The sequence below is a fragment of the Hymenobacter sp. HSC-4F20 genome, assembly GCF_019599275.1.
In the GTDB taxonomy this organism is placed as follows: Bacteria; Bacteroidota; Bacteroidia; order Cytophagales; family Hymenobacteraceae; genus Hymenobacter.
Genome location: NZ_JAHZTD010000001.1, coordinates 1486711 through 1544381, shown reverse-complemented (window position 1 = coordinate 1544381; position 57671 = coordinate 1486711). Strand labels below are relative to the sequence as shown.

The following is a 57671-nucleotide window of genomic DNA, read 5'->3' as shown; positions in this document are numbered from 1 at the left end:
GAATAGATTATACTTGTCCAGTTTTGGCTGAGCCTCCTGAATTGTCGTTTCCAGTACTTCTACTTTTTCTGCACTGGCAGTTAGCAGGAGTTGTTTTTGCTCTACCTGGAGCTGTAGTTGCTCTTTCTCCTCTTCTGCTGCCACCAGCGCCAGCAAGGCTTGCTTATAGTTGCCTGGCAGTGCTGTTTGCGCCTGTACCTGCTGGCGGCACTGGCGGTACACCTCGAAAACGTCGCGGTTGCTACGTACTACGAAGTATTCCAAGCAGGAGACAGTTAACTCAAATACCTCCTCTGTTGTACCGCCAATTCCTCGTTCAACAAGTTGGTGGAACGACTGATAATCAACTCCTTCTATGAAATTCTTGCGTAGTGCTCTAACTGCACTACTCTTTGCTGTGTAGCCGATACGCCACACATGGTCCAGGTTTACCACGAATTGTTCGCCTGTTTGCTCAGCCTGGAAAACGCTGGCGAAGTAGTTCTTTATTTTGCTGCTCTCAGCAGTGGTGCCATTCGCTAAGGTTAGCGTGGTTTCTGTTGTTAGGTTACTCATATTCGTACTCGTTGTCTGCGTTCACGTTCGTATTAGAGCGCAGAAGGGGTTATTTTGCTGCTCGTGGTTTGAGCATTCTATCCAAACTTGCCTTCAGATAGAGGTACTTATTTTTAAGCTGGAAGAATCTGGGCTGGTTTATTTCCATAAACCGCTGATAAGAGTAAGTACTGATTTCGTAATGTTCTACGATTTCGTCTTTGCTCATTACCCGATGACCGTTTATGTATGTCTCGATTTCCAGTTTGTCATCTGGTTTGTTCTCTGGTGTTTGTCTTACCATATCATTTGTTTTTACTATCTGTATTAAATAGTGCTGCCTGGAAAAAAAGCAGGAGTTGCCTGCTCGATTTCAAAAATATTTTCAATGGCCCCAGGCCGGACTACTTGGTTTAGCTGGCGGACAGTCATGTTCGCTGCTGACCAAAAATACGGTCGCAAAACCTGCTGGATAAGTTAATTTTAGCTTTCCTAGAAAATAGTTTGCGTGTATATCTCGCGCCTGATTATTTATCGTGGAGTAGTAATGTTCGTCGGAATAGTAACTCCGAGAAAAAGAAAAAGCCCGCCTGGAGAGGCGGGCCTTACCTGATTTACACGGCTAAGCTAAAATAACACAAGAGGTAACACAAGAACGAGGAGTAACCTGACCAAAAATACGGTCGCCACTACATACAGCGAAAATGAAAATCGGGGCGAGCCCGAAAATAACTTGAATAATGTACCTGCATGAGTTGCGTACCCAGCGTCGGTTCCAGGGTTGAAGAGGAGGGTAGGAGCCTAACCAGCTCCAAGATTTTCAAACCAAAAAAGACGAAACCCTTTTCGGTTTTCTGAGAGTTTTCTATTCTTCTCTTTTCGAGGCGTTGTAACTATCTGATTGTTAGTAGATAATGTGGTGTAAAAGTGATAAAAGTACAGTGGTAGTATGATAAAAGTACAGTCGGACAGTGATAAGAGTACAGTGAGCTATGATAACAGTACAGTCCAGCAGTGATAAAAGTACAGTCACTGTGATAAGAGTACAGTAAAACATGATAAAATAAAACACAATTATCATAGTTTACGTAAAAGCTTTATCTTTACATCGTACTTGTCCGACATGCGCTTATGAAAGCTGAACTAACACCTGGCAACCCAATTCTTTTCCAGCACAACCACTTAGTCCGCACCAACATGCGAATGGGGGAGTTGGAGGCCAGAATCTTCTTTCTGGCGCTGCGTTGCGTACATCAGTCTCAGGAGGAATTGCCAGCTATTAAGATTAAGCTGACGGACATCGTACCATCGTGGGGTGCCAAGAGCTACGACCTCATCAGGGCAGCTCTGCGGGCACTCTACGATAAAGACTTGCTGTTGCGCAGGGTCGATACAAAAGGCAAGCAAGCAGAGTACAGGACGCGCCTAATAACGTCGATGGGAATTGATGAGGGCACGGGCTACGTGACCGGCACGTTCGCACCAGAAATTAAACCCTACCTACTCCAGCTTACCAAAAAAGCAGGTGGTACGGGGCAGTTCACGAGTGCGGAAACGATGAAGGTTCTGGGCCTGAATAACCATCACGCGCAACGTTTGTACTGGCTAATCAAAAGCTGGGAATCGGAGGGGGAGAAGCAATACAGCCTAGACGAGCTGCAAGCCTACCTCTTTGAAGGTGATAGCCCGTACCCCAAATGGGCGGATTTCAACCGGTTTGTGTTAAAGAATGTGGAAGCTGGCTTTAAAAAGATAGGCTACAATGTTGTAATGACACCTCGCAAGACTGGCAAGAAGGTCACAGCGGTGCATTTTAGCATCCCTGAAGCCTCGAAGAATGTAGAGGTGGCTCCTGTGGTTCGACCGACTGCTGAGTCGCGTAGTGAGGCTGTATTGGCACTAACGGACAACTTCTCGAAGCTCTGGCAGGTGCTAGAAACTAAGTGGGGTCTAGCGAAGTGGCAAGTGTCGATTATGCGCGAAATCGTAGGCGATAATGACATCAAGTACGACAAAGTTCGCGCAGTCTTGAGCATGGTGAATGGAGACAAAACAAAGGCTACGGGGCCAATTGCGGCCTATGTGTGGACATGTCTGAAGAAAGAATTTCCCAGCATTGCTACCTTGCACCAATCCCGATACCCAGCCAAATCAGAAGACAATGGAGCCAACTAAACCAATCACAAGAGAGGAATTTGCCTCGCTGTTGGAGCGGTTAAAGTCTGAGCGGCCTAACGACACTGTTTATATCTACAGCGATGTGGCTAAGAACCAGTTTGCGCTTCTAAACGCGGACAAGGAAGCCGTAGTGCTGTTGGATTACGATACGGCTGTTTTCTACACCTTGGCCTACCAAGTGGAGATTGTAAGCCTAGAAGACACGGCTTACACATTCATACTCAGCCTCGCGGCGCTGGATGATACGAGCGGTATCGCAGAGGCTACATTCGCTATGGATATGATGAAGCTAATCGTAGTTGGGCCGGGACCTAAGCATAAGAAGGGTAAAGGCAAGAAGAAATAACGCATGTCAGATACAGAGGAAGTTGATATAATAATGCTTTTAGCGGAAGTCACGAAAGCTACACGTAAACTGGTAGAGCTAAGGGAACTGGGGGTGAAACACCTAATACTGGGTACCGTGACTAAGCAGCTTGTGTATGTAACAGAGCAAGGGATTACCAATACTGAAGTCTCTTCGGAAGTTGTAGCCTACTTACTAAGTGTGGGCTATGAGTGGGGTGATTGGCCCAAATTGGAGACTCTTATAAAGATACTGAAGGCTTACAAAGAACCACAAACCCCGGCTTCTCCCTGAAGTCAGGGTTTTTTCATGCTCGGCAATGAATGTTGAAAACTTCGGGGGGCATGTTGATTGCTTCGGTTCTGGGCCTAGGTAACTTGGTACTTCACTCCAACACCATACTATGGCACGATTTATTAAGCTCCCTAGCGGAAATCTACTTAACCTGTCACAAATCGCGCAGGTTGCTACAAGTGATGCACCCAAGGAGGGTTTCGGCTACACTACAGAGTTCCCCCAGTGGCAGCTCTTATATGGAGATGATACGGTGGCTATTCTCACTATAACTCTACTGGATGGCTCAAGGATTAACGTTTCTTTTGTGACCATAGAGGAGCGTGATAGCAGCTTTCGGGAACTAGATAACATGTTGAGGGTGGCTTGGAAGTTGTGTTCCCAAGCTTAGCCCTAAACGTCGGTAAAATCGAAGTGCTTCACTTTAGCTGGCAAAAGGGGGAGTGGGTGAGCTACGAATTGGTAGCAAGTATCAAAGTAGAGGGGGCTGCACCATACGAGATAGGTGTTACCAACGACATGATGGAGCAAGCAAAAGCACTGGCTTCACGTTTCGAAGTTAATATCCCGGAGAAACCAAAAACGGGAGCTGAACTTGCTAGGGAATTGAGAGCGAATAGAAACAAGGCTAATCCAGAAGATTATATAACCAAATAGCCTAAAGGGGCCAATGCCCATTGTTAACCCTGGCTTCTCAACAGAGGTCAGGGTGTCTTTATTAAGGGCTATGGCTATTTACTACTCAAGCTTCTGTTTCAACTTCTTGGTATTAGAGAAATCAAGTGCAGGTAAGTCCTTCATGAGGAAATGTTCCCGCAACTGGGCCATAACCAATGGCCTGTCATGTTGAATGAAATCTTCGATAGCAGCCTGTATACTCCAAATACTCCTGCTGTTCCTGATTGTCCTATTCTTCAATGCCCTGTCGGTAAGCTCATACACCTTGTTTTTTCGAAATACTGGGTCTTGATACATCTTCTGCAAATCCAGGCTTACACTCTCAAAGACAGCTTCCGCAGGGACAAACTGAAACTTAGGGTTACTCGGATTAACCTCATTTAATGCCTGAATAGCATTCTCTAATCCGTCTCCTGTGAGCATATTTTCAAAAAAATTGTAGAAGCCTTCCTCTATTTCTCCCATACCTACCTTGGATAAAGGGCCAATAATGCCGCAGAACGGGGCCTCCACTATTGGTGAAATCTCCGTGAACATGTAGCCGCCATAGCAACTAGCTAACGATACCACAAGGTTATTTCTGGTGGCAATGTTGATATTTCGTAAATATCCTGCTAGCTCTTCCCAGCTCATGGTTTCACCAGATGCAAGCTCTAAGCCAGTCCGTGACCCATGAACTTCAAAATGGAGATAGGGAAGTTGGGCTTTTTGCTCAACGTAGTCTTCGACTCGCTTAAGGAACCGGACCAAGTTTCTCTTGCGGTTAACCGGCTCCAAGGCGCTAGTAAGGATATTAGACTGGTCGGTTTTGCGCTTAATTAGGTCATTGAAAAGAATGGTGCCTGTTTGCTTCTCATGTTTGGGAAGCGATTCTACTACCCAAATCTTGTTGTAGTGAAATGCGCTGTTTCGAATAAAAGCCATAGTTAAGTTGATACTCAGGCTAAAGCCTGAGGAGGTGGTGGATAATCAGCCTGAACGTCACCGTTAACCTTGCCTAAGATGCCATAGTAGTAGATATAGAAACCATGTGCGGTAATTGATAAATGTGTACCCCAAACCTCTACAATACCCGCTGCTGCTAGCAACGGAACAGAGGTTTCGTCCCGGTAGTACTGACCGTTGAAAGGCTGCTCGTATGCAGCCATCTTATGGAGAAAATGTACACTGAATACATTCAGCATTTCTACGCACATACATAGGCTAATCATGTCATCTAACCCATACTTGCCGTTGACATAAGCGGCAAAAAGGTTAGCGAATATTCTAGACTTCTCTACATGGATAAACTTGTCATTAAACACCATAATTTGCTCCATAACCTGCTCCCGATAAGCTATGTCATACTTAAACTTCTCTCGGAATTCATATAGCTTATCCTCTGAAATTTCGCTGCTATGAAATTCCTTTAGAAAGGTTAAAATCTTCTTGGCAAAGAATATCTCTTTGACCTTTAAGCCGCTTCTGACTACGCCCACCACACTCTTTACGATGGGAATTTCCTTCAACACAACATCGGTTACAAAGCTATCTAGGGTGATTTCTGCGTAGTCCAACCCTGTATCAAAGTTAACAGTCACAAGCGACTGTTGAACTGCTTGTGATGTATCCAGATGCTCTGTGTAGGACTCTTCTACATTACTGCTCATTGCGATTTAGAATAAAGGAAGCCCCTAACTGATTGTACGGCTAGGGGCTTATATGTATTAGATAACCATGCTACTAATTTTCCTGGTTCTTACGAGGGCGTCCTGGGCGCTTGGCCCCTTCAGCTCTAGGAGCGCGAACCTTCTTTTCCGGACGGTACCCAGGTTCCAACATCGCGTTCAGCTCGTCCAGGGCCTGGGTTACTTTCTCTACATGTTTACGAATCTGGGTCAGGACTGCATCGTTGGTCTCAGCATTTTGGAGAATCTGCTGAAGCTTGTTTAGGTCGGGAGTTGCCATTGTTGTTGTAGGTTTTGATGTTGACAAGGCTACAAAGTAAATAATAGCCTAGTGCTTCTAGCTGGGTAAGAGGAGGAGCAATCTATCTTTACGGCCATTCTTCCATTTTATCAGGCTATATGCTTAAACGAGTACTTTCGATTACAAGTCTGCTGTTCGCTCTGACAACATGCTATTCTTACGCTCAGCAGACCCTTACACTAGACAACCTGATTGCAATGCAGCAGGGTGGTCCTGGCGCAATCAACCGAACATTGTTGCCTCGTGGCTGGGTGTTTAAAGGTCATGATGATGACCAGGGAACTTCATGTGAATTTCCTGGTATAACCTGGGTGTACGCACCGTCAAGCCTAAGCGAAAGGGCAGTGGCTTTTCTCTCCCTAATGAAGGATGAGGATTGTCTGTATGCTGTCGGCTATCAAACTGGAAGGTTGGAAACGTACGAGGCAATTATGGCGACAATAACCCGATACGGGATGACGCAGATAAAGTCAGATGTTGAAACTTCTGAGGATGGTGAGTCAAATGTTGTTGAATACTACGCAGGTAAAAATTACCAGGTTAGAGTCTCAATTGGTTCCGGACAAAATGACTCGGGAGACTTAAAAAATTCATACGTCTTTACCGTATTCCGAAAATCAGAATAATCAAGTACGCGCATATATTTGACTCTTTACAGCATTACTCTTTTCAATGACAAAACATCTATTCCGCATCACAACCCCATTACTGGTTTTCGGACTCGCATCTTGCTCGGGAGGCGGCAATTCAAGTTGCTGGCAGATAGGTACTGCTAACGCCGAAGGTCCAATTATATGCCCTTGTGACTTTTCTTCACGGGAAGCGTTCGATAAGCAGCTTGACGAATATAAGTCAGTTGGCATGGCTGAGCCGGTCTATTTCGCGGCTGATAAGGACCCGTGCAAGAATCATCTGAATTTGGACGGGGCTGCTTCCAGGAAGCCGCCTGTGCTTATGGAGGACGTCCATATTGCAGAAGAGGAGATTACTCTTCCGGACGAGCAACCACGTTCATCGGGCGCTGCCAGCGTAGCAGAATCAACTCCATCCGATGTGGTACAGGATGACGAAAGTGATACGATTGCTACAAACAAGGCTGAACATCCTGAGTATGCCGATACCGACGTACAGAAGACATACGGCGGCAAAGTGGGTAAACTCTCGGCGGTGTATAAACTCACCTTTGGTAGCAACCGAGCTATTACCGGCTCATACTACTATCCGAATCGTCCTAGCGTATCGTACAAGCTCCAGGGTCAGGTGAACGACGATGGTTCCATAGAACTTCGAGAATATACCAAGGGCAACTTATCCGCTGCCTGTACCTTGGATAAAGCAGATGGGTCTGCTTGCTTCGAGGGCACCATGCAAAATACGAATGGCCGCACTTTTCCTATGAGTATTTGCGAATAGCTTTTTTACAATTGTATAACCAAGCCCCGGTTTCTACATGAATTCGGGGTTTTTTGTGTTGTAGCTACCCATAAATTCAATGATTTTCAATAGTATATATAGTATTGATTATCAATTTATTATGAATTTGTCGAACAATAAGGTATCAACACCGGGTGGTTACCCTGAACATGACTATACTTAGTATAGGACATGGATAGTAGAGAGAATATAGTATTAACTAAGAATTGAGAATCGTTGAACAGTGACAAGCCCGAACGGCGAAATGTCGGACCTGAGTTGAAAAGCTATTCTGAGAGGCAATACTCAGCGTTGGATAAGCAGTAAACGAATATTCAAATCTCTATTTCGGCTCTGGTATTCCGTTCTGATAGGTGCATAGGAGCAGTGTCTGACAGCATGTAGAAACCTCTACTATTATTCGACAAAACGAGGCTTTCTCTAATCCTCTATTATTGTTCGACAAATGGGTGCCGTCTAAGCCTCTATTATTGTTCGACAAACGGAAGTTTCTGCGCTTAATCCAGCGAAAACGTAGATAATTTACTTACGCTGTAGCTATAGGTGAGGGTATTTTTGGTCTAGGCACTATTTACGAGTGCAAGCCCGACCAGCAGGCTCTAAACGCTGGTCGGGGTAGAGGGAGTTTGGTTCATGGCTCCCTCTACGTCTCAACCCGATACGCATGTGACCACTTGGCGTGAGACCCAGGTAACACCTAACCGAAGTACGACATGAACCACAGTGTACCAAAACACCATCGGCAAGAAATCTCTCCAGACAGAGATTCTACCCCAACCATTAGCAACAGCCCTGGACTCGCTCCAGCTAAAAGGCGTTAAACGAGCAACCGCGATACAGATTTGCAGCCGCATCCTGGCCTTGCAACATCGCCACAAGCTGACCTGCGAAGATTACATACAGATAGCCTCAACCTACCTGGAGAAGATAGACCCACAATACGGTCGGGTTCTAAAAGTTCTCACAGCCGAAAACATTACCCAGATTTACCAGAACGAAAACGGTACGACCTACAGCACAGCCAAGCACCAGGCTAAAGCCTATAGAGTAAACCCCGAGCTTATTAGCAGCGACATTCAAGAGGTCGAATACGAAACCAAACGGTTCAAAACACGGAACCTCAATGCTCGGGAAGAAGCCTGGATACTACAAGACTTACAAAGCCTTAGAATTGACGCTCAGAAGGCCCAGGACGAGCTTCAAGACTACCTGGAGTACCTAGACCTCAGAGAATGGGAAGTAACTCAGCGAAGCTACGAATACCAGCAAAATCAGCAGCTCACTACCGTCAGGTTTGGTACTCACGCGACGGAATACAAATACAAAGCTCAGTACCTCTTGGATATTTTTCTTAAGCAACCAGAACAAGAGGGAAAGAAGCTGTATCGCCAAGGAGAACATTACTGCATCGATACCCAGCAGGCGTTCAAACGGCGGAAGGTGGAAAGTGTTCGGAAACGCTACGGCCAAGCACTACTTAGCTTGCAAAAACAGCTATTCTACGCTACCCGCTCCATTACCAATAGCCGGGTACATCATACCCTGACGGAAACGCCGACTTTCCTGCTGGAGTTTATCACCGTTAACGGTGAAATCCTGGAAGAACTAGACGTATGCAACTCCCAACTGGCCTGCCTAGCACATGTGATGCTTCATGGTGACGTCCTGGGAAACGCCGGTATCGAATTTCCTCACTTGGACTTAACGGGGCAATCCAGAGCATTTGTGGAAGCCTGTCAGGCTGGCAGTATCTATCAGAACTTTGCAAACCATGTTCAGGCTTCACGCTCGGTGGCGAAAACGGAGTTATTCCGGGTGTGTTTCGGCGGTCTGCAAATTAACCTTCCTGCCTGGAAAACGCTGGTTACACACTACGCCCCGGTGGCCGCATGGCTCCAGGCGGTAAAGAAATCGGTAATGACGACAGGGGAGAAGTTCAACTTGGCGCAGTACCTCCAGCGAGTAGAAGCCTGGATAATGATGGAGAACATCTATCCGGCGTTGAAATCGGCGGGGCTAGTAGCACTTTCGAAACATGATAGCTTTCTAGTGCCGAAGTTGGAATTTGATGCAGCTAAAGCAATCTTGGAGACCGAATTTGAACGTTTGGGTTACTTGGCGATGGTGAAAAACAAGGTAACTCCGGCTGTCGCTACTCCTTTTGAAGTAACCCCGATGATAGAGTTCATATCACCAGCAGAAACTAGGGTCAAGTCAGCTACAGAATTTCTGGAGAAAATGAAGTCTAGTACTACGAAAGAGGATGAAGATTTCTTTGCAATGTTGGATTCCTTGGCCGTATCTAACCCTGTGATAGAGGATGCCCTGTGGTGACATCACGTAATATATTTTCATTTGGCTGAACATTTTAATTGTTAAACGCGTGCTCTCGAAATTTAAAGACAATATTCCGCTAATAACGATATTATTAGTGCTCACATGCTTGATTAGATTAATAATATTCTATGGTGTATTTGGAGTAGATATTTCTACTTATATTGAATTGACTGAAATATTATCTCTATTGTCTGATTATCTTATTTCGTTTTTTGGGTTTACTGCTATTTATATCTGTATAGTGCTAGTATCTGATTCAATATTGGATTCGGCTTTGTTGTCTGGAGAGCAAATAGATTTTATCGGTAGACTTTTTATATACCCTAAAGGTACAAGTGGGTATAGGCAGAATCAGATAGCATTTTCGGCGCTGTTTTTAGGAATATTACTCACCATTTTATTCTTAAGTATGGAAACTAATATTGTTATTATAATATTCGTATTATTTGCAGTTGTGTTAATGTTTTGCTTAGTGATAGGAGCTAGGCAAATATTTAAATGGCAGCGTAAAATTGGGTTTGATAATGAATCATTGTTATATAACAAGAAATTAAAGACTGCAATAAATATAATCGCGGGGGTGTTTTCGTTTTTGCTGCTCAACTCTGCAATTGCTTTGTGTCAAGGTGTTGACTTGAAGGAGATGTCGACAAATAAAAATGTTGTAATAGAATACGAACAAAAATTTATTAAATCTACTTTAGATTATATCTATATAGGTCGTACGAAAAATTATACGTTTTTTTATAACAGAAAGACGGGTGTTGCTCATGTGTATCCTAATTCTGAAATTAAGCGGATTTATATGATTAATAGTGTTATTAAGTATAAGGACGCTGTAACTCTAGCAGAGCAGGTCAGAAATTGGTGGTATAATCGTGATTTATCTAGTTTGTACTAGTGCGTTTATATAACACATCTAACGAATCAATTAATTATGACTTTCATAAGGTCGGAACTTTATTTCTATCATTAAGCAGAGTATTTATTAACAGACCTATTTAATGTGTATGAGTAACGTAATTAAACGTCCTGGAGGCAGACCATCCAAGTTGACAGCCGATTTCATCCAAGCAGCCCGCACGGTTCTTTTCAGCGACAAGACTACTATTATATTCACCGATGCCGAGCTGCTGGACGCCGTAAATGAGCTGCTGGAACCTCAGGCGAAGATTACAAATAGAACATTCATAGAGTGGAAAAATAAGGCGACTGACGGAGAGTTTGACGCAATTGATACTCAGGGCCAAGAGTTTCTTCACCTTTATAAAAAGGCACTGCGGGAACAGAAGCAAGCTCTCATGGTAGCCTTCAGCACCGACCAGCAATGGCAGCGGTGGGCCTGGATACTAGAGCGCAAGTTCAGCGAATGGAATCTGAAGCACATTAGTCAGGTGGACCATACGACGAAAGGGGAGAGCCTGAATAAGCTCTCAGACGCTGACTTAGATGCACAGATTCAGAAGCTGCTAGGCAACAAATAACTGTGTGAATTATGAAATAATAGTTGAGTACGAGTGATAAGGAGCGATTACTAGCATTACTACAGGAGAGAAATACGAGATGGAGTTATCTGGCTAGACCTGAGCAACTGGCTCCCCCTGGAGACTGGTTTATCTGGTTAATTCTAGCAGGTAGGGGATGGGGTAAGACGAGGACTGCGGCGGAATGGATAGCTCAGGAAGCCCGTAACACGCCCAAAGGAAGGTTTGCCCTGGTAGCCGCTACGTTTGCGGATGCTAAGCTTACCATGTTGGAAGGAGAGTCAGGGTTACTCAGCATCCTCCGAGACGACGAGCTACGTGGCGGCTCTCAAGACACAGGTTACAATAGAAGCACAGGTGAGCTATTCCTGGCGAATGGTGCTCAGTTTAACGTCTACACGGCTGAGAAACCCAGGGGCCTGCGGGGGCCGCAGCATCATGCGGCCTGGTGTGATGAATTAGCTGCTTGGTCGGACGCTCACATTGGAGATGTTGATACCAAAGACCAGACCCAGGGACAGGGTACTACTTGGAGTAACCTCTTGTTTGGATTACGACTAGGACCGAATCCTAAGATTGTAATTGCCACGACGCCGAAACCGGTCAAGTTACTTTTCGACCTGGTCAAGCAAGCGCAGACGAGAGGCAATGTTCACATCACCAGGGGTAAGACGTCGGACAACCTCAAGAATCTCTCCCAGACCTTCAAAGCAAACGTCATTGCCAGCTACGAAGGCACTACGACTGGTAAGCAGGAGTTGGATGGTGAGCTGTTGGAAGATGTAAAAGGTGCTCTCTGGTCCAGAGCATTACTGAATCTCGCCGCTGTCGAAGTAACTGATGTTCCGGAGAGTCTTAAGCGGATTGTCGTCGCATTAGACCCTGCGGTTACCACGAATCAGGATAGTGACGAAACCGGAATCATTGTAGCTGCCTTGGGGCTGGATGGGTTACTCTACGTCCTGGAAGACCACTCAGGCAAGTACACGCCTAGCCAATGGGCTACGGTTGCTAACGACCTCTACGAGGAGTGGCAAGCGGATGCTGTCGTAGCGGAAGTAAACCAAGGTGGGGACATGGTTGAGAACACCATCCGGCAGGTAAACCCCAATATTAACTACAGGGGAGTAAGAGCTACGAGGGGGAAAGTTCTACGAGCTGAGCCAGTGGTAGCCCTATACGAGCAGCGTAAAGTTCGACATGTCTATCAATCGCTTCAGGAACTGGAGAATCAGATGTGCTCCTGGTCTGCTGCCACGGGCCAAAAATCGCCGGATAGGGTGGATGCCCTGGTATGGGCTGTCACCGAGTTAACCCAGAACGTCGAGAAACGCAAGGCTCAATTTTACGCGAATGATTAGAGCCACAGCTATAACTATTTATAGGTAACAAGTAACAGTTAATGCATCCATTCTTGCAGGCTCTAACAGGCCAGAATATTAAAGCCACAGTTTACGACGCCAAGTTTCTACAGCAGCAATCGACGCTTCAAGAAACCAAAGCTATTGTAGGTACCGACTATTTGGGACGTACCAACCCTATTGGCATCTTAGGCAACACTCCTATTCAATGGGCAGCAAATCAGGGCAACAATTACACCCGTGATGGTTATTCCACCCACGGCGTAGCTTACAGTATCATCAATTACATTCTCTCGACTTCAAAGCAGATTCCTTGGGCTGTTTGGAAGCTCGATGCCCAGGGTAACAAAAAGAAAGTCCTGGAGAACCACCAGCTCACAAACCTTCTCTGGCGTCCCAATCCTAAGCAGACAATAGGGGAGCTGGTAGAAATGCTGGAATTGTATCTCCTGACCACTGGTAATGCTTACTTGTGGGCTAACCGGGTATCAGGTGGTCGAATAGGGGAGCTGTGGGTACTACCAAGCAACCAAGTCGAAATCATAGGCGGCGGCTGGATGCAGGAAGTTCAGGGTTATCGGATGCTGCGCGAAGATGGGCAGTACGACAGCTACGAAGCACAAGATGTACTGCACCTGAAGTACGCTAACCCCGAAGATTCACGGTATGGCCTCTCTCCAATTGCAGCAGGTTACAAATTGATTACAGCCGCTGATAGTGGTTTGGATTTGCGTGTGAAGCACTATCAAAATGGTGGACCTCAGTCCCTCATTTATCATGATGACAAAAATACGGACCCGCTAGATGCTACAGCTTCTTCAGCTTTATCTCGGAAAATAGCTTCCTTCTTTACTTCTAGGAAAGCGCCTACAGTAGCTTATGTGGGAGCCAAGGTAGGTCAACTACAACTAGGTCTGTCCCCGGTCGATTTGAAGGTTCTGGAGGCTGCGGATACGGACAAAAACGGAATTGCCGACCTCTACCGCTTCCCGGCTCACCTGCTAAATGGAGCTAATGGGAGTACGTTCAACAACGTCGGAGAAGCTAGTAAGAGCCTCTATACGAAGTGCGTCATCCCCTTGAAGCGACAAATCCAGGAGGGATTAAACCGCTTCCTAGTAGGTGCCTACGACGACAAGGTGTATATCGACATTGACACCAGCGGTATAACAGAACTTCAGGAAGACAAGAAGGCAGTGGCTGAGTGGTTGGCGCTATGTCCCTGGATAAAATTGAAGGACAAGCAGGCCATCATGGGAGTTGAGGTAGACGAGGATTTGGATTACTACATGTTCCCAGCCAATGCTCGGAGACATGACCAGCCTGTGGTTCCAGCTCAGATGGTAGTCCCAGCGACATAAGCAATGCGGTATGAACGCTTATCACCAATTCCGGTAAGGAATTTCAGATAAGTGAATCGGAACACCTGGAAGTAAAGTTTGGCAAGCTCCCTTAGCTAGGTGAGAACTAGGGCCTGGGCTGACTATAACCTCCTCTACTTTGACAAATGGCTCATCCCCTTCTTCATCTAGAAAGGGCAATTCTAAGAAAGGTATTATTGTGCTTCGTCCAGCTCTGAACATCAACTTCTCTCCATGCAGTGCTCTGTCTCTATTGAAATGATAGCTTGAGCCCATACGTGTTAAATCTGAGATAATTCCAGGGTTGATTGAATTGTCTTTGTAATGTTTTATTAATCGCCATTCTTGTTCTTCTTCAAACTTTGGGTGCTTGAATATAGGAGCAAATCTGTGGATGTCATTCTCAAGATATTTTAGTTTGTGAAATATAGCAGAACCGGCTGCTTCCTCTATGATAAGTTGGCATTCATCCGGGGTTAACTTTATTATATGATTTCGTAAAATATCTATTTGTTGTTCTTTGTTATAAATAACTTTTTCAAGTGACAAGCCTCTTCTTGCTATGAATTTAGCTAATTGAATTTTCTCAAAAGAAAAGGAATATCCTCCGTTAGGACAATATCCTCGCCATTGGCTCAACAAATCCTTTTGCTCTGTAAGTGAAAAGGTAAATACAGGGGTAATAAGGTTGAATGTATTTTGTGAGAATCCTTTCCAATAATCTCCAAAGTAACCAGCGAGAATCTCATTGGCCAGGTGGAAGATGTAGTCATGCTCTGCTGAATCATTTTGAAAGTGGATATTACTCATTCGAATATTTCCCTGGCCTACCATGCCTAAGAAACCTGTAGCATCAGTATAGTGATACAGGCTAGGGACAGTGTCTAGGGGAGAGGATGCTTCATCGGTATTGTAGGCCATGATGTGTATCAGTTGAAAAAATTATTGATTTTGGCTAAAGTAATTTGTTTGCATAAATATTGCAATAGTTCGCAATAATAATTTTCGCTGGTTTACCCAGAGTGAGTATTTACAAGTAGGCGCTGCAATTATAGTCTAGGCAGTGCTGAGTTACCCGAAATAATTCGTGCTGCAATCTGCTGCTGAAGTAGGCCGCACCGGGCATAAGACCTATTTCAGTAGCGCCTATTTGTCAATTACAGTCAATGCTCAAGTACGAATACAAGAACTGCAATCACGCGACAGAATTACAAGTAAAAGAGCTGGATACCAGCACCCGCACGGTAACATTTTATGCCGCCGCGTTCGGTAGCGTGGACAGCCACGGCGACATCATCCAGAAAGGTGCTTTCGCCAAGACTATCCGCGAGAATGCGCAGCGTTTCAAATGGCTGAATCAGCACTCAACGTACGACCTAGTAGGTCCGGTTATCAGCATCGAGGAAGACGATTTCGGTCTGTTGGTAACCGCCAAAGCCTCCGAAACACAACTTGGCAATGATGTTCTCGCGCTAGAGGCTGACCGCGCTTACGAGCATAGTATTGGCTACAACACCATCCTGAGCGAGTACAATACCGAAAAGGACATACGCATTATCAAGGAAGTCCAGTTGTGGGAAGTAAGCTCAGTGACGTGGGGAAGTAACCCAAACACACCTACAGTGGCAATGAAATCCATGTCACCCAGAGAACAAGGTGACTATTTACTACAGAAGCTATCGCGTTTGCACAAAACACTACGAACTAAAAACGTCAGCAACGAACGGGTAGAGATGTTAGAGCTAGAAGTATTACAGATTAATCAAAGTATTCAGGACTTGCTTGAAAAGTCACTTAACAGCTCGGAGCCGGAAATTATTTCCACTCCTGAGCTAGTAGTTGAGCCGACTAAGATGAGCGATGAGGAAATTTTAGCTGTGTTCATGAAAAGCTATAATAGCAAATAACAGAAGAGTAGAGTATCCCAATTTTTAGTGGAAACCGAAGTAATTGACAAAATCGCCAAAGAAGTAAAAGGTGATTTTCAAAAAGTAGAGACTAAAGCGACTGAAATCGCTGCTGAAGTAAAATCCCTGAGCGAACTCAATGCAAAGCTCCAGGCTCAGGTAGATGCCCTAGAGGCAAAATCCAACCGTGCTGGCCGTGGTGGTGAGTTTGAATCCAAGAATGCTTTCGAGCTAGCTGTTGAAGCCAAAGCCGCAGAGCTGAAGAATCGTGGTGCCGGTGAGAAGGTAGAAATCAAGCTTGACCGCAAAGCTGCCGTAGACATGTTCTCGTCTGTTGGTGAAGCTTTCAAAACCCCTCTTAAACTAGGGTATCAAGCTGAACCGACGATTCCAACCTCGATGTCGGACATCGTAAATGGTGGGAGCATCAACACAGATGTAGTTAACTATTTCCGTATTTCCGGTTACGAAGGTGGCCCACAAATGGTAGCTGAAGGTGCTAAGAAGCCCAATTTCAGCCTCACCACAGAGCCTATTTCGGCTACTGTTAAGAAGATTGCTGTAACAGCCAAGTTTACTGAGGAAGCCACCCGCGACGCTTCGCAGTTGGTGTCGCTTGTGAAGTCAGAAATGATTCGTCTACATGATGAATTCTTGTCTGAGCAACAGTTGCTGGGTTCCGGCACTGGTAATGACCTCCAGGGCATTCTTCCATTGGCTAAGCCTTTCAATGCAGGCTATTTCGCTGGCACTATCGAAAATGCTCAGAAGATTGATGCTCTGCGTGTAGCGATTGCTCAGGCTCGTATTGCGCTGTTTACGCCAACGCACATTGTCATGAATCCAAATGATGTAGCTGAGCTTGAAATGGTGAAGCTTGAGGATGGCGGGTACATGTTACCTACCATTTTTACTGGTCAACTCCCATCGATTGGTCGTGTACGCATCGTGGAAATGGACGCTATGCCAGCAGGACAATTCCTGGTTGGTGCATTTGACCGTGCCGCTCAGCTTTATACTCGCGATGGTTTGAGCATCCGTGTGTATGACCAGAACGAAGATGACGCACTTCACAATATGGTCTTGGTGGTACTTGAATCACGTCACGTACAGCTAGTGAAGCGTCCTGAATCTTTCATCAAAGGCTCTTTCGCTACCGCTATTCCTGCCATTAATAAAGCAGTTCAATAAGTGATGAAGACCATGAAGGCCAAGACGACCTTTCTTATTAATAGAGAGGTTTGGTCAGAAGGTGAGAGCAAAGTTCTTGGCGTAAACCAAGCAAAAGAGTTGCTACATGCCGGATTGGTAGAGGAAGTTGCGGAGACTAATCAACTGGTCTCCGCAACCCCTAAAAAGCCCCGTAAAACGGCAGAAAAGCGCGAAACCAAGCCGACTAGTCTTTCCCTGGAGACTAAATAATAGTAAGAAGTACAGCCAGAAGTAGTGAGTACAACCAAAGCAATATCAAAACCAACGTCTGAGCCTGTATCTCTCGCCTTATTGAAGTCGCATTTGCGTCTCAGCGCAGACGACGCCAGTGAAGACGAGCTTCTGAAGCATTATCTGAGTGCTGCTGTAGCCAAAGCAGAAAAATACTGTAATCAGTATTTCACCTCCCGCATACTGGAGACAACATTCACTGTAACTGAGCCTTTTCAGTTGTCTGAAGGAACTGGTTCTGTGCTCTCAGTGAGTGGTTTCGTAACCGACGTCACCCAGCTACCTACGGTAGGCCAGTATTGGTCAGAGTACGTCAAGGGTATCGCTATCAATCGACAATATCCTATTGATTACGATAATCTACCGACCTACACCGTCCGCTACGACTTCCAAGCTGACCCAGAATCCGACGTCATCCAGGCTATCCTGAAGATAGCTGCGGACATGTATGAAAACCGGGAAAATAGCACCACGGGCACGGTTAACCGGGCTTTGAGCCTCAATTTCCAGCTTCTGCTGGCTCCTTATTGTGTGGTTGACTAATGGCTAGGGCAGGGCAGTACAGGGAGCAAATCAAGCTAGTATTTCCTGGTGCTAGTGTCAGTGATGGTATCGGTGGTTGGCTACCTTCTACGGAAGCCGAAAAGCTCAATATCTGGGCCAGAGTGCAGGAACTAAGAGGTTCGCAAATGCTGACCCCAGGCAAGGAAATCAGCAGCAAGGTCTACAAGATTACCTCTCGTTTTCGGGAGCAATACCTACGGGCGGAAGCACTGGAGTTCCACGGCCAGCGGCTGAAGATTCTCAGCGCCACCAGTGACGAGCGCCGAACCGAGGTTACCTACTACTGTCAACATGGTCAGCTCTAGCATCGGTGGCCTAGATGCCCTGCTCAAGCAACTGAGTTCATTCGGTAAGCAAGTCGAATCCGTAGCCGCTGAAGAAGCACAGGCCACAGCGGAAGCCATTCGGGATACGGCCCAGGAATTAGCCCCGGTAGCCACCGGCAAGCTCCGAGACAGCATTCAGGTGGAAGCCCAAGGTAAAACCTTTCTGGTAGGAAGTACCCTAAGCTACGCGCCAGACAAAGAGCTAGGCACCCGGCAGACGCAAGCTAAGCCCTTCCTGTATCCGGCTTATCTACTGCATCGGGACAAATTCCTCGATAACCTCAAGCAAGCTATCAATCGACTATAACGAGTGCTACATGACCCGCAACTGCCGCTGCAAAAATCCGTGTTTCAGGCCCTTGGCGGCACTCCTATTCTGATAGCCGGTCAGGCTATACCAGTCTTCGAATTCGCGCCCTCAGGGGCCATCCCGCCCTGCATTTTGATTACCCAGCAAACGGTGAAGCCGCAGGGTAACCTCGCAGGCTGCAAGACCTGGGAATGTTCGCTGTTGCTGGACATTATTACCTCATTCCAGGGTAAGAATCAAGTCTCCAGCAGGCTTGCCAACCAGATAGCGGAAGTCATTCTATCCAGGCTGGAGAACCAACGGCTAACGCTGGAGGGCGGCTTCGACATGTCACCTGCCGGACTGGAATTATCGACTATGCTCACCGATAACGTGAGCCAGGATACAGTAGATGTTCACCGTTACCTACGTTTTGCATTCACGGTAGAACAGCACCAGCAAACAAGCTAATTATTGGCTGAAAATACAGCCTGATTATCCCCTCCATAACTATTTACAAGTAGAAGTAAACCTTATACATGGCATCAATTATTAATGCAACCGATGTAGTCGTTAAAGCGAACAACATCGTCGTAGGCTGCGCTCAGTCTGCAGATTTTACCGTCAGCCGCGAAATGGATGAAGCCACGTGCTCGTCTTCGGGCGGCTGGAAGCAAGTTTCCCCAGGTCAAAAATCCTGGTCTGGCTCGTTTAGCGCCGTTTTCCGCGAATTCACTTCAGGCGAAACTGCAACTAACGTCTCCTTCGACACGATTTTCGACCTCCTGGACGACGGTACCGAGGTTACCATCGAATACACCAAGGCTGCGGCAGGTGGAAAACGCTACACCGGTCAGGCTTTCATTTCGGAAGTTTCCTATTCCCAGCCCGACAAAGGGGCCGTGACCTGGACTGCCAACTACGAAGGTAACGGTGCATTTACCGTGGCTGCCTAATTCTCAAGGCCCAGACTATTTAGAGTATTAATCGGATAGAATGAGTGAGAAAAATAGGGGCCTAGGCCACATGACCATCGGGGGCCAGAAGCGTCCTTTCCAAGTAAACGGCATCCGCCAGGCCAATGCCTTCTGCGAAACGCTCAACATTGAGCTGGATGACTACTGGCAGAAGATGACCCAGATTGCCAGCAATGGCGTCCTCTCTAACATGGTGTTGTTGTCTGCTTTCGTGTACTCCAGCTTGTATGCGGGTGCCCGGAAAGAGCGTCTGGAGATTGATTTCGACTATGAGGATGTGGTGGACTGGATTGAGGACGCCGACGAATCAGAAGCTCCGGAAATCGGAAAGCCGCTTCAACTCTGGTCTGAGCTAATAACCAAAGCAGCTGAAGAAGCTGAGACGTCTCAACCGGACTCCCAGAAGCCAAAAAAAGCCTAAGGGCAACAAATCAAGAAGGTTCAGAAACCCGTCCGCCTGAAACGTGGGCGGGTTTTTTGGATTACGCCCAGGGCGAATTGGGTTTGTTGCCCGACACCCTCTGGGACATGACCTGGGATGAATACCGGCGCTACGCTAACGGCTACGTCGTGCGCCAGAACCGGGAGTGGGAGCGGACCCGGCTGCTGGCTACGCAGATGGTGAATATGCTCAAGGAAAAGCCCATCAGCCCCCAGCAATATATGCCGCTGGCTACTGACCCAGTGAACCCCGAAGAGGCAGGTAAAGCAGGAGAGAGTGAGGAAGAATTCTGGCGGCGCATGACTGAAAACAACTTTTTCCAGCGCCCACCAGCGCCCGCCCCAGACGCGGAATAACCGATAGGAGTGATGAATACAATTAGTGAATCTACAGAATCTTAATGTAGCGATAGGAGCCAATATTCAGGGACTACAGCAAGGGTTGCGCACCGCTACCCAGGCCATCCAGAGCTTCACCAATCAGGGTGGGCAAGCTCTTCAAAACTTCGCCAGCAGAGCGCAGGCCGCAGGCCAGCAGGCGGGACAAAAACTAGCCCAGGGGTTTGCTGGAGCCAATATTTCCCTGACTGCCGCCTTCGCCTCCTTCGACGCGAAGCAAAAAGTTTGGGAAGCTGGTTTTGGACGCTTGGGCGGCGTTTTTAAGTCCGTAGGGGAAGATTTCTCGAAGTACGTGAGCCTACCCATCGCGGCCGGTTTCGCTCTATCCGCCAAGTCCGCCATTGAGTTTGAATCAGCCTTCGCTGGCGTTAAGAAGACCCTGAACACGACGGGCCTGGACGCACAGCAAACGGAAGCTGAATACGCCCGGCTTAGCGATGGTATTCGCCAGATGTCGCGGGAGATACCCGCTGCCGCGACGGAAATAGCCAAGGTGTCTGAGTCAGCCGGGCAGCTCGGCATCAAGCGCGAAGCAATTCTTGGGTTTACCCGCGTCATGATTGATTTGGGTAACAGTACCAACCTGAGTGCTGACCAGGCGGCTACTTCCTTGGCCCGACTGGCGAACATTACCCAGCTACCCCAGAATCAATTCCAGAACCTAGGCTCCGCTATTGTTGCTCTCGGCAACAACTTCGCCACCACTGAGGCGGAAATCACCGAGATGGGCCTACGCCTTGCGGGTGCCGGTAAGCAAGTTGGCCTGACGGAAGCCGACATTCTGGGCTTCTCTACGGCCCTTAGCTCAGTGGGCATCCAGGCCGAAGCCGGTGGTACGGCCTTCTCTACTGTGCTGAAGAAAATTCAGGTAGCTGTAGAAACTGGTGGCAAAGACCTGCAAGGTTTCGCCCGCGTGGCAGGTCAATCCAGCCAGGAGTTCAAGACCAGCTTCCAAAAGAACGCTGGACAAGCTGTCGTCAGCTTTATCGAAGGTCTGGGCCGAATTAAGGCGGCTGGCGGCTCCACTATCCAAATGTTGGGAGAGCTGGATTTGGGCAACATCCGCACCTCGGATAGCCTTTTGCGTCTTGCCAACGCGGGTGATTTGACCCGACGTGCCGTAGAACTTTCCGGCCAGGCATTCCAGGAAAATTCGGCGCTGAGCAAAGAAGCGGGCCAACGCTACGAAACCACGGCCAGTCAGATTCAGGTTGCCAAAAACCGCCTGAACGACCTGGGAATTACCATCGGTAACCTCCTGCTGCCTGCTATCAAGAGCATGTCCAGCCTGATTGGCGGGGCCTCGGATGCTCTGAACAACATGTCCCCGGCTGCGGCCCAGACAACATTGGTGGTAGCTGGTTTAGTGGCTGCCGTAGGGCCACTGGCACTGGGTATTGGAGCCGTAATTTCTCTGCTTCCGACGCTTGCCGCTGGCTTCACAGCTCTGGGTACTGCGGTAACCTTTGCTACTGGTCCAATTGGGCTGGCTATTGCCGGTGCTGCGGCCCTGGCAGGTGGAATCTACTATCTGTCTCAGGCCAACGAACGGGCCAAATCCAGCTTTGAGCAACAGGCTAAGGCCAATTCGACCCTCAGCGGCTCCGTTAGTCCGCTGCTGGACCGCTATGACCAGCTGGCTACCAAAACCAAGCTCAGTGCGCAGGAACAAGAGGAATTAGCCTCTATCATCAAAAAAGTTGATGCGGCGGTACCGGGAGTTGTTAACCGCCTAGACGAGTACGGCAATGCTATCGGTATCAGTACCGACAAAACCCGCAACTTCATTGTGGCGCAACAGGAATTGGCAAAAGCCAAAGCTAGCTCGGCTATTGGTGGAGCCAAAGCTGACCTTGCCAAGTATGGAGCTGAGCTGGATGCCCTCCAGCGTAAAGTAGCCGAATTCAACCGCACGGGTAATGTTACCGAGACCCTAGGGGGTGCAGCCGGTGGTATCACTCGTCAGGTGGCACTCTCCAGCAAACAGATAAACGAGCTGAAGGAAAAGCTGGCAGAGGCTAACCTGAAGTATATAGAGCAAGAGCAGTACGTTGCCCAGCTCAATGCTACCCTGGGTATTCTACCCCGAACTTTCCAGACAATCTATTCGGAGCAACAGAATCTGGAAAAGGCCCTAACTAGTCCTTTCCTCAAGGGTATTGATGCGGCCAATGGGTTCAATAAGGCAGTAGCCGGAAGTAAGACCAAGGTTGACATTACGCCAGTTATTGAGCCTCAGACTCTGGCTAAACTAAGAGAAGACCTGAAGGCAGCTACCGAACGCCGTGATAACGCCACCCTGGGCAGCAAAGAATTTACCGGGGCGCAGGCCGAAGTAAAACGTCTACAGGAGCTAATCAGCAAATATGAGGATGCCGGTAAGGCCGCGAAGAAAGCAGCCAGCGAAATCACCAAGGCATTTGAGGACGTTCGTAAGAAACTGTCCGGGGTTGATACGCAAGTAAAGCTGGGTATTACTGCGGAAGGCATGGAATCTACGAGCCAGAAAATCAAGATTCTGGAGGATGGTTTAAAGCGTCTATCGGAGCTTGGTGTAGGCAGTGCTAACAGAAGCCTCCAGCAGCTCAATACGCAGCTCCTGACGCTACAACAGTCCCTCACCAAGGGTATTGACCCAATCACGGTCATGGTAACGCCAGAGGTTAAAATTGAACGTACTCTGGGAGACAAGCTGGGCAAGGACATCGCATCCATCATTGGCCCAGAGCTTGCTAACCGTCCGCTAACGTTGCCGGTGACCTTGCCGGTGGCTGGTCAGGACAAAGCGCAGGCTCTCTTGAATACGACCCTGGAGCTGGATGCAGCTATGAGAACGGCGCGGGGGAATTCTCTAGCGTTCGGGGCAAGTTTCGACTATACCGGGGCCAGAATTGGAGCACTTCAGACAGGAATTCAGTCTCTACTAGCCGCCGGTTTCTCACCGCTTTCGATAGAGGTGCAGAACCTAGTCAGCAGCTTCAATCAGCTCTCGACTGTCCAGACTACCCTAGACAATTTCAACTCAGCCTTGAGCAGCACACTCGTTACCGGGATGCAGGACATTGCTTCTGGATTTGGGGAAGCTATCGGTCAAATCCTGTCTGGAGCATCAGGCTTCGAAGCACTACCAGCCATTGTGCTAGGAGCTATTGGAAACCTGGCAGTACAGGTAGGCCAGTTAGCCATTGGTACTGGTCTGGCAGTGGCTGGTATCAAAGCCGCACTGACCAGCCTCAATCCAGCACTGGCGATTGCCGGTGGTATTGCCCTAGTAGCGTTAGGTACTGCCGTAAAGGGAGCTGCCTCGCGCATTGGCAACAGTGGAGGCTCGGCATCTGGTGTGAGCAACTACAGCGGTGGCAGGTATACTTCTCCCGACCAATCAGCCGCCGCCAAGGCCAAGCCAGTGAGTATCGAAGTAACCTTCAAGCCCAGCGTGACGGAAATCGAAGGTAACAAGCTGCGAATTATAAATGAGGTCAATAGTTACCGCCTACGCAACTACCGGTAGAGAGTATTTACCCCTATATGAGTAGAACATTATTGCGTAGAACCTGTACGGCAAAAACAGGCTATTTTCAGTACGAAGAGACCTATTACGATACCGCCAAACGAGAAGCCGGGGAATCGCCATTCGAGCGAGTAGGGAGCAATGGCCCTACCTGTTCTACCTTCTACTTGGATGAAAATACTGCGGTAGATTCCTACTGTACCATCGTGAACGGCGATGGCAAAAAGCGGACGGTGTACGGCAACGGCACCAATCCGGATGGTAATCTGGTTCGCTACGTGGACGAAGATTCCACGGATTGTTCTGGCCTCTCAGACCTGCGCATTGTCTCCCAGTTCGCCACCAATACCAGTGGCCTGGAAGCGCAGGATGGCAAGATTACTATCAGCGTAGAAAGCTCCGTGCCTCCTCTGTCCGTCTACCTAGTTGGTGGAGGCAACAAGAGTGTTAACGCCACCTTCGCCACCTTTGAATTCAGTGGCCTGCGGAAAGGAACCTACGCGGCCTACGTGCAGGATGGTAATAATAACCGCGTGAATGGCAACCCCCTCACCATCGAGGCTGGGGCAACTATTGGCTCAGGGGAACCAGGGGATAATGTTGCCACAAAAACGCTTTGGGCCAAGTACCACTACGTCCATAATCCGCAAACGGGAGGTGGGCGCGGTTTTCTCAGTGGTATTGCCTGGAACAAGAGCACCAAGCAAGGGTACACAGTAGACAAGAATCAGCTTACTTATCCTGACTTCTACCAGTACACGCCACAGCACAACATCGGGGATGTCGTACGCTATACCCGCAAGGGGGAGCCGTATTCGGCCTACTTCAAGGCGCAGGTGCTCATGGCGGGCTACATGTACCAGGACAATAACCGCAAACTGCCCTACCCGGACCAAAACGGCGAAGACAAAGGATTCTGGAAGCGTATTCCGCTGACGGAACGCTACTTTGAGGCCAATCGGAAGGACTATGTAAAGGATAGCAAGGGTAACAATATCCTCAAGGACTACGGCGTGGTACAAGAGGGGGAGGTAGTTCAGTGGGGCTACGACTGCTTCTACAAAGCCCGTAGTTATTTCGAGTCCCGCAACTTCCCCGGTAATCTGTTACCCAAGCCGACCTACAAGAAGAGCAACCAGTACTGGGAGCTGCTGCCGGATTATTCTGCTGTGTACTACGTGATTCCGGAATCGGAGCCGATTGATGAATATTTCATCGGCACTATCTACCGGCGTGTCTATTTCCATCTGCAAAACCCCGACTTGCCCTGGAGTGAGGAGAACAGTGACCGGTTCTACTTCGTGGATGTGGATACCAAGCAGGAAGCGGCGGCTGGTGACCTCAGAATTATCGACATCATCAAAAACGACATCGATGAGCAGGACGCGGAAAATGGCAGCGTCTGGATACTGGCGGATAGCCCCTCCTTGCCGCTACGGTTCCACTTGCAGCAGTCGGTTCGAGCTGGTTACCAGCAAGACAATGTCACCGGTCAGTATGAGAATCTTCCGGCTGGTAGCTACAAAGTCGATGTCTACGATGCCCAGAACCGACATGTGGTAGCCGAGTTCGACATTAAGGACGAATACCGTCCCCGCTGGCGGCTGCTTTATGACGACGTTGCCGGAACCAAGCTGGAAACCAGAATCTACGAACGAGGCTGGACAGGCACCACGACGGATGTTGTCGGCGCGGGTGACCCCGTAGTGCTGAGCTGGGATTCCGGTAGTAGCAAAGCGGGTGTCATGCCCGAATCTGTCGGGGCTACGCTAGAATTTTCTCTCTGGACTCAGGTGGCCCAGCAATTCGTTGATACTATCCTTCAGGACGACAGAAACCACCGCGTAGACCATTACCGCAACGACAGCCTACAGTTCCGGGGTTACATCGATGCCACCAGCTACGAGGAAAAAATGCTAGGGGCTGGGCAGTCTGTTTCGCTTATCGCAACCGATGGCCTGGGGTCATTGAGGGAAACTTTTTTTCTCAATCACAACCGGGAGCAGCAGGTAGGCCGCACTAATTTCCTGTCTACGATTCTCTCCTGCCTGTCCAGGACGGATGTCAACATGAAGCTGATTTGTGGTCTCAATCTTCGGGATAGATTGATGGCGGCAGATGGTGACCCGTTGGAGCTAGCCTACGGGCAGCGCACGGCCTATAACAAGAAGCAGGACGCGGTTATCCAGGATGAGGATACTATCGATTGTCGCACGGTGATGGACGCGATTTTACGCAATTTCAATGCGTTTCTCTACCAAAAAAACGGTTGCTGGCATATTGTGGGTCTCAACGAGGCAATGGATGAGTATCAGTTTCGTACATGGTCGCCAGCCGGGGTGAAGTTGACGAATTTAGGTTCTAGCCTGGAGCCACTGCGAATCCTGAAGCATACTGCTGCCACAGCCAATAATGAGTTGTTCTGGATTAACGCTAATCAGACTCGTACCACGATAGCCGCTGGTTCCATTGTAACTGCTGTTGTAGCTCAGCAGCTCGAAGAAAACCTGCTGAAGAACGGCAACTTCGCCCTGTTCCTGGATAAGCGCCCGTTGCATTGGACCCTGAACGGTGGGCTGGTTACCGCAGAAGGCAAGGGAGAGAAAGCAGGGGAGAAGGCCGTGAAATTCAGCCGCTACATGGATACCGTGCAGAATGGCAGCTACCTACTTAGCTCACCGGTACCGCACCTGACCGGCGACGATGAGGAATGGATGCGTATTGTACTCAAGGCCAAACTGGAGAATACAGATGACCTGCTAGGTAACACCGAAGTAACCGCGAAGCTCCTAGTGCAACTAGTCACGGATGGTCAGCCTTTTGGTAACCCCTATGAGTACGAAATCAACTCAAAAGACAACTGGAAGGAGTTTAAGCAGGATGTTTTCGGTGTGCCCGGCACCCAAGTACGGCTCCGAATTCTTTCTCCTGTGGCCCTGTCCGGCAACTCACAGCTCCTGGTAGCCTCAGCGGCTCTGAAGATTCAACCAGCGGCCCAGGAATGGGCCGACACGGCGGAACGGACGGTAGTCAATACCAACCGCCAGACTGGTATCGGGCTGGAAGATGTGGAGCTGTTTCATTCAGATATTCCCCGGCTTCCTGGTGCTGATTCCGTAGAACTGGAGCCAGTGAAGATGGCTGTGTATGCGTGGCGTCACGGGGTAAGTCTGGCGGATTATACCGCCACTAGTGGCTGGAAACGCCCTGGCTACCCAACCTACACACCACTGCTGGAAACCGCCGCCCAGGACCGGATGCTTCTCAGAGCTACAGCCACCGATGAAATCACGGGTGAAGTATCGGGACCAGGATTCGACCAGCTCAGCGTTGGCACCATGTTGGACTTGCCTGCTGATAACGTGGATGGCCGCTTCATGGTCATTAGTTGTTACAAACATGAACGCGAACGGATAGCCAGCATCACGCTCCGAAAATTAGCGCCGGGCAGCTATGGTCAGGAGCAAATGCTGACGCCGGAAACTGCCCGGATTGCCAATAAGAATGGCCGTAAGAATTACCGTATTGTACTGCTGAACGGGGTGAAACATTACCGCGTTATCGGGCGCTAATCAATCCCCAGACTATTTACTATGACTACCCAGAATAACCTCGCTATGCGCAAAGAATACGATACTACATGCCTGAACCACTGCTAGAAAGTTACATTAAGGACTTACCTGAAGAACGAAACACTAATAATCTATACCCTACCTATCTGGAGGTAGAAGATAGCACGGGGGCTACTCCCGTGAACAAAAAGGTTGGTTTCGGTACGCTGGTAAACGCTATTACGAAAGCATTACCTGGGGCCAACGATAGCAAGACGCTTTATAAGTCAGCCCGGCTGTATGACCGGAACGTGCCGGGTGGTAACGCCACAGATGAAACTCTATTGGACTTGAATCCGGACTTCCTGGCTCTTGGCGCTATCTGCTACGTGGAGTTTCCCCAACCCAGCCGAGAATACCGCTTGGTTTATTCCGAGACTGGTCCGCTAAGCGTTTGGATTGATGGCAGCTTCAGTGACGTCAAGGTGCTGGCAAAATGGGTAGAACGTAATTCACTGGAGGAGAAAAACGCCGGTATCCAGGACTTTATTCCGTTTGCCAGCAAGTACGCGGATGGTGAAGTAGTGAAGTTCTATCTGTCAGGTACCCTACGGCTATTCGCTGCCAAGCAAGAGCTGGTGAAGTCCAACTTCCCAGATAACCTAATTCCGGAGCCTACGGGCCTGAGCACCGATACCCACTGGGAAGAAGTAAATGGAGTTAGTCTGACAACGCTCAGAACATGGCTGAAGGGTGCCTATAAGGTTGATGAGGTAGTTGTTTTTAATGGTCAGCTATTCCGGGCCAAACGTGCCTTCGCCAGCACCATAGCACCCGCTGCCGGTACTGATTGGGAGCTGCTGACCAGTGGGGGAGCCGGGGTGGCCTACGATGATTCGGAGCTACGCACCCGAATAGACCAGGTGGAGCAAGATGCGGCTGACTTGCTTGATAACATCGAAACCGCGAAATCAGACCTGAATGCCCGGATTGACGCCCTGGTAACCGCCGCTACTCCCTGGCAGGCGGGTAACTACGTGCAAGGTGAGTTCGTGACCAACGGTGGTAACGTCTTTGTCGCCAAGCAAGATATAGCCAACAGTACGGTAGCGCCGACTGCCACGAACGTATACTGGTTGCAGGTGAATGGAACCGGCTCTGGTAGCGGCACCAGCTACGATGACACCGAACTACGCTCTCTTATCAATCAAAAGGTAGATAAGGTGACTGGTAAAGGTCTCAGCACGAACGACTACACCAATCCGGAAAAGACCAAGCTTGCCGGACTTCAGAACTATGATGACACTGCGCTGAAGAACCGTGTGACAGCGGTTGAAGCTGGTAAAGTAGACAAGGTTACTGGTAAAGGGCTGTCCAGCGAGGATTACACCAGCGCAGAGAAGGCTAAGCTAGCTGGATTGCAGAACTACACTCTACAGCCAGATTCCGTAGCTGAGAACATTCTTGCCCCGGATGTACGGAGCAAGCTTAACGCAGTCTCTTCAGGTGGCGTTAGCTATGACGACACGGCACTTGTGGCGCGAGTGTCGGAAGTAGAAAGTGACCTCGTAGACGCAGAAAATGCGATTCTCGACCTCGAAACCGAAATAGAGCGGCGGGTGCTGAAAGTCGTGGGCAAGCAGCTCACGGACCAGAACTATACGCTAGAGGAGAAGCAAAAACTAGCTGGACTGAGCAACAATCCCAGCCTCTTCAAGGGGGCCTACGATGCAACGAAAGAGTATGCCCAGGGTGAGTTCGTAGTAGAGCGAAACAGCCTGTACATGTCGCTATCTGATGGTAACATAGGCTACGACGTGGACTTTCCCGATGGGGATGGTACAAAGTGGTGGCAAGCCGTTATCAAGCAGAATTCGGATGAAATTGGGGTAGCCTATGCCCTCCTATATCCAGATGGTCAGAACATTGTTCTGGAAACCGATAAGGCAGTCTATTCGGTGCCCATACCAGCAAGCTATGATGATACGAGCCTAACCAGCCGGGTAGTGGATGTGGAGCTGGGCAAGGTAGATAAGGTCCCAGGGAAAGGGCTATCCACAGAAGACTTTACAAGTGCGGAGAAAACCAAACTAGCAGGCTTGCAGAACGCCACAAGCTACGATGATAGTATCCTGAAGGGCAGGGTTACCAATGTAGAAACCCGAGTAGCTAGCGTTGAAAACATGCTGCCCGCCAAGGTGGATAAGGTTTCGGGCAAACAACTCTCAACCGAAGATTTTACCACCGCCGAGAAAACCAAACTGGCAGGCTTACAGAATGCTGCTGCCTACGACGATACCGCCCTGAAAGGCAGAGTAAGCAGCGTGGAAACCAGCGTAGCCACAAAGGTAGACAGGGTGAGTGGTAAGCAGCTCTCTACTGAAGATTTTACATCCGCTGAGAAGACGAAGCTGGCGAGCTTAATTCAAGGTCTAACCGAGGAAACGCTGCCTCAGGCATTCGTCAATATTCAGGATTCTGCCAGCCAGCTCTTTCCCGTGGTGAACGGCAACGGCAAGCTACTGCTCTATCTGACCAATGACGTCGTAAAGTCCTGGCACATCGCCAACGGGCACGTTGCCCTGGATAAGCTCTCGCCCCAGGTGCTGGAACTGCTCCAGAAGCCTACTGGGGATACTATTGCTGGGGTTAGTCTTAATGGGACGACCCTCACTATCAGCACCGACAGAGGTACTATGGCGGTTGATTTGAGCAGCTTGGCTGGTAATGGTTCCGGTAGTGGTAGCGTAGCCCCCGCACTAGTAGAATTTATGGGTACGCTGGATTCTACCTTCAGCGGGGTATTACCCTTTGGTACACAGAGAATCTTTTCTCTTCACACAGACCACGGGTATTCCTTGCATCCGCTTGATTACATTGCTGACTACCAAGCTTCACCTCCCTCTTTTACAATTACCAATACGGCTGAATTAGTAATCGGCGATAGATATTGGGGATGGGTTCTGATGACTGGAACTGCGCAGGATGAAGTACCGGAAAATTATTATCGGATTGGCGATACCTGGGAGGACAACACTCCGAATGCATGGGTATACCCCGGCACAGATTGGGTAATCTTTTCAGGTAGTGATTATAATGGTGGAGGATGCCACTACTTGAATCCGGGTATAGCTGGAGAAGCTTACTTAAACCAACCCGTGAGGGGGAATGCTTTACGCATTAGCAACGGCTCCAATACGGCTCCGCGAAATACTCTTTTCTATATCCGCACCTGGACAAGCAGTAGTACGGGGCAATGGACGCTGGCAGGGTCGGCAGTTAACATGGGGGAATCTACCATCCCATTACCTAGTGCAAGCACTTACTATGAGGTAAAGGCTGCCAATAACGCGAATACGCCAACTGAATATACTGTGATAGATAAAATAACAGTCATATAGTTGATGATTTAGGAAAAAACTAATGCCGAAAAATATTAAATACACAGATAATCAGGCTATTGATGCAGCAGGAAATCAACTCAAGCAAGCTGCTGGAAATGTTCAAGTTCGGTTCGATTCGGACCTAAATGAGTTCGAACTTTTAGCGCCAGTCGGCGAGACCATTCAGGATATGTCCCTCAATGGCACCAGCCTGCAAGTAAGAACCAATCAGACAACGCGAAGCGTAAACCTGGCCGCACTCGTAGGGCAGGATACTCGCATTGTGGACCTGTATCTAGCGGGTAAGCAGCTTCAGGTAGATACACAAGTGGGCAATTTTAGCGTCGATTTAGGCTCGCTAGTGCCTGCTTCTGTTCCAGCTCCAGTTGCGGTGCAGAGCCTGTCCGCCCCGGGCGGCTACCTGCTGGCAACCCTCACCGATGGCTCTCAGGTAGAAATCGACATGTCTGATTTCATGCAGTTTCTGCTCAGCTTGGCGCAGGAGGCTATCCAGATAAATTCCTTCACCCGCAGCGGCAACGTGCTGACCATTAACACGAATGCAAAAGGGAATCAGTCGGTCGACTTATCGGATTTGGCAGGCGGTGGCGGGACAGCTACGACAGATGCCTCCCTGCTCACCAGTGGCACCCTTGCCGATGCCCGGCTGAGCTTGAACGTCCCGCTGAAGAATGCCAATAATACCTACACCGGGCTGATGACGGTGCAGAACGACATTCTCATGAAAGGAGTGGGCAACTACGCTCAGGTCGGCGACAGTGCGACGGTCTACTTCGGCGATACCAACCACGGCTTCCGGGGCACGGCGGGCGGGGGCGTGCAAATCTTTTCCTGGCGGGTACCCCATGCCATTACCGTGCGTCAGGTCACCGGGCAGATTGGCTTTGGCTTGCCCTACGACCAGATTGAGTATACCGCCCAGGTGCAGGTTAACTCCACCACGAAAGGTTCGCTGCTAGCTCCTCGTATGAGCGAGGCGCAACGCTTGGCTATCTGGTCTCCAGCGCAAGGCTTGCAGGTCTATCAGACCGACGGCACGGAAGGACTCTACGTGTTCACCAACTCGGCGGGCTGGTCCCTGATTGGCGGGGTTGTCGGAGGTGGTGGCGGGGAAGTAACCAAGGACTATGTGGATGCGGCGGATACAGTGCTACAGGACCGTGTCTCGGATGCTGCAATTCACTCCGTGACCTTTTCCGGCGATATTCTCAGCGTTAACACGAATGCCACTTCGTACCCAGTAGACCTATCCAGTTTACGTTTGACTGGGGGCAGCAGCTACGATGATACAGTGCTCAGAAGTCGGGTATCGGCGGTTGAGGGCGATAAAGTGGACAAGGAGGATGGCAAAGGTCTCAGCCAGGAAGATTTCACCACTGCCTACCGCGCTAAGCTGGATTCACTCCAAAATAGCCCTAGTGGTGGCACTACCTATGACAACACCGCTCTCCAGGCCCGAGTTGGTGCAGTGGAAGATGGTAAGGTAGATAAAGTGACTGGTAAGCAGTTGTCTACTGAAGACTATACGAGTACAGAGAAAACCAAGCTGGCAAGTCTGAAGAACTACAGTGAAGGTACCGGTATCAGCATCTCAGCAGGTGGTGTTATCAGCGCCACGGGTGGTGGTTCAATGGGAACCGGCTATGATGATACCGCTATCAAGTCGCGAGTTACGGCTGTGGAGACTGCTGTAGTAACGAAAGTGGAGCAGGTTCCGGGCAAGCAGCTCACGGACGTAAATTTCTCCCAGGCCGACAAAGCCAAACTGGATAGCTTACAGAATAGCACCGCCACCAGCTACGATGATACGGCGCTACAGGCTCGTGTTACCGGTGTGGAGAATGGCAAAGTGGATAAGGTTGCGGGCAAGGGGTTGACGGACGTGAACTTTACCCAGGCTGACAAAGCCAAGCTGGATTCTCTTCAGAATACCACGGATGGCGCTACCTATGACGATACCAACCTGCGAAACCGCGTCACAGCAGTCGAAAACGGGAAACTCAGCAATGCCCCAAGAACTGTAACCGGTGCTCACATTGCGCAGGACACGATTAGCACCGACAATTTCACGGACCATTGTATCACCGAAACGCAATTAGCCTTTCAGGCCGTAGGTACCACCGCGTTAAAGGATAGCAGCGTAACCGGCGCGAAGCTCACCAGCAACAGCGTGAGCACGGCCAAGGTGCAGGACCAAGCGATTACTACCGCGAAGATTGCCAACGAGACGGTGCAATGGTACCAACTCGCGCACTGGGCAGTCGTGGAGGACAAAATCAAGGACGACAACGTTACCCTCCTGAAACTAAGCCCTGAGGTTCGGGCAATGTTGGCGGCAGTTAACACTAAGCAAATTGAATTCAATTACTGTCCTGGGTCCAACCTGATTGAATTCGTAGTAGGGCCAAATCAGGCCGCGAATTATACCAGCTTCCAGTACCAGAATATCAGTGTTATCAAAATCGAACAATATACGGTGAACGGGCTGCTGGTAATCTATGATGGAACACCGCCTGGTATTCCAGCTTTGAATCTTCAAACGAACATGCGGTTGAAGATTACAATATCCCAGAACGATTCTGGGGCCTTCTCCTTTGTTAACTTCTCTTCTTAATGGGTAGAATTATTACTTCCTACTACGCCAGTTCACCCGCTACCTCAATACCTCCTGTTATTATTAACCCAATCGAAGCAAACAGAACTACAGGCTGGTACGACCTCTCCTCACTACGTACCAGCGGAGGTCGGGTGGATAGCTGGGTTGACCGGCTAGGTAAAGGCCCGGCGCTACTGCGGGAGAGTACCAGCCGCAATCGCAGACGAACGAATCCCGATGGTTCGGTTCTGATTGGCCCCAATTCGGATACCCGAAATGCTGACCCTGGCGACGGTCCCATGCAGGTGACCGAAGGTAAACTCATAGACGCCGAAACCAACGACATCACCATGTTCTTCGTGTTCCAGACGTTTTTCTTCCGGGACAACCCACAGTGGACGCTAACGAACAATTCTGTGGGAGGCTTCTTGAGTTTTCTCAGATTCAACTCGCGGCTCTACCAGAGTCCGAAGTATGCGGGTGTGGATACGGTAACTGAGTACCGCGTAGGCATCCTGAACGGCACCTTTGGCTTGATTGGATTTGACAAGACGACTCAGACCAAACCATACGCCGGACGTGGTGGGCGTAACTGGGTCAACCCGACCAACAAGTTTCAGGATAAGGCAGTGATGGCCGTGCGAATTAAGAAGACCTTCAGTGGCTTAACAGACCTGACGATAAGCTTTAATGGAGTTCGTCAGCAGAACGTTTTTGCCACCGCTAAGACAGACATGTATGAGCCTCATAACGCGGCTGGGTTTATTCTGGGAAGCAGTGATGGATTTATGGTCTCGATGTACGAAATGGCTTATTTCAATCATTTCGTAGATGATACGAACATGACAGCGATTGAGAACTTTCTTAAGCAGAAACATTCAATTGCGTAATTCCTAGAGTATTTATTCTATAGGTTATAATTAATGTTCACTTTATTCTTGCAAGCGCCAATTACTCAAGAACTACAACACCATGTATTTGATTGGTGGAAAATATTAACACCTGTCATTGCTACTGTCGTAGGAGGGGTAGTAATGCTTGTTATTAATCACTACCGTGAAAGCAGCAAACAGTACGATAATCGCATCAAGACGTTAGAATCGCAAGGTATTAACCATGAGAACAGATTTACAAAGTTTCAACTAGAACGAGAACACTTAGTGGATAAGTTTGAGTCGAGGCTGCAAAGCTCAGAGTCTAAACTGAGTAAAGTAGACAGGTTAAGTGATGACGTGAATAGACTAACCAATGATGTAGTTAGGCTTAGTAATGATATTCTTAATTATGGCAAGACAATCGAAAAAATGGATGCCAAATTTGATGAAATAATAAAAGAGATTTGGAGTAAGAAATAATGCAATTTGCCTGGTTTAAAGAAATAACGCAGGACAAGAATGGGCACACGGTAGCCAAGGATTTATTCAAAGCTCTGGCGTTTTTCGCCGGTCTGGTCTACCTGTTTTTGATGGTGCCTGCTATCATTCTGCTAACCCCAACGCACATCGTACTTCCGCTGGAAATAGGGGTGACGCTCTTGGGTTCTGGCCTAAGCTTGGAAATCGTAAAAGAGGTAAAAGGATACTACCAGCGCAAAACAGCGGACTCCGAGAACAATGCTCTGGCTACCCCAGCCAGTGTGGAACCTCCAGCTACTAACCCCGAATTAATGCCGCAAGTACCCTAGTGAAATTCTTGTTTATCATCCTGCTACTAGTAACGGTAGGATGTACTCGTAACCCAGCTATAGAGCCTGTTTGCAGCACCGTAGCTTCTTTATCCCTGGACAATGTGACCCCAGATACCCTGCATGTCCTAAAGGGACCGAAAACAATCAATCTGGAGGGTAAGAAAATCAAGCTCAAGCGGGGTGCTACCCTCGTTATCCAGCAAGGCCAGACCAACACAGCAACCACCATCGGCAAGGCTAAGAATTCAACGCTAGCAGTAGGAGAAGGGGCTACGGCTACCGATAACACTAAAGCTGGACACAAGGCAAACGGTGGGGTAGCAGTAGGAGACAATAACGCGGCCACAGGTAGCCAGGAAGTTCGTGAAACAGGCTGGCCTTGGTATGTCTGGTCCGCTCTGGGCATAGGTATGCTCTATGGCTTGGTCCAGCTCAAAAAGTGGCTGGGCTTGTAGGGGAGGCCCCGACTATTTAGGGGAAACGTAATACGTGGCATCATTTATAGACTTCTATCCCATACTAGCCGCCAACGAAGGCGGATACCAGGCCGACCCTAACGACAAAGGTAATTTTGGCCCCCAGCCCTGGACCTACAAGGGCATTGCCGGTGGTTATCATTCGACGTGGTCTGGCTGGGACATTATCACTGCCTACCGTCAACAGTGGCTACGGCTTAGCAAGCCACTCCAGACGCGCAGGGACTGGCTTCAGTTCAGCAAACTGCTATCCGCCGACGCTCCTTTGCAAAAGCTGGTTCGGGACTTCTACGAAGCACTTTACTGGGACTCCTTGCACCTGGATTTGGTGGCAAATCAATCGATAGCTGAAATGATGGCTGACCACGGAGTTAACGCAGGCGTGGGGCGCGTAGGTTGGATGGCGCAGTGGGTGCTCCGAGTATCATTCGGACTACATGTTGACCTAGATGGTCAGATAGGCACTCAGACCCTCAAAGCTATTAACAACGTGAATCCAGCTACGTTTCACGCCCGGTTTGCAGACCTACGACGTGACTTCTACCGCTATCGGTGCGGAGAATACAAGCCTGAACCTCGGCACTTGGCACTACATGCCTTCTTCCGAACGAAGCTGAACCTGAAGACCAGCGTGAGTCAGAAGATTTACCTCAACACTTGGCTGCGCAGAGTTCAGGACATGTCATTCCGCGAAGCTTAATTCCTGACAGTATTTACCCTATATGAAATCTATTCTGACCAAATTCTTCCCTGACCATGATGCCAGTACCGCTGGCTTTATATCCGCCCTGCTGCTGGTAGCCGTGTTGACTACCTGCATTACCATCCATGATGCCCTCGCCCAAAGAGCCGACCTGTACGAAGTCGGGTTCATCGGACTCTGTGTGCTGCTGGCAGCGGCTACCTTTTACCTAGGCCGCAAGGATAAGCGCGTGGGCAAGTAATGTCCTGGTTGCTTGTATTGCTGCCTGTAGCCGTTATTATCGACGCCGTAGCCCAGGGCAAACTAAATCTAGTGACCCGCCAATGGGTGCCGCCCACGGCCCAGAAACAAGTGAATCTTCCCCTGCACTATATGTATCCTTGGCTCTATGTTCTACTGGTTGGAGCAGTATATGTAGCTACATGGAATATTGCGGTTCTACCAGTTGGGCTATTGTTGCGGCTTGTTCTATTCGACCCGGCGTTGAACTATGCCAAAGGAGATGAAATGTTCGCCGTAGGCAGTTCCGCCGCTACAGATAATCTCCTGAAGCTAGTCGCTGCCAAGCTTGGAGTGAAGCCGGAAACCATAAGCATGTTGTTGAGGTCTTTAGCCCTAATTATAATTATTTTGTTTTTGGTAATTTAATTTTGATTTTGGTAAACTTAGTATTATCTTTGACGTATCTACCAGTAGATGCCGTACCTAACCAGCTTACCAGATGCACATTATCACCAAGAAAGCTCTAACTGATTTCAGTGCAGCAAATGCCCAGGCAAAGGAGGAGCTGAGCATCTGGTATCAGCAGGTAAAGGCAGCCGACTGGAAGGACTTCAACGCGATTCGGGCGGACTTCCCTTCGTGTGATTATGTAGGCGACAATCGTTACATTTTCAATATCAAGGGTAATCACTACCGTCTGATAGCCATGATTTTCTTCGTCTCGAAGCAGGTGTTCATCCGGGGCATCTTCACTCACGCTCAGTACGACAAGCTCACCAAAAAGCATATAGTTACGCTGTAATACCGGCTTACAATACCTATAAGCCTCACCGCCCTTTCTCCTACCTTTTCCTACTAAAACGAAATGCAAACTCCGTCTTTCACTATCAGCAATGACCAAGAACATGCTGCCGCTGTGGAGCAGCTAATTCAATGGAACCAAGCCCCGGATGTAGCTGACCGTCTAGCTGAAATTCACGCTCTCGGAGAAGCCGTAGAAGCCTATGAGGAATCTCAGGGCTGGGTGCCAGAGCCGCCCCAAACAGTTCGGGGCATTCTGGAAGTTGAAATGTTCAAGCGCCGGATACGACAGCGGCAATTGGCCGAACTGTTGGGAGTAACCGAAACCCGCCTCTCAGAAGTAATGAACGGCAAACGGGAAATGAATATCGACTTTGCCCGGAAGCTACATACCAAGCTTCAGATTCCAGGTGACGTTATCTTGTCGCTTGCTGCCTAAAAGCTGGTATCTTTGGCCTGTGGTTGCTGCTTAGCAGCTTCCATTTTTGTGTTGGAAAAGCCGGTGCCTTAGGTGTCGGCTTTTTTGTTTTTGATTCTATTAAATTTGCGTTGTTCAGATTTAACAAGGTGTGGTCTGGACAAAGAGCTGCACCTATTGCAATAGAAAGCCCCAACTGAGAACCAGTTGGGGCTTTCTTGTCCACACAGCGTAAGGAGGAAAACTTATCTGCCATATTTTGCTTTCAAGAAATCAGATAAATAATCCGGGTATCTCCCTTCGAAATATTCGTATGCGAGAGGATTGCCAGTGAAAAAATGACTTACAAGGTCAATCCATGTTTCGATTTTAATTTTACCATCTATTCTGAATAATTTAATGGAATTAGACTTTATCTTGAAGCTATTTTTTTTATTATAGTTGATGTCGGAGTCAATTCTTTTGCAGTATTCATCAAAGGTGTAAAGGTGCATTGCTCCATCGAAATGAGTAAAGCAATTCATGTCTACGTTAAATTCAGAGTGAACGTATTTAGCAGGGAAATACACTTCGCCGTTTATCGTTATTGTTTCATCTATGCTCTTAAACTCTTCTGCATAAAATATTCTCTTCACGCCTTCAGAACTTTGCTCTGTATCCCACTTAATATCTAGAGAATAAGTGCTGTTAGCCAAGAGTTGTGCGTCAAGTTCGTCCATTTCAGGAGGTAACCTAAGCTTTACGATTTCGTCAGGAATGGTACATATATCTCTGCTAAACTTTGGGCCGTACCAGGTGTCATATTCTAGGGTCATCCTATCGTTGACATCCACTCGAACACGATTTAAGTCAACTGCTATCAGCAGTTTTAAATCAGGGTTGCTCAAGTGCCAGAACTTATCAATGAACCGTGGCGCATAACTATTCAATTCGTGTAGGCCACGTCTGAAATACGGATGAGCCATTAGCATGAATGTGTCCGAAATCAGATAGCCAGAAGCAAAAGGCTGTCTCTTGTAAGCTGTTGTAAGCTCGGAAAAGTCAAAAAGTCCGTCCTTGTCCCTAGATAGGTCAGGACACAAATGCGTGATAAGGTTCGGATATGTTGCTACAACTCCAGTTTTTTTTACATAGGAAAAATGCTCGTCACCCAGAGTGATTCCCTTTCTTATACATTCCTCTTTAAAAGCGGAAATGAACGCAGCGTTCTCCTGTAGCTCTTGCTTTTCTTCTTCAATTAAGTATTCATGATACCTGAGTAATCTTTCTTCTCTTTCGTTCATATCTACAATTATTAAAGGTTAAACACGGGAATCTTGGCAATTTCGGAGGAAAGACCGCTGGTCTTATTTGCATACTTCATCAGGGTGGCGACGTTGGTGTGCCCTGTCATGCCTACAAGCTTATTGATAGGTACCCCAGACTCGAAGCAGAGATTGATAAAGGTTCTCCGACCACTGTGACTTGTAATGAATTGATACTTAGGACCAGTTTCGGTAATAGTTTCGCTGCCCACATGTGAGGTTCTAACCACCTGATGCCTCATGCCTGGGATGTGCTTCAATACTTCCTTGATGATTTCATTGAAGTAGTAATCTTCCATCTGAGGTATCTGGTAGTCATAGCGGCTAAGTACATCCTGAACCATCTTCGTAACCGGAATTACCGTCTGAATCCGCTTCTTCCTGGTTTTGGTAGGAGTAAGGATGATATGCTCCTGTAGTTCACCTTTATCGTTCTTGACCGTCCTGATAAGAGGACGAAAGTTGTTGAAAGCGTCTGAGTACCGAATGCCAGTACCGCAGAGTAGAATCATGATGTCCTTGGCCCGCTGGTAACTTCTCTTAACCTTACCCTGGATACTATCGACGTCAAAGTTGAGTAGCGAAGCTAACTCGGCGGTTTCAAAGTAGATTACGTCGTCGGTACTCAGAGCCAGTTCAAACTTATATTTCTTGTAGCTCAGGTTTACCGGTACGTCACCCGCGAAGTAGTTGAGAATCGACTTGACCTTGGTGATATAGTTCTCAATACTGGAGTTACCAATGTTCTCTCGAATGCAGTGGTCTTGGAGGACGTACAAACAGGCTCTATCTACGTCTTGAATGCGTAGGTCAGGATTGAAACGGTTCAGCAAGTTGACAACAGCCGTGTAAGCCCGGACAGTAGCCTTGCTCAGTGTGCTTTTCTTCTCGTCCAGGTAGCGGTTTACGTAAGAAACTAGCAGGTCTGCTGAGGTCGGAGCAGCTTTAATATATCCTGATTCTACCATAACCTCAGTTAACTCCTGGGTCAGGTCCGGGATGGTCGCTTCCCGACTAGTTACGTCCCAGATTGCCGCTTTGGCGCGGGTTTGTTCACGCTGACGTTCTAGCTTCTGTTGTAGCTGCTGAAGTTCGTCCTCTAGCTCTCCTTCGCGTAGCCGTGATGCGATGGCTTTGCTTCCGGCTTCGTAATCAGCCTGGAGAACTTCTTGTCGTCGTCGCTTCTCTGTGGCTTCTCTATCGCTTTTTACCTGCTGATATTTAGCCTGCATGGTAATCTTGGTGACAGGCACCCCGCGTTGTTGTAGCGATTCAAAAGCCTGCATGAGGTCCGATTGAACCGTGTGAAGCAAGTCATTTATCTCTCTGGATTTGTCGCCGCTTACCCTACCGTTTTTCAAATCCTGGGGTAGAATCTGGTAGCCGGTGCTGATAACTAGTTCACATTTGCCCGCCGCGCCGTGGCGGAAGCGAACATTCAGCGGTTGCTCCAGAATGCGAGTGTTGACCTTGCGCAGGAAGACAGTAGTCGTAGCCATCAGGGAGTAGGATAGAGGGTATAGACAAAGGTAAGTCTGTACCACTATTGTTACCTACTCTGTACCACTCTAATCTTGTAACCCTCTTAAATGGCTCAAAAAAGACGTTTTACAATGATAGGTGTTTTGGTTGTGGAAAAGGGGGCGGCTCATGGTCGCCCTTTTTTTATGTATGTGCCTTATCGTTAGGATATACCTTGTTGAATGGCCATGAGTAGCCAGCGTAACGCAAAAAGCCACTCTACGCACTGTGCGTCGGGTGGCTTTTTGCGTTGCATGAAAGCACGGAAGCGGGATTATACCACTACGCGTAACTCCAGCGCTGAGGTGTGGGTGGTTTGGTTGTCTGGTGAAGCCGAGGTGAAAGCGCCCACCCGGCTCGGGCCGTATCCTAGGTTTATTTTTACCCACTCATCCCGCACCGGCAGTAGGCTGATTACCTCCTGCCGCAGGCTGTCCAACTCTTGGCGCAGGTTCTGCAAACGGACTCGAATTTCATCTTGCGATGGGTGGTGACTAACGGATGCATCGTCTACCTGGGCCGCCGGTTCCGCGTGGTGGGTAAGCGCCGTTGCCGCCACGTCAGCGCGTTGAAATTCCTTCTCCTTTTGAAGGTATAGCTGCACTTTATCGGCAAGGGGTTGCAGGGTAGGATCAAGGTAGGTGAGGTTGCTGGCCATGAGCTGAGGGAAAACAAAGGGATACAGGCCTCACAACGCAAGCTGGAGGGGAAAAGATGCGCCCGCTCTGGCAGGCATAAGTGAATAGGGGGCGCTTAAGAGGTTGCGGCGGAGCTAGGACGGTTGCGCTGGCACTTCTCCCCGCAGTATTTCACCTCGTCCCAGCAGGTGCGCCATTTCTTGCGGTACTCAAACGGCCGTCCGCAGGTAAGACAACTCTTAGTAGGTAAGTTGCCTTTGACCAAGCGCTTAGGTAAGGTAGTGGAAGTCATGAGGTAGCGAACAGGAGTTCTTCTGTAACGTAGCGGAAAGGCAGAAGTTAGTCCTGGCCGCGTTACGGGCCGTATCTTTGCCGTATGTCACATGCTTCTCCTTCCCCTGACCCATTGGGTCAGGCCCTGCTGGCGTATCAGCGGGGCCACCTGAGTGCCACCTTAGCCGTGCATAGTTCTGTTGCTGATGAAGAGGTGCTGCCCGCAGCATACTTTTTCCGGTCCTTGTGGGAAATGCCCGAAATGGAACGCACGGCCTTGGAGGAATGCCGCGGCCGGGTGCTGGATTTGGGCGCCGGCGCCGGCTGCCACGCCCTGGAACTGCAGCAGCGGGGTTTCGCGGTGAAGGCCGTGGATATTTCAACTGGCGCAGTGCAGGTTATGCAGGAGCGCGGCGTCCGGGAGGTGGCCCTCCACGACATCTATGATAGCGCTCTGGCGCAGGCAGAAAAGTTTGATACGGTGCTGATGCTGATGAATGGCATTGGCTTGGTGGGCACGCTCTCCGGACTGGAACGCTTTCTGGAGCACGCCAAGACCTTGCTGGCCCCTGGCGGTCAGATTTTGGCTACTTCCTCCGATATAAGCTACCTCTACGAGGATGAGGAAGGGGCGCTGGTATTCGACCTGAACGGTCCTTACTATGGGGAGGTAGAATACACCATGCAGTACGCCAACGAAACAGGCTCTTCTTTCCGATGGATTTTCACTGACCCGGCCCTGTTGCAGGACTACGCCGAAGCTGCGGGCTACGAGGTAGAATTTCTGGAAGAGGACGACCAGCAGCAGTACCTCGTGCGCCTCACTCTGCGCTAAGCTCCCTACACTATCCGGCTAGCCAACTAAGTTGCGCTGGGGCGGTTACTCCTCCTACCTATTCCTTCTCTTATGTCTTCTTTCGAAAGAACTTATACCGTGCGCTGGGCCGATATGGACCCCAACGGCCACATGCGCCACTCGGCGTACGCCGATTACGCCGCCCAGCACCGCATCGAGTACTTGGCCCAGCATGGCTTCACGCTGCAGCGGTTTGCGCAACTAGCCATTGGTCCTATCTTATTTCGGGAGGATACTCGCTTTCTGAAGGAACTGCACATCAACGAAGCCTTGCGCGTGACGGGTGAGCTTTCGGGCCTGAGCGAGGATGGCTCACGCTGGAACATTGTTCATACTCTGTTTAAGGCCGATGGTCGTCCTGCCGCTACGGTGGCCGTCGAAGGTGCCTGGCTTGATTTGCGGGCCCGTAAGCTGCTAGTGCCCCCGCCCGAAATCACAGCCCTGATGCATGAGCTGCCGCGCCACGAGTCCTACGTCGATATAGTCCGGAAATCAAGCTAAGCTCCGGGGTATACAACGCTACGGCCCCAGGCAAAGCAGAGCCCGCTATGTGGTTCTGCTTTGCCTGGGGCCGTGCATTATAGGGGGTATCTAGGCTAGCGCTTTCCTGATGCGCTCTACCTGCTTTTGGTGATGCAGGACGTGGTCAATCATAAAGTCCAGCGTTTGGTAGATTGTTAGCATGCCCGACCGCGGGTGCTTGAAGATGGCACGGTCGAGGAGGTTGCCGGGGTACTCATTCAGCAGGCGCTCCAGGCGTCGGCGCACGGCTTCCCACTCCGCCCGCAGCTCAGGCAGGGGCGGAATATCGGCCGGGGTAAGCTTGGTTAGCTGACTAGGCGCTTTAAAGCGCGTAAAAGGTAGCCGCAGCAGCACACGGAGCAGCCTCGACTTCAGAAAAGCGCCTATGCCAGCCTTGGCCAACGCATCGGCCTGCAGCAGCTTTTTCTCCATGTACTGCCCGATTCCTGTTTCGGCAACTACCAGATGCTGCACTACCTGCACCGCCGACCACTGCTCGGGGCCGGGTTTCTGCCGGGCTTTGTCGCCTAGTGCGGCTACAGAGTCAAGTAAACGGGTAGTAGCGTGTTCGAGCTGCTCGAAACGAAGGTGCAACCGATGATTCATGGTAGGGTGAGGAACAGACGTAGCGTTGGGCAAAAGGTACAGAAATTCTACTGCTCTTACCGGCGCAGCTTCTCCCAGCCTGTCTTCAGCCTACCGCCGCGCCGCTGCCGATTAGGGCAGCAGCAGGAGTAGGAGCTTCTGCCCAGCAGCACTTGCCGCACCCAACAGGCTAGGCCAGATTGATGGTCGGCAGTCAGTGCAACCAGCAATAAAAAAAGCCCGCGGGAAGCGGGCTTTTTTAGTACAGTTAAGAGAATCAGCTTAGCGATTCACGTAGAGCACCTCTTTTACGGCCTTCACCGTGCGCTCCACGTTGGGTAGGGAGGCTTCAATGAGGGTAGGAGCGTAGGGCAGGGGTACGTCCATGCAGGTAATGCGTACTACCGGAGCATCGAGGTAATCGAAAGCGCGACGCTGTACCATGTAGGCCAGCTCGGAGCTGATGCTAGCCAGGGGCCACGCTTCTTCTACTACCACCATGCGGTTGGTTTTCTTCACCGATTCTACTAGCGTATCGTAGTCGATGGGGCGCACTGAGCGCAGGTCAACTACTTCAGCTTTGATGCCTTCCTTGGCCAGCTCGTCGGCGGCGGCAAGGGCTACCTTTATCATTTTGCCGAAGCTCACGATGGTAACCGATTCACCTTCGCGCACTACGTTGGCTTTGCCAATCGGAATCAGGTATTCCTCTTCGGGTACCTCGCCTTTGTCGCCGTACATCAGCTCCGACTCCATGAAAATCACGGGGTCAGCGTCGCGGATGGCCGATTTCAGCAGGCCTTTGGCGTCGTACGGGTTCGAGGGAACTACCACTTTCAGGCCGGGTGTGTTGGCGTACCAGTTCTCGAAGTTCTGAGAGTGCTGCGAAGACAGCATGCCGGCGTTGCCCGTTGGACCACGGAACACGATGGGGCAGGAGTACTGACCGCCCGACATGGAGTAGATTTTGGCGGCCGAGTTGATTACCTGGTCAATGGCCACCAACGAGAAGTTGAAGGTCATAAACTCGATGATGGGGAGCAGGCCGTTGGCGGCAGCACCCACGCCGATGCCGGCGAAGCCGAGTTCGGCAATGGGCGTGTCAATCACGCGCTCCGGGCCGAATTCGTCGAGCATGCCCTGGCTCACTTTATAGGCGCCGTTGTACTCGGCTACTTCTTCGCCCATCAGAAACACGCGCGGGTCGCGGCGCATTTCCTCAGACATAGCTTCACGCAGGGCTTCCCGGAATTGGATGGTCCGCATAATCGGTAGGAAAGTCAAAAAGGTCTGTTCAGAAACAAAAAGCCGGAGGCTATCCGGCGTGTAAAGCTACGACGACAAGCCGGGACGGGCAAATGAAGGAGGGACTAACCTTTTTTTAAGGTATGATTTTCAAGCAGCCCGCTCGCCATTCTTTTAGCGTCATTTGCGCATTAAGGCCGTGAATAGTATTAGTAGAAGCTATAGTTTCTAAGGTATTTAGTGCTTTGCTATCATTTTGTAGAAGCAAATAGGCAGCCGCCCAGATTTGAGTGCCAACACTGCTGGAATTTAACAAGGGTACAAGTGCCTGAGTTGCGCTATTTTTTTCCAGCCACTCTAGCGCCTCAAGTATTTGTGCATGAGCTTTATTGCTAGTGTTGAAGTCGCCGGTTTCTGCTGCTTCTGCATGGGCGGTTGTGGCAGTACAAAACAGGATAATAGCAGTTGCCTCGCTTTTACTTGACATACTCTTTCTTACCGCAGCGCTTCCAGAAACTGCTTACCCTTGGCAAAGTCCCGAAACTCCAGGTCCTCGACAGCGCGGTTGGCGTAAGCCCGGTCAAGCTGGACGGCGCGGCGCAGGTGCATGGCCATAGCCGCCTCATTCTGCTGGCGGGCGGCTACTACGGCCAGGCAATAGTACAGCAGCGGGTCCTGGGGGCGCAGGGCAATGGCTTCGGCGTAGATGTTGGCCGCGCCCTGGTAGTTGCCTTTCAACACGTAGATGAGGGCGCGGTTCATGATGTTCTGGTAGGTTTTGGAGCTGTAGCTGAGGCTGCGCAACGCATCGTCGAGCTGGCCTACCTCTATTTCCAGCGCAGCCTTATCGGCGAAAACCTTGCTGAGCACCGGCCGCGGCCCACCGAGCTTAATGGCGTAATCGTAGTTCTGGAGGGCTTCTAGTTTGTCGCCAGCGCGGTGGTAGGCGCTGCCCACGCGGTAGAACAGCTCGGCCGTGGGGTTGCGGTGGGCAGCCAGGGTGAAGTTGACGGCGGAGCGCCGGAGGTAGGCTTTCTGCACCTTCGGGTTTACCTCTTTTTCGGAGCGCATAAGCAGCACTACGGCCAGGTTATGGTAGGCCTGCCAGAGGCCGGTAGTGGCCACTGAGGTTTCGTAGATGCGCTGCTTTTCGGCCAGCAGCGGGGTAAGCGTAGCCGAGTAACGCAGTTCCTCGGGCGTGAGGGCGTCGGCCTCGGTCTGCTTCTCCACAATCTTTTTGGAGAGCAGGTAGATTTCCGAATCGTAGCGCTTGGGCGCGGTGTAGCGCACGGCAATGGTGCCGAAGCGCATAACGGGGTAGATGTACTGCTCCAGGTAATCGTAGAACGTAAGCTTATGCAGACTCTGCTCCTTGGTGGCATAGGAGCCCGGCGTATCGTTGATAAGTAAGAGCACGGAGTCAACCTGAGCCGGCTTCAGCGCCGATTCCTGCACCTTGCTCAGGAACAGGTCCCAGCGGCGGTGGTAGGCCTCCGTCTCAAAGTCAATGTTGCCGACTTTGTTGAGGTAGGAATCCGTATCGACGCGCTTCTTGTAGTAGTTGAGCAGCACCCGCACGCGCTTGTCGGAGAGGCGGGCATCGTGGCGGTCCAGGGAGTCGGGCGAGTGACCGGCCACAATCATAACCTTCTCGGTGTGCTGGTTGGCCTCGATAAAGTCTTCCAAGGCCGCCACGTTGGTGCCCAGGTAGTTGCGGATTTCGGCCTTGCCGGCATCAAAGAAGAAGGGCATCACCCGGGTACCACTCATATTGTTGTCGGCGGTTTCGGGTAGCAGCGTAATGGCCGTATCTTGGCGCACTACCAGGCGGCTGGTGGTTACAATGCCGCGGGCTAGCGGTATTTCTTTGCCCTTAACCCGTTTGCCGTTGGGCTTGGTTTCGCGGGCATCGGGCAGGGCCAGCAGTTCGCCGGGACTTTTCTGCGGGGCGTACGGAAACGAAAACTGCTTGCGGATGACCAGCCTATTCTTCTGCTGCTCATCGTAGAGATACTCGCCCGAAATAAACGTGAGGCGGCCTACTGTATCCTCGCGCAGCCCATTGTTGTAGCGGTAGCTCAGGCCCAGGTTGTAGGCGGCGCCTTTGCGCAGGTGGCTGGCCGCCACTTTGGCCGTTACCTCAAACAGCACGTTTTCGCCGTTGCTTTCCAGCACCATAGGCTGCACCGTAATTTCCTGGCCTTGCTGGGCGTTCTTGAGTACCTTGGAAAGGGGCGAACAGGCCGATAGGCAGGCGGCACTCAGCAGGGTAGCGGGCAGAACGCGGGAGGGGGAAATTTTCATGAGCAATAGGCAGGGTAGCGCGAAATTCAGACAACAAACGGAAAAAGGGCGCCAACCGACGTATCTTACGGCCGGCTTCCTGCGTAAGTGCTTGACACAGGCCGCAAATCATTATATTTTGACAGCAGGTTAGCCATTACCGGCAACTGGAACAGCAGGAGTTATGAAACGACTAACCGACTTTATTGAAAAGCAGAGCTTCGGCGTCTGCGACGCCATCGGCAAGCGGGTAGGCTTTTCTACCAGCAGCGTCCGGCTGTCTTTCGTGTATGCCTCGTTTTTTACGTTTGGCTCGCCCATTGTCCTGTACTTTGCACTGGCTTTCTGGATGAACGCGCGCCGGGCTATGCGTCGGCAGCGCAGTACCGTCTGGGATTTGTAGCTGCCCCCGATTTACGAACTACCCTTGGAACGCCTGTTGCTACCTACCCGGAGCAGCAGGCGTTTCTATTTTTCAACTGAAAGGGTGCCCGGTGCTAGCTCAGTAGCTTTTGGCTTAGCTCCGAAAACCGGCGCTTGCCTTGCCCGAAATACGCCCACACCAGGCTGCCCCGATACACGCCAGCCCGCTCGGCCGTCCGCAGCGTTGGCCGTTGCTGTCGGCGCTGGGCGCGCCAGTACCCCAGCTGCCGCCAGAAGTGCCAGTGGGCGCGAAGAATGGCCTGAAAATCGGGGGTGGCTCCTTGCAACAGGAAACGGAGCGCCGCCACCCCATCCAGCCCCAGGCGGGCCGCAAGCACGAGCAGTAGCTCGCTCGGGTGGGTGTTTTTGTAGACTAGCGCCAAGCCGTTACGGAAGTTAAGGTAGGTTTTGCGCGGGTTCGACTTGTGCAGAGTGCCTCCTCCTACGTGAAACACCGTGCTGCCGCCGTGGTACCATACCTGGTGGCCGGCATTCTGGAGGCGCCAGCAGAAGTCGATTTCCTCCATGTGGGCAAAAAAGCGAGGCTCCAGTCCACCCAAGGCGTGCCAGGCGGCGGCCCGGACCAACAGGCAGGCGCCGGTGGCCCAGGCTACCGGCCGTGGGTCGTCGTACTGCCCCTCGTCGGGTTCAAGCGTGTCGAAGAGGCGGCCACGGCAAAAGGGGTAGCCCAGCCGGTCGAGGTAGCCCCCGGCGGCGCCGGCGTACTCAAACTGCCGGCGCTGGGCAGCAGCTTCGCTGTACTGCCGGATTTTGGGCTGGCAGGCCGCAATGCGCGGGTTGTGCTCCAGCAGTTCACGCTGGGGCCCGAGCCAGCCGGGTGTTACTTCCACGTCGGAGTTGAGCAGCACGTAGTAGCGGAACCCCAGCACCTCCACCCAGTCCTGACCGCGTTCCGCAGGCGTACGCTCAGGCAGCGCGGCCTGCACCAGTGGCCCCAGCCACCGTACGTCATCGAGGGCCGCATTGTAGCCCTGGCAAAACCCCAGATTATAGGCTAGCTGAATAACCCGCACCTGCGGGAACTCCCGGGCCAGCACAGCCACCGAATCATCCGTAGAAGCATTATCGGCCACGAATAGGGCGGCGCCCTCGGAGTGGGCCAGTACGGAGGGCAGGAACTTTCGCAGAAAATCCCGGCCGTTCCAGTTCAGGATGACCACGGCTACATCGGCGCAGCTGCCCGCCGCGGAAGTTCGCGCATCAGAGGCCAAAGCCACCGAGGTCGAGGCCCGGAATATTGGGAATCAGGCCGGACGTTTTGCTTTTGATTTCTTCCTTGGCTTTCTCGCCGGCTTCCTCTAGTACCTTGTTCACGGCCGCTACCACCAGGTCGGCCAGCATGTCGCGGTCCTGGGGTTGCAGCAGGCTCTCGTCAATTTCGAGCTTGAGCAGGCGGCGCTGGCCGTTGGCCGTGGCCTTTACCAGCCCCCCGCCCGACTCGGCCGTGGTAGTAATGTATTGGAGTTGGTCCTGGGCCTGCTTCATCTTATCCTGAAGCTCTTTCATTTTGCCCATCATACCCATGATATCAAACATCAGCGCGAAATAGTTAAAGTGAGACGAATACGCGAAACGGATTTCGCGGGGCGCAAAGGTAGGCAGCGCCGCTCTACTACGGCCGCCCGGCGGGCTCAAGATACTCACTACCCCATACGCTGGCTTAGCGCAGAATAGTGACGGTGCCTTGCTGTACGCTGCGCCTGCCCGTCTGGTCTGTGGCTTCAAAGCGCCACACGTAGGCCCCGGGCACCGGCGCGGCCGACCCAATGCGCCCATCCCAGGTTTGGGCACGCGAGGTGGCCTGAAATACAGCCTGACCGTTGCGGTCGACCACGGTAAAGCGGAAGGCGTCGAGGTAACGGCCTTTCAACTCCAGCACATCATTGAGGCCGTCGCCGTTGGGGGTAAAGGCTGTCGGGACGTATACCACAATGCGCCGCGCTACCGTGGCTATGTTGGAGTACGAGGGGGCCGACAGCCCGCCCCCGGTGGCCTCTATGCGGTAGCGTACTACCTGCTGGTCAGTGGGTGGCTGCAAATCCAGGTAGGTAAGGCTGGCCGGTACGGGCAGGGAGCGAAGCACGGTGTTCGTGGCCGACAGGGTCAGGAGGCGGTAAGTAACCGGGACGGTAGCGTCCGGGCCGCGCAGGGCCGTCCAGTTGAGCCGGATGGTGGTGCCGTCGTCGGTTACGGCTTGCGCCTCTAGCAGTACCGGACACACAGGAGCACTTTCCGGGGAACGGTTGCCGCATACGTCGAGCAGGCGCACCGAGTAGCAAAGCGGGGCGCTGAGGGCGGGCGTGACCAAGGAGTCAACCAGCGTGCGGCCAGAGGTAGTGCGCAGCTCGGCGCCGTTGCGCAGGTAAGTCAGTTGGCCTGTGGTGGCATTGCGCGCTGCCACGGCGGTTAGCTCCACCTGGTTGCGCAGGTTGAACGTGGCCGCCAGGCGAGGAGCAGCCGGCGCAGCGCCGGCGCTAGTCAGCACAGCCACCTCATCCGAAACGGAGGTAGTAATACCCATGGTCAGGCTGACGCGGTAACGGTAGGTGGTGCCGCAGGCTACGGCCGTGTCCTCGTACTGGGTGGTGCCAGGAGGAAGGGGCAGCCGCAGCGTATTCTGCCCGTCGGAGCGGGTAAGGGTATAGCTGCCGCTACCCTCGCTGCCCCAGCGCAGCAGGTTGCGCCCGTTTTGGGAAGCACCAGTCAGGGTCACGGAGCAAATGGAAAACGAGGCCGTGCTGGCCACTGAAGGCTGGCAGGCATCCTGCAGGAGCAGGCGGTAGCAACCGGGCAGCGGCGCGGTGGCCAGGTCAAAGGAAGTAGCTCCCGGCGTTAGGGTGGCGAGGGTGCGGTAGCCGCCGGCTGCGGCATCAGCTACTTGCAGGCGGTACTGGTACTCAGGCTGGAGGTTGCCGAACTGAAACTGCGCCGTAGTGCCTTGCACCGCCAAACTGCTCAGGGTAGGGCGCTGGGGCGCGGGCCGGGGCGTGAAGCTTTGCTGGGCCACGCCCTCGCAGAGTGCCGCTTGGTTGTAGCGGCCAACCACCGTCACGGTAGCCGGCCCACTGGCGGGGTAGGTGACGGGCGTATTGCGCGGGGCAGGTACCGGGGCCGCGCTGCCTACCTGCACCAGGTACTGGTCGTAGTTGGCGTCGGTTACGGTTACTTCCACGAAGCCCGGCGCGCACGCCGTTAGCGTGAAGGCCGGTGGGGTAGAGTTGCGTACAATGATGTTACGCGAGGAAATAATGGACAGGCTGGAACCCGCCGGGTTTTTGTTCTGAGTAATAACCAGGGTTCCTGGCGCGGTTGGCGTGTAAAACGACACGGTATCGGGGAAATCGGCCCCGCAGCAGAGCACGGTACTGCCGGTGGCATAGCGCACAATATCCTCCTGCCCGGGCACAACAGAGCTACTCGTGTTCACGAAGCGCACCCGACGCCCCACGCACAGCTCCTGTACTTCCTGCTTGGTGGCGGCATCATAAATTTTAAAGGAAATGCCAGGTGTCGGGTTGCACGGCCTCGACCGGTCGCACTGCGCCCACGCCCAATTGCTTAGTCCAACTACCAGCAGAAGCAGCAGTAAAAGGTTTTTCATCATGCCCATAACGAGGCAGCCGGCTGATTGCGTCTGCGCACTGGGCTAAAATAGCAGGTTTCGACGCCCGGCACCCGACTATCCTTCGGAAGGTACCGGGGGAGCCGGTTCCCGCGCTGGGCTTACGGCCACGGGTAGCTGCGCACAAACGCGGCGGCGGCGTGCAAATCGGGGTAGAGCACCCGGTCCTGGGCCACGAAAGCTACCTTCTCGCGGAAGGCTTCCACTACCTGCTCCAGCGCCGGGGAGGTGCGGGCCGGCCGGCGGAACGTAAGAGCCTGGGCAGCGTTCAACAGCTCAATGCCCAACAGCTGCTCTACGTTCTGCACCACCCGCAGGGCCTTGGTGGCGGCGTTGGCGCCCATGCTCACGTGGTCTTCCTGCCCATTGCTGCTTACTACGCTATCCACTGAAGCCGGCGTGCAGAGCTGCTTGTTCTGGCTGACAATGCCGGCAGCCGTGTACTGCGGAATCATCAGCCCTGAGTTCAGGCCCGGCTCGGCAATCAGGAAAGGCGGCAGCCCGCGCTGGCCGCTGATTAGCTGGGTAGTGCGCTGCTGCGAGATGCTACCCACCTCGGCAGTGGCAATAGCCAGCATATCCAGGGCCAGGGCCAGGGGTTGCCCATGAAAGTTGCCCCCGCTCAGAATCACGTCATCCTCGGGAAAGATATTGGGATTGTCGGTGACGGCGTTGCACTCGGTTTCTACCACTTGCTGCACGTAGGCCAGGGCGTCGCGGGAAGCGCCGTGCACCTGCGGCATGCAGCGGAAGGAGTAGGGATCTTGCACCGCCGTTTTGGGCTGTTGCTGCAGCTCGCTACCCCCCAGCAGCTCCCGAACCCGCCGGGCCACGGTAAGCTGCCCCGCGTGGGGCCGAATCCGGTGCAGGCGCTCATCAAACGGCTCGTTGCGGCCGTCAAATGCCTCCAGGGATAAAGCACCGATAACGTCGGCGGCAGCCAGCAGGCGGTGGGTACGCAGTAGCGCGTGCACTGCATAGGCCAGCATAAACTGGGTGCCATTGAGCAGCGCCAGCCCTTCCTTGGCTTCTAGCGTTAGCGGTTGCCAGCTAAACAAACTCATGGCATCGGCCGCGGCCAGGCGGTAGCCCTCGTAGTGTACTTCGCCCAGCCCCAGCAGGGGTAGGCACAGGTGAGCCAGCGGGGCCAAGTCGCCGCTGGCTCCCAGGGAGCCTTGCTGGTACACCACGGGCAGCATGCCGCGGTTATAGAAATCGAGCAGGCGCTGCACGGTGCCCACTTGCACCCCGCTGTGGCCGTAGCTCAGGCTCTGGGCCTTCAGCAGCAGCATAAGGCGCACCAAATCGGCTGGTACTTCCTCGCCCGTTCCGCAGGCGTGCGACATCACCAGATTCACCTGAAGCTGCTGCCGCTGATCTGCCGGAATGGCCTGGTTGCATAACGCCCCGAACCCGGTGTTGATACCGTAGATGGCGACATCGGGCGTGCGTTCCAGCCGGTCCCGCAGGTAGCGGTGGCACTCCTGAATGCGCTGGCGGGCTTCCTCGCTGAGCACTACGCGGGCTTTGGTGCGCAGCAGCTCATCCAGCGTACGAAGGTCGAGGCGGGTAGAAGGGGTGAGGGCAAAATCCTGGGCCATGGGTGGAAAGGAATAGGCGACTGGGTGGGAAAAGGAGAGAAAGGTACCGCCCTCCGAACTAGGAGCCATCTGAAACGGAAGCAAGAGTTTCTACCGTGGGCAGTCAAAAATTACCCGTGGTAGAAACCCTGTGCTCTCGCTATGGCTGACATTTATAGAGCGGCGGGGGCACTGAGAGATGAAAAGAGCTTGGGGCTACTTCGCCAGCTCGGCTACTGCTTCCTCCAGCGTTACGGTCCGTTCCGCACCAGTGCCCAGGGTTTTCAGCTTAAACTGGCCAGCCGCCCGTTCTTCAGACCCCTGAATCAGCACGTAGGGAATGCCTTTGGCATCGGCGTATTTAAACTGTTTGCCCAGCTTGCCAGCCTCCGGGAACAGCTCGCTCGGGATGCCGGCCTCGCGCAGCCGGCGCAACACTGGCAGCACGGCGGCTTCGCTTTCGGCATCGAAGTTGGCCACGAGGCAGCGGGTAGTAGTAGCCACGGCTTCCGGGAACAAGTTCAGCTCCTCCAGGCAGTCGTAGAGGCGGTCTACCCCAAACGAGAAGCCTACCCCCGACACCCCCGGCAACCCGAAGGCCCCGGTTAGGTTGTCGTAGCGGCCGCCACCCGACACGCTACCCATGTTCACGTTGTTGATCTTAATTTCGAAGATGCAGCCGGTGTAGTAGCTCAGCCCGCGGGCCAGGGTCACGTCGAATTCCAGGTTCTGCCACTTCTCGAAGCCGAAGCTGCGCAGGTACTCCAGCACCCGCGTCAGGTCCTGCAGGCCTTTGTAGCCATCGGCGTTGTCGGGCTCCACGCCGGCCGTGGCGAAGGCGGCCAGCAGGCGCTCCAGCTTTTCCTCGAAGTCGCCGCCTACCCCTAGCAAATCGAACAACCGTTCAATGGCCGGCTCGGAGAAGCCGCGGCCCGCCAGCTCTTTCTCCACTCCCTCGCGCCCGATTTTGTCGAGCTTGTCGATGGCCGTGAACAGGTCTACCTCGGTTCCTTCACCACCGAGGGCCTGGTAAAAGGCGCCCAGCACGCGGCGGTGGTTGATTTTGATGGTGTGCTCCGTTAGGCCCAGCGTGGTCAGCACCTCCGACATCATCAGCACAATTTCAGCCTCACACAGCAGCGAATCAGTTCCTACCACGTCGGCGTCGCACTGGTAGAATTCGCGGTAACGGCCGCGCTGGGGGCGGTCGGCCCGCCACACCGGCTGAATCTGGTAGCGCTTGAACGGGAATACGAGCGTGTTGCGGTTCATCACCACGTAGCGGGCGAAGGGGACCGTGAGGTCGTAGCGCAGACCTTTCTCCGATACTTTGGGCAGGAGGCGTTTGCTGCGGTTATCGGCCGCAAGGTCGTCAGGGGTTACGTCTTTGGCGAAGTCGCCGGAATTCAGGACTTTGAACAGGAGCTGGTCGCCTTCCTCGCCGTACTTGCCAGTCAGTACCGACAGGTTTTCGAGGGTAGGGGTTTCGAGCGGGGCGTAGCCGAATTTCTCAAATACGCGGCGGATAACACCGAAAATATAGTTGCGGCGCGCCACCACGGCGGGGCCGAAGTCGCGGGTGCCGCGGGGGATGCTGGGCTTCTGTGCGCTCATGGCGGAAAATCAGGATGCGAAAATGTGGCCGCAAAATTCGCGGATTACATCGGATTTTCCGGGGCCGGTGCCTTACGGGGGCCGGGGCCGCCTGGCGCTACCTTGAAATACGGGTGTTTCCCGGCCACGGAGCCTGATTAGGGCTCACCATAAAATCGATTTCCTGCATGGCATCGAGCAGAGAAGGCACCAACAAGGGCTGCGAAGCTGCGTCGAGGTAAAGAAAATGGTGCTGGGCCGGCTGGGGTACGTGGCACAGAATCAGGCGGCGCTCCTGGGCGTGAAGCATAAAGGCATACGCCAGCAGCAAGTCTATTACCTCATCTGACAGGGTATCCACCAAGCTTAAATCAACCAGAATAGCGGTTTTGTCGCTACGGCTGGCTCGGTGCAGGGCCCGGGTAAGCTTCACCTCATCGGGGGAAGAGGTATCAGGGGAAAGAATAAGCAGAAAGCCGTTGGGCAGTACTTCGCGGTGTACATCCAGCATAGCCTAAATGTAACAAGGGACAAGTTCGGGGAATACATACTACCGCCTAACAACCCCATAAAGTTCTGCGAGATACGAGGAATAAATAGTACTCTTTGGCTGAATATGGGCCTTGGTTTAGTCTAATTTGGGTTATGAATTGGCCGGATAGGACTTAAGCTCAACAAGAGGGCCTACGGGCGCTACCGGGTCTGCCGGATTTGATACAGCACGGAGCCCGCCAGTGGTGCCTTCAGGGCCGCCCGCACCCCGGCCCGGCGCAGGCCCTGGTTGGTCCAGTCGTTGCAGGTGCGCAGGGCGTGGTAACGGCCCCGGGCGCGAAAGAAAAAGTCTTCGGGCGTATAGCCGACGGGCTGGCGCAGTTGCCACTGCCCCAGGCTATCGGGCTGGAACGACTGCTGCACGTAGGCCGTGAGGAGGCGGTACTGCCCGGGCGAGATGCGCAGCGGCACGACGTGGCGGCCGGAGTCGGGCGCAGCGCGGTAAAAATCGACGTGCATGAGGGTACGGGACGGGAAAAGGGCGCCGGCAATGGCTTTGGGTCCGGGAAATTTTCCGCCCATAGAGCCCAGGTAGAAACCCTCATTGCCCCAGCCAAAGGCTACATAGGGGTAGTGGCGGAAGCGGGCGGTAAGAGCAGGCTGCTGCAGGGCCAGGAGCCAGTTGTGGCCGGTTTGTGCCTCCCGCAGGGGAAGCACCACATCCGTATGGAACCCGTTGGATACTACAAAAATGGGCACTCCGCCCGGCGTTTGCCGAAACTGCCGGTTCACGGGCACTAGGCTCCCCGTCATCAAAAACAAAACGAAAGCAGCAAAAACCGACATCAAACCACACGTAAACGGGCCCCGCGAAGGTACTAACCCAGGAGGAACAGCGGGGCGAAAACTTTCTGCCTGCTACTGTTCTGAGCCCAAGTGCTCTGCCCTGTAACAAGCTGGTCCGGCTGGCGGCCGATAGCACCCATCAGCCACTAGTCGGACCAGAACCGGGCCTTACAACCTTAGGAACGCACCCGCACTGCCGGACGACGAGGCTCCACGGCTGCTACGGCTTTACCACGGCTGGCCCAGGCTTGCTTATCGGCTTGGGCCACCTGGGGCATGGTCAGCGGCACCAGTACTACGGTTCCCAGCGTGTGCCGGGGCTTGGCTGGGTGCAGGGCCACGGCCGGCCGGATGGCGTGGTAGCCGAGCACGGTGGTGCGTACCACGTAGCGGCCTAGCGGTAAGCCTGCCACCCGAAACCGGCCCTGGGCATCAGTTTCGGTGGTTTTCATCAGCCGCCCGTCGGTGGCGCGCAGCACCACCACGTAGGAGTGCGGAATGGGCTCCTGGGTGTGGCCGTCGAAAAGGCGGCCTGATACGGTGCCCGTAGCGGCAGCGGCCTGAACCGGCCGCTGGGGAGCAGCTACTACGAGGGCCATAGCCAGAAAAGCAGCGGAAGCAAAGGAAGTTTTCATAGTAGGAAAGGGTAAGAAGCGAGAAAATGAGGCACTATGCCAGGCCATGAGGAGCAGCCGCGGTTCCGCTCCAGGTGCGCCGGCCAGGGGCAGTCAATACTACAAGGGCGCCGTAGGGCGGGCCGGGTTGGCGGTGGGTTCAGGCAAGTAGTTTGCCCGGCGGAAAAAGCCAGGCAGCAGGCCCCAGGGACCCCACGCACTCAGCGGAGTGCCAGGTGGCGTGAGGTCCGGGGTGGTAGCGAAGCGCAGCACGAACCCGCTACCAAAGCCTGCGTCTGTGGGGCAGTTAGCGCACGGCGTAAAGGCGCAGCGTTTGGCGCTTGAGAGCCACCAGACTTCCCGAAATGGCGGAGTTGGACTGGGCGCGCTGCACTTGCTCCAGGGCCGTGCCCAGCATCTGGGAAATGCGCCGGTGGGTAGCTCGGTTTTTCAGCGGATTGAGGTAAATGCCATCCAACCGCTCTTGGTACACCAACTCGTGCCCGTCGTTGTAGAAGCGCACCAGCGTGTAATCCTGGCGTTTGGGGTCGGTGAGCAGGCTCCAGTAGCCCGATTTGGCCACAACGGGAGCTTCGCTGTACACAGCGGTTTGTGCCTGGAGGCCCGAAGTAGGCAGGATGGCCATCAGGCAAAGCAAGCCAAGGCCGGAGAGCAGGGAAGTTTTCATGGTAGGATAGGAAAGAAAAGGGCGTGACAAGCCACTCACCGGCACACCCACACCCGCAGGCCGGCCGAAAAACGGAGTAGCAAACAAGAAAAGTTGAAGGAGCAGGCCTCGGCTGCGCGCTTTCAAAAGCAAGGCGGCAGCTGTAGGGCGGAGCCCCGCCGCCCGGTAGGGGCGAGGCAGGCTACGGTCGGCGGGTGGCCATGTCTTTCCCGGAGGGAAGTCGCCGCGGACCGAGGGCGAGGAGCCAGTGCCAGCGGCAGTAGCTACGTGCCGGCTGGGGTAATGCGCATCTGTAGTAAAGATGCAGGATTAAGGTGTTAGTTGCTTGATATAAAGGTGATTATTGGAAGTGCTTTGCTAAAGCAGGAGGGGAGAAGTCGAAGGCAGGCTCCCGGAGTAGCCGCCGTACCCGGTTGCTGGTGTGGACACTGCTAATTGGGCGGAAGGTTACAGGTCTGCTGATAAATTATTTTAGGAACGGCTGGACTTGGCCAGCGTCTTAGCCCCCGAAGCCGCCGCCTCCGCCCTGGGGCTGATTTTCAATCTTCTTGGGCGGCTTATTCGAGCCCATATACCAGCTCAGGCCCAGGTAACCGACCCGCGACTCCCACTTGTTGTAGTACTCGGCGCGGAAGTTCTCGGTGTACGACTCAGAGCGGTTGCGTTGGGTATTGAACACGTCGGATACGCGCAGGGTGAGGGCGGCGCGGTCGTTGAACAGGCGCTGGCGCAGGGCTACGTCCACGGACCCCACGGGGGCCACCCGGCCCTGGGCCGTGACGGCGGCGGCGCGGTAGTTGCCAGTCAGCTGAATATCCAGCTTGGGGGTAGGCGTGAAGGAGTTCATCAGGCGGGCCGTACCCGACACCACGCGG

General features: G+C 51.9%; 59 protein-coding genes (2 of these 59 only partly in view). 36 read left to right on the top strand and 23 right to left on the bottom strand.

Translation table 11 applies throughout. The features are described from left to right. Positions 1 to 555, bottom strand: partial view of a phage antirepressor KilAC domain-containing protein gene (locus K3G63_RS06765; protein ID WP_220613295.1) — the 5' portion only. Its footprint begins 288 nt before the window's first position; 555 of the gene's 843 nt are visible here — the first part of the coding sequence; it begins with the start codon at positions 553 to 555; its stop codon lies off the left edge, out of view. Positions 556 to 1665: 1110 nt separating this feature from the next. Here K3G63_RS06765 and K3G63_RS06760 point away from each other — a divergent pair. From K3G63_RS06760 to K3G63_RS06750, 3 genes are all read left to right on the top strand, one after another. Continuing rightward, entirely contained in the window at positions 1666 to 2709 is a 1044-nt protein-coding gene (locus K3G63_RS06760; RefSeq protein ID WP_220613294.1) for a replication initiation protein, read from the top strand. Next, on the top strand, positions 2696 to 3058 hold the full coding sequence (locus K3G63_RS06755) for a hypothetical protein (RefSeq protein WP_220613293.1): 363 nt from the start codon (positions 2696 to 2698) through the stop codon (positions 3056 to 3058). The genes K3G63_RS06760 and K3G63_RS06755 overlap by 14 nt, the downstream gene beginning before the upstream one ends. 660 nt (positions 3059 to 3718) lie before the next feature. Continuing rightward, positions 3719 to 4009 carry a hypothetical protein gene (locus K3G63_RS06750; protein WP_220613292.1) on the top strand — a complete coding sequence of 97 codons (291 nt, stop codon included), beginning with the start codon at positions 3719 to 3721 and terminating at the stop codon, positions 4007 to 4009. An 81-nt stretch (positions 4010 to 4090) separates the two neighbouring features. On the opposite strand, the gene K3G63_RS06745 is transcribed toward K3G63_RS06750, so the two are convergent. The 3 genes from K3G63_RS06745 to K3G63_RS06735 form a co-directional block, all read right to left on the bottom strand. Next, positions 4091 to 4954: a hypothetical protein gene (locus K3G63_RS06745; protein WP_220613291.1), complete on the bottom strand. Its 864-nt coding sequence runs from the start codon at positions 4952 to 4954 to the stop codon at positions 4091 to 4093. Between the two features lie 14 nt (positions 4955 to 4968). After that, the gene (locus tag K3G63_RS06740; protein ID WP_220613290.1) at positions 4969 to 5679 is read right to left on the bottom strand and encodes a hypothetical protein; all 711 of its coding nucleotides are present in this window, start codon (positions 5677 to 5679) and stop codon (positions 4969 to 4971) included. A gap of 73 nt (positions 5680 to 5752) precedes the next feature. Continuing rightward, entirely contained in the window at positions 5753 to 5977 is a 225-nt protein-coding gene (locus tag K3G63_RS06735; RefSeq protein WP_220613289.1) for a hypothetical protein, read from the bottom strand. A gap of 119 nt (positions 5978 to 6096) precedes the next feature. On the opposite strand from K3G63_RS06735, the gene K3G63_RS06730 reads away from it, so the two are divergent. From K3G63_RS06730 to K3G63_RS06700, 7 genes are all read left to right on the top strand, one after another. Continuing rightward, a complete protein-coding gene (locus K3G63_RS06730; protein WP_220613288.1) occupies positions 6097 to 6624 on the top strand; it encodes a hypothetical protein in 528 nt (175 codons plus the stop codon). A gap of 46 nt (positions 6625 to 6670) precedes the next feature. Then, complete coding sequence (locus tag K3G63_RS06725; RefSeq protein WP_220613287.1) at positions 6671 to 7411, top strand: hypothetical protein; 741 nt, start codon at positions 6671 to 6673, stop codon at positions 7409 to 7411. Positions 7412 to 8155: 744 nt separating this feature from the next. Further along, complete coding sequence (locus K3G63_RS06720; protein ID WP_220613286.1) at positions 8156 to 9766, top strand: hypothetical protein; 1611 nt, start codon at positions 8156 to 8158, stop codon at positions 9764 to 9766. Between the two features lie 169 nt (positions 9767 to 9935). After that, entirely contained in the window at positions 9936 to 10670 is a 735-nt protein-coding gene (locus K3G63_RS06715; RefSeq protein WP_220613285.1) for a hypothetical protein, read from the top strand. Positions 10671 to 10779: 109 nt separating this feature from the next. After that, positions 10780 to 11253 carry a hypothetical protein gene (locus K3G63_RS06710; RefSeq protein WP_220613284.1) on the top strand — a complete coding sequence of 158 codons (474 nt, stop codon included), beginning with the start codon at positions 10780 to 10782 and terminating at the stop codon, positions 11251 to 11253. 23 nt (positions 11254 to 11276) lie between these two features. Continuing rightward, a complete protein-coding gene (locus K3G63_RS06705) occupies positions 11277 to 12614 on the top strand; it encodes a DNA-packaging protein (RefSeq protein WP_220613283.1) in 1338 nt (445 codons plus the stop codon). Between the two features lie 41 nt (positions 12615 to 12655). Continuing rightward, complete coding sequence (locus tag K3G63_RS06700; protein WP_220613282.1) at positions 12656 to 13975, top strand: phage portal protein; 1320 nt, start codon at positions 12656 to 12658, stop codon at positions 13973 to 13975. Between the two features lie 21 nt (positions 13976 to 13996). Here the strand turns inward: K3G63_RS06700 and K3G63_RS06695 are convergent, their stop codons facing one another. Beyond that, positions 13997 to 14896, bottom strand: a complete 900-nt coding sequence (locus K3G63_RS06695) for a DUF2971 domain-containing protein (protein WP_220613281.1) — start codon at positions 14894 to 14896, stop codon at positions 13997 to 13999. A 245-nt stretch (positions 14897 to 15141) separates the two neighbouring features. Here K3G63_RS06695 and K3G63_RS06690 point away from each other — a divergent pair, with 245 nt between their 5' ends. From K3G63_RS06690 to K3G63_RS06580, 23 genes are all read left to right on the top strand, one after another. Continuing rightward, positions 15142 to 15882: an HK97 family phage prohead protease gene (locus K3G63_RS06690; protein WP_220613280.1), complete on the top strand. Its 741-nt coding sequence runs from the start codon at positions 15142 to 15144 to the stop codon at positions 15880 to 15882. A 27-nt stretch (positions 15883 to 15909) separates the two neighbouring features. Next, on the top strand, positions 15910 to 17073 hold the full coding sequence (locus tag K3G63_RS06685; protein ID WP_220613279.1) for a phage major capsid protein: 1164 nt from the start codon (positions 15910 to 15912) through the stop codon (positions 17071 to 17073). 3 nt (positions 17074 to 17076) lie between these two features. After that, positions 17077 to 17304, top strand: coding sequence for a hypothetical protein (locus K3G63_RS06680; RefSeq protein ID WP_220613278.1), 228 nt, complete (start codon positions 17077 to 17079; stop codon positions 17302 to 17304). 24 nt (positions 17305 to 17328) lie between these two features. After that, complete coding sequence (locus K3G63_RS06675; protein ID WP_220613277.1) at positions 17329 to 17868, top strand: head-tail connector protein; 540 nt, start codon at positions 17329 to 17331, stop codon at positions 17866 to 17868. After that, entirely contained in the window at positions 17868 to 18194 is a 327-nt protein-coding gene (locus K3G63_RS06670) for a phage head closure protein (protein WP_220613276.1), read from the top strand. The genes K3G63_RS06675 and K3G63_RS06670 overlap by 1 nt, the downstream gene beginning before the upstream one ends. Continuing rightward, on the top strand, positions 18181 to 18522 hold the full coding sequence (locus tag K3G63_RS06665; RefSeq protein ID WP_220613275.1) for an HK97-gp10 family putative phage morphogenesis protein: 342 nt from the start codon (positions 18181 to 18183) through the stop codon (positions 18520 to 18522). The genes K3G63_RS06670 and K3G63_RS06665 overlap by 14 nt, the downstream gene beginning before the upstream one ends. Positions 18523 to 18525: 3 nt before the next feature. Then, entirely contained in the window at positions 18526 to 18975 is a 450-nt protein-coding gene (locus K3G63_RS06660) for a DUF3168 domain-containing protein (RefSeq protein ID WP_220613274.1), read from the top strand. A gap of 68 nt (positions 18976 to 19043) precedes the next feature. Then, complete coding sequence (locus K3G63_RS06655) at positions 19044 to 19460, top strand: phage tail tube protein (protein ID WP_220613273.1); 417 nt, start codon at positions 19044 to 19046, stop codon at positions 19458 to 19460. 40 nt (positions 19461 to 19500) lie between these two features. Then, positions 19501 to 19902 carry a hypothetical protein gene (locus tag K3G63_RS06650; protein WP_220613272.1) on the top strand — a complete coding sequence of 134 codons (402 nt, stop codon included), beginning with the start codon at positions 19501 to 19503 and terminating at the stop codon, positions 19900 to 19902. Between the two features lie 86 nt (positions 19903 to 19988). Then, positions 19989 to 20279, top strand: a complete 291-nt coding sequence (locus K3G63_RS06645; RefSeq protein ID WP_220613271.1) for a hypothetical protein — start codon at positions 19989 to 19991, stop codon at positions 20277 to 20279. Between the two features lie 85 nt (positions 20280 to 20364). Beyond that, positions 20365 to 23832, top strand: coding sequence for a phage tail tape measure protein (locus tag K3G63_RS06640; RefSeq protein ID WP_220613270.1), 3468 nt, complete (start codon positions 20365 to 20367; stop codon positions 23830 to 23832). A 167-nt stretch (positions 23833 to 23999) separates the two neighbouring features. Continuing rightward, positions 24000 to 27404, top strand: a complete 3405-nt coding sequence (locus K3G63_RS06635; protein ID WP_220613269.1) for a hypothetical protein — start codon at positions 24000 to 24002, stop codon at positions 27402 to 27404. Positions 27405 to 27472: 68 nt separating this feature from the next. Further along, positions 27473 to 30784 (top strand): hypothetical protein, encoded by a 3312-nt coding sequence (locus K3G63_RS06630; RefSeq protein ID WP_220613268.1) that lies wholly within the window; start codon positions 27473 to 27475, stop codon positions 30782 to 30784. A 22-nt stretch (positions 30785 to 30806) separates the two neighbouring features. Further along, positions 30807 to 33401: a hypothetical protein gene (locus K3G63_RS06625; RefSeq protein ID WP_220613267.1), complete on the top strand. Its 2595-nt coding sequence runs from the start codon at positions 30807 to 30809 to the stop codon at positions 33399 to 33401. Further along, complete coding sequence (locus K3G63_RS06620) at positions 33401 to 34273, top strand: hypothetical protein (RefSeq protein WP_220613266.1); 873 nt, start codon at positions 33401 to 33403, stop codon at positions 34271 to 34273. Before K3G63_RS06625 ends, K3G63_RS06620 begins: the two co-directional genes overlap by 1 nt. Positions 34274 to 34306: 33 nt before the next feature. Beyond that, positions 34307 to 34738 carry a hypothetical protein gene (locus K3G63_RS06615; protein WP_220613265.1) on the top strand — a complete coding sequence of 144 codons (432 nt, stop codon included), beginning with the start codon at positions 34307 to 34309 and terminating at the stop codon, positions 34736 to 34738. Next, positions 34738 to 35067, top strand: coding sequence for a hypothetical protein (locus K3G63_RS06610; RefSeq protein ID WP_220613264.1), 330 nt, complete (start codon positions 34738 to 34740; stop codon positions 35065 to 35067). Before K3G63_RS06615 ends, K3G63_RS06610 begins: the two co-directional genes overlap by 1 nt. An 8-nt stretch (positions 35068 to 35075) precedes the next feature. Beyond that, complete coding sequence (locus tag K3G63_RS06605) at positions 35076 to 35525, top strand: hypothetical protein (protein WP_220613263.1); 450 nt, start codon at positions 35076 to 35078, stop codon at positions 35523 to 35525. A gap of 34 nt (positions 35526 to 35559) precedes the next feature. Next, a complete protein-coding gene (locus K3G63_RS06600) occupies positions 35560 to 36246 on the top strand; it encodes a glycosyl hydrolase 108 family protein (protein ID WP_220613262.1) in 687 nt (228 codons plus the stop codon). Between the two features lie 22 nt (positions 36247 to 36268). Continuing rightward, positions 36269 to 36490, top strand: a complete 222-nt coding sequence (locus K3G63_RS06595) for a hypothetical protein (RefSeq protein ID WP_220613261.1) — start codon at positions 36269 to 36271, stop codon at positions 36488 to 36490. Next, complete coding sequence (locus K3G63_RS06590) at positions 36490 to 36897, top strand: hypothetical protein (RefSeq protein ID WP_220613260.1); 408 nt, start codon at positions 36490 to 36492, stop codon at positions 36895 to 36897. Before K3G63_RS06595 ends, K3G63_RS06590 begins: the two co-directional genes overlap by 1 nt. Positions 36898 to 36970: 73 nt before the next feature. Then, on the top strand, positions 36971 to 37273 hold the full coding sequence (locus K3G63_RS06585; RefSeq protein ID WP_220613259.1) for a type II toxin-antitoxin system HigB family toxin: 303 nt from the start codon (positions 36971 to 36973) through the stop codon (positions 37271 to 37273). A 63-nt stretch (positions 37274 to 37336) separates the two neighbouring features. Beyond that, positions 37337 to 37711: a helix-turn-helix domain-containing protein gene (locus K3G63_RS06580; RefSeq protein ID WP_220613258.1), complete on the top strand. Its 375-nt coding sequence runs from the start codon at positions 37337 to 37339 to the stop codon at positions 37709 to 37711. A gap of 224 nt (positions 37712 to 37935) precedes the next feature. Here K3G63_RS06580 and K3G63_RS06575 read toward each other — a convergent pair whose 3' ends face one another. The 4 genes from K3G63_RS06575 to K3G63_RS06560 all read right to left on the bottom strand — a co-directional run bounded on the left by K3G63_RS06575 (position 37936) and on the right by K3G63_RS06560 (position 41445). Then, positions 37936 to 38973: a hypothetical protein gene (locus K3G63_RS06575; protein WP_220613257.1), complete on the bottom strand. Its 1038-nt coding sequence runs from the start codon at positions 38971 to 38973 to the stop codon at positions 37936 to 37938. Positions 38974 to 38984: 11 nt separating this feature from the next. Further along, complete coding sequence (locus tag K3G63_RS06570) at positions 38985 to 40493, bottom strand: phage integrase SAM-like domain-containing protein (protein ID WP_220613256.1); 1509 nt, start codon at positions 40491 to 40493, stop codon at positions 38985 to 38987. Between the two features lie 296 nt (positions 40494 to 40789). Next, positions 40790 to 41173, bottom strand: coding sequence for a hypothetical protein (locus K3G63_RS06565; protein WP_220613255.1), 384 nt, complete (start codon positions 41171 to 41173; stop codon positions 40790 to 40792). A gap of 95 nt (positions 41174 to 41268) precedes the next feature. After that, positions 41269 to 41445: a DUF2256 domain-containing protein gene (locus tag K3G63_RS06560; protein WP_220613254.1), complete on the bottom strand. Its 177-nt coding sequence runs from the start codon at positions 41443 to 41445 to the stop codon at positions 41269 to 41271. 84 nt (positions 41446 to 41529) lie between these two features. Between K3G63_RS06560 and K3G63_RS06555 the strand changes: the two genes are divergently transcribed. Both K3G63_RS06555 and K3G63_RS06550 read left to right on the top strand, forming a co-directional pair. Continuing rightward, complete coding sequence (locus K3G63_RS06555) at positions 41530 to 42261, top strand: bifunctional 2-polyprenyl-6-hydroxyphenol methylase/3-demethylubiquinol 3-O-methyltransferase UbiG (protein WP_220613253.1); 732 nt, start codon at positions 41530 to 41532, stop codon at positions 42259 to 42261. A 72-nt stretch (positions 42262 to 42333) separates the two neighbouring features. Next, positions 42334 to 42783 carry a thioesterase family protein gene (locus K3G63_RS06550; protein ID WP_220613252.1) on the top strand — a complete coding sequence of 150 codons (450 nt, stop codon included), beginning with the start codon at positions 42334 to 42336 and terminating at the stop codon, positions 42781 to 42783. A 90-nt stretch (positions 42784 to 42873) separates the two neighbouring features. On the opposite strand, the gene K3G63_RS06545 is transcribed toward K3G63_RS06550, so the two are convergent. The 4 genes from K3G63_RS06545 to K3G63_RS06530 all read right to left on the bottom strand — a co-directional run bounded on the left by K3G63_RS06545 (position 42874) and on the right by K3G63_RS06530 (position 46938). Beyond that, a complete protein-coding gene (locus tag K3G63_RS06545; RefSeq protein WP_220613251.1) occupies positions 42874 to 43410 on the bottom strand; it encodes a DinB family protein in 537 nt (178 codons plus the stop codon). A gap of 261 nt (positions 43411 to 43671) precedes the next feature. Beyond that, positions 43672 to 44655: a pyruvate dehydrogenase complex E1 component subunit beta gene (locus K3G63_RS06540; protein ID WP_220613250.1), complete on the bottom strand. Its 984-nt coding sequence runs from the start codon at positions 44653 to 44655 to the stop codon at positions 43672 to 43674. A gap of 115 nt (positions 44656 to 44770) precedes the next feature. Then, the gene (locus tag K3G63_RS06535; protein WP_220613249.1) at positions 44771 to 45121 is read right to left on the bottom strand and encodes a hypothetical protein; all 351 of its coding nucleotides are present in this window, start codon (positions 45119 to 45121) and stop codon (positions 44771 to 44773) included. An 8-nt stretch (positions 45122 to 45129) separates the two neighbouring features. Beyond that, on the bottom strand, positions 45130 to 46938 hold the full coding sequence (locus tag K3G63_RS06530) for a tetratricopeptide repeat protein (RefSeq protein WP_220613248.1): 1809 nt from the start codon (positions 46936 to 46938) through the stop codon (positions 45130 to 45132). A gap of 163 nt (positions 46939 to 47101) precedes the next feature. On the opposite strand from K3G63_RS06530, the gene K3G63_RS06525 reads away from it, so the two are divergent. Continuing rightward, positions 47102 to 47320, top strand: coding sequence for a PspC domain-containing protein (locus K3G63_RS06525; protein WP_220613247.1), 219 nt, complete (start codon positions 47102 to 47104; stop codon positions 47318 to 47320). A 94-nt stretch (positions 47321 to 47414) separates the two neighbouring features. Here the strand turns inward: K3G63_RS06525 and K3G63_RS06520 are convergent, their stop codons facing one another. The 10 genes from K3G63_RS06520 to K3G63_RS06475 all read right to left on the bottom strand — a co-directional run. After that, a complete protein-coding gene (locus K3G63_RS06520; protein WP_310794565.1) occupies positions 47415 to 48578 on the bottom strand; it encodes a glycosyltransferase family 2 protein in 1164 nt (387 codons plus the stop codon). Beyond that, positions 48562 to 48897 carry a YbaB/EbfC family nucleoid-associated protein gene (locus tag K3G63_RS06515; protein ID WP_220613246.1) on the bottom strand — a complete coding sequence of 112 codons (336 nt, stop codon included), beginning with the start codon at positions 48895 to 48897 and terminating at the stop codon, positions 48562 to 48564. Before K3G63_RS06515 ends, K3G63_RS06520 begins: the two co-directional genes overlap by 17 nt. A 124-nt stretch (positions 48898 to 49021) precedes the next feature. Then, positions 49022 to 50965 (bottom strand): gliding motility-associated C-terminal domain-containing protein, encoded by a 1944-nt coding sequence (locus tag K3G63_RS06510; RefSeq protein ID WP_220613245.1) that lies wholly within the window; start codon positions 50963 to 50965, stop codon positions 49022 to 49024. A gap of 119 nt (positions 50966 to 51084) precedes the next feature. Continuing rightward, positions 51085 to 52584 (bottom strand): histidine ammonia-lyase, encoded by a 1500-nt coding sequence (gene hutH / locus K3G63_RS06505; RefSeq protein WP_220613244.1) that lies wholly within the window; start codon positions 52582 to 52584, stop codon positions 51085 to 51087. A 195-nt stretch (positions 52585 to 52779) separates the two neighbouring features. Next, positions 52780 to 54177 carry a histidine--tRNA ligase gene (gene hisS / locus K3G63_RS06500; protein ID WP_220613243.1) on the bottom strand — a complete coding sequence of 466 codons (1398 nt, stop codon included), beginning with the start codon at positions 54175 to 54177 and terminating at the stop codon, positions 52780 to 52782. A 97-nt stretch (positions 54178 to 54274) separates the two neighbouring features. Continuing rightward, complete coding sequence (locus K3G63_RS06495) at positions 54275 to 54667, bottom strand: hypothetical protein (protein ID WP_220613242.1); 393 nt, start codon at positions 54665 to 54667, stop codon at positions 54275 to 54277. Positions 54668 to 54849: 182 nt separating this feature from the next. Next, positions 54850 to 55494 (bottom strand): TIGR02117 family protein, encoded by a 645-nt coding sequence (locus tag K3G63_RS06490; protein WP_220613241.1) that lies wholly within the window; start codon positions 55492 to 55494, stop codon positions 54850 to 54852. A gap of 176 nt (positions 55495 to 55670) precedes the next feature. Then, positions 55671 to 56129 carry a carboxypeptidase-like regulatory domain-containing protein gene (locus tag K3G63_RS06485; RefSeq protein WP_220613240.1) on the bottom strand — a complete coding sequence of 153 codons (459 nt, stop codon included), beginning with the start codon at positions 56127 to 56129 and terminating at the stop codon, positions 55671 to 55673. A gap of 286 nt (positions 56130 to 56415) precedes the next feature. Further along, positions 56416 to 56796: a hypothetical protein gene (locus tag K3G63_RS06480; protein ID WP_220613239.1), complete on the bottom strand. Its 381-nt coding sequence runs from the start codon at positions 56794 to 56796 to the stop codon at positions 56416 to 56418. Between the two features lie 499 nt (positions 56797 to 57295). Beyond that, positions 57296 to 57671, bottom strand: partial view of an outer membrane beta-barrel family protein gene (locus tag K3G63_RS06475; RefSeq protein WP_220613238.1) — the end only. Its footprint extends 2087 nt past the window's final position; 376 of the gene's 2463 nt are visible here — the last part of the coding sequence; its start codon lies beyond the right edge, outside the window; it ends in the stop codon at positions 57296 to 57298.

Bases quoted from the DNA above. Each gene is read 5' to 3' on its own strand.
- K3G63_RS06760 (WP_220613294.1), top strand. From the start codon at position 1,666: ATGAAAGCTGAACTAACACCTGGCAACCCAATTCTTTTCCAGCACAAC.
- K3G63_RS06755 (WP_220613293.1), top strand. From the start codon at position 2,696: ATGGAGCCAACTAAACCAATCACAAGAGAGGAATTTGCCTCGCTGTTG.
- K3G63_RS06745 (WP_220613291.1), bottom strand. From the start codon at position 4,954: ATGGCTTTTATTCGAAACAGCGCATTTCACTACAACAAGATTTGGGTA.
- K3G63_RS06740 (WP_220613290.1), bottom strand. From the start codon at position 5,679: ATGAGCAGTAATGTAGAAGAGTCCTACACAGAGCATCTGGATACATCA.
- K3G63_RS06735 (WP_220613289.1), bottom strand. From the start codon at position 5,977: ATGGCAACTCCCGACCTAAACAAGCTTCAGCAGATTCTCCAAAATGCT.
- K3G63_RS06730 (WP_220613288.1), top strand. From the start codon at position 6,097: ATGCTTAAACGAGTACTTTCGATTACAAGTCTGCTGTTCGCTCTGACA.
- K3G63_RS06725 (WP_220613287.1), top strand. From the start codon at position 6,671: ATGACAAAACATCTATTCCGCATCACAACCCCATTACTGGTTTTCGGA.
- K3G63_RS06710 (WP_220613284.1), top strand. From the start codon at position 10,780: ATGAGTAACGTAATTAAACGTCCTGGAGGCAGACCATCCAAGTTGACA.
- K3G63_RS06700 (WP_220613282.1), top strand. From the start codon at position 12,656: ATGCATCCATTCTTGCAGGCTCTAACAGGCCAGAATATTAAAGCCACA.
- K3G63_RS06695 (WP_220613281.1), bottom strand. From the start codon at position 14,896: ATGGCCTACAATACCGATGAAGCATCCTCTCCCCTAGACACTGTCCCT.
- K3G63_RS06690 (WP_220613280.1), top strand. From the start codon at position 15,142: ATGCTCAAGTACGAATACAAGAACTGCAATCACGCGACAGAATTACAA.
- K3G63_RS06680 (WP_220613278.1), top strand. From the start codon at position 17,077: ATGAAGACCATGAAGGCCAAGACGACCTTTCTTATTAATAGAGAGGTT.
- K3G63_RS06670 (WP_220613276.1), top strand. From the start codon at position 17,868: ATGGCTAGGGCAGGGCAGTACAGGGAGCAAATCAAGCTAGTATTTCCT.
- K3G63_RS06665 (WP_220613275.1), top strand. From the start codon at position 18,181: ATGGTCAGCTCTAGCATCGGTGGCCTAGATGCCCTGCTCAAGCAACTG.
- K3G63_RS06655 (WP_220613273.1), top strand. From the start codon at position 19,044: ATGGCATCAATTATTAATGCAACCGATGTAGTCGTTAAAGCGAACAAC.
- K3G63_RS06650 (WP_220613272.1), top strand. From the start codon at position 19,501: ATGAGTGAGAAAAATAGGGGCCTAGGCCACATGACCATCGGGGGCCAG.
- K3G63_RS06630 (WP_220613268.1), top strand. From the start codon at position 27,473: ATGCCTGAACCACTGCTAGAAAGTTACATTAAGGACTTACCTGAAGAA.
- K3G63_RS06625 (WP_220613267.1), top strand. From the start codon at position 30,807: ATGCCGAAAAATATTAAATACACAGATAATCAGGCTATTGATGCAGCA.
- K3G63_RS06620 (WP_220613266.1), top strand. From the start codon at position 33,401: ATGGGTAGAATTATTACTTCCTACTACGCCAGTTCACCCGCTACCTCA.
- K3G63_RS06615 (WP_220613265.1), top strand. From the start codon at position 34,307: ATGTTCACTTTATTCTTGCAAGCGCCAATTACTCAAGAACTACAACAC.
- K3G63_RS06610 (WP_220613264.1), top strand. From the start codon at position 34,738: ATGCAATTTGCCTGGTTTAAAGAAATAACGCAGGACAAGAATGGGCAC.
- K3G63_RS06595 (WP_220613261.1), top strand. From the start codon at position 36,269: ATGAAATCTATTCTGACCAAATTCTTCCCTGACCATGATGCCAGTACC.
- K3G63_RS06590 (WP_220613260.1), top strand. From the start codon at position 36,490: ATGTCCTGGTTGCTTGTATTGCTGCCTGTAGCCGTTATTATCGACGCC.
- K3G63_RS06585 (WP_220613259.1), top strand. From the start codon at position 36,971: ATGCACATTATCACCAAGAAAGCTCTAACTGATTTCAGTGCAGCAAAT.
- K3G63_RS06580 (WP_220613258.1), top strand. From the start codon at position 37,337: ATGCAAACTCCGTCTTTCACTATCAGCAATGACCAAGAACATGCTGCC.
- K3G63_RS06575 (WP_220613257.1), bottom strand. From the start codon at position 38,973: ATGAACGAAAGAGAAGAAAGATTACTCAGGTATCATGAATACTTAATT.
- K3G63_RS06570 (WP_220613256.1), bottom strand. From the start codon at position 40,493: ATGGCTACGACTACTGTCTTCCTGCGCAAGGTCAACACTCGCATTCTG.
- K3G63_RS06565 (WP_220613255.1), bottom strand. From the start codon at position 41,173: ATGGCCAGCAACCTCACCTACCTTGATCCTACCCTGCAACCCCTTGCC.
- K3G63_RS06560 (WP_220613254.1), bottom strand. From the start codon at position 41,445: ATGACTTCCACTACCTTACCTAAGCGCTTGGTCAAAGGCAACTTACCT.
- K3G63_RS06555 (WP_220613253.1), top strand. From the start codon at position 41,530: ATGTCACATGCTTCTCCTTCCCCTGACCCATTGGGTCAGGCCCTGCTG.
- K3G63_RS06550 (WP_220613252.1), top strand. From the start codon at position 42,334: ATGTCTTCTTTCGAAAGAACTTATACCGTGCGCTGGGCCGATATGGAC.
- K3G63_RS06545 (WP_220613251.1), bottom strand. From the start codon at position 43,410: ATGAATCATCGGTTGCACCTTCGTTTCGAGCAGCTCGAACACGCTACT.
- K3G63_RS06540 (WP_220613250.1), bottom strand. From the start codon at position 44,655: ATGCGGACCATCCAATTCCGGGAAGCCCTGCGTGAAGCTATGTCTGAG.
- K3G63_RS06535 (WP_220613249.1), bottom strand. From the start codon at position 45,121: ATGTCAAGTAAAAGCGAGGCAACTGCTATTATCCTGTTTTGTACTGCC.
- K3G63_RS06530 (WP_220613248.1), bottom strand. From the start codon at position 46,938: ATGAAAATTTCCCCCTCCCGCGTTCTGCCCGCTACCCTGCTGAGTGCC.
- K3G63_RS06525 (WP_220613247.1), top strand. From the start codon at position 47,102: ATGAAACGACTAACCGACTTTATTGAAAAGCAGAGCTTCGGCGTCTGC.
- K3G63_RS06515 (WP_220613246.1), bottom strand. From the start codon at position 48,897: ATGTTTGATATCATGGGTATGATGGGCAAAATGAAAGAGCTTCAGGAT.
- K3G63_RS06510 (WP_220613245.1), bottom strand. From the start codon at position 50,965: ATGATGAAAAACCTTTTACTGCTGCTTCTGCTGGTAGTTGGACTAAGC.
- hutH (WP_220613244.1), bottom strand. From the start codon at position 52,584: ATGGCCCAGGATTTTGCCCTCACCCCTTCTACCCGCCTCGACCTTCGT.
- hisS (WP_220613243.1), bottom strand. From the start codon at position 54,177: ATGAGCGCACAGAAGCCCAGCATCCCCCGCGGCACCCGCGACTTCGGC.
- K3G63_RS06495 (WP_220613242.1), bottom strand. From the start codon at position 54,667: ATGCTGGATGTACACCGCGAAGTACTGCCCAACGGCTTTCTGCTTATT.
- K3G63_RS06490 (WP_220613241.1), bottom strand. From the start codon at position 55,494: ATGTCGGTTTTTGCTGCTTTCGTTTTGTTTTTGATGACGGGGAGCCTA.
- K3G63_RS06485 (WP_220613240.1), bottom strand. From the start codon at position 56,129: ATGAAAACTTCCTTTGCTTCCGCTGCTTTTCTGGCTATGGCCCTCGTA.
- K3G63_RS06480 (WP_220613239.1), bottom strand. From the start codon at position 56,796: ATGAAAACTTCCCTGCTCTCCGGCCTTGGCTTGCTTTGCCTGATGGCC.